The following is a 54,774-nucleotide window of genomic DNA, read 5'->3' as shown; positions in this document are numbered from 1 at the left end:
CCGTTGTCGCCGAGGCGTCTTTGCCCTCGGCAACCGACAGCCGTTACGTGACGCGCCCTCTCCTGCCCCGCGTCCCGCGCGAAATCGGCCTGGCGGTACTGGACCGGCGCGAGTCATCCCCGGCGACGCTGGCGTTTATCGAATGGGCGCGCAAGGTGTTATAGCGCTGCAGATTTTATTCAGGCCCTGCAAGCATCCCTCTGAGTTGCCATCTATCCTCGGCAATGTATGCCTTTTCACTCTGTTACCGGCCATCCTCTATGCCCCTGACCGCCAAAGGTCCACGACGCCCAACCACTCGCTACCTGATCAGCGGCCTCAGCGCATTGCTCCCCATTTTGCTGGGGGTGCCAATTCTGCATTTGCAGGCCGAACGCACCCTGCAGAAAAGCACCGAACAGACCGTCCAGGAGGCCGTGCGCCAATTCGACCTGATGCTCGATAACACCGACCTGGCCGCGCGGGCCTTGCTGCCCTTGGCCGGCCAACCCTGTGATAACGCGGTGCAATTGGCACTGCGTGAACAGGTCACCCGCCGGCCGTTTGTACGGGCGACCACCTTGTCTTTCCAGCGCAATATTTATTGCAGCTCGTTGTTTGGGAGCCATTACGAGTCACCGGTCAACCCCGAGGATTACGTTGCAGGACGGCTTTGGTTGATGAATGGCAACCCGGTCACACCCAACACCGCCCTGCTGGTGTACCGCCTTACAGACGGCGACAAAGGTGCCTTTGCCTCCATCGACGGCTACCACCTGACCAATGCCTTGCGCCTGATCAGTCGTTACGCGGGGCTGATTCTGCAGGTCGGCCCCCACTGGCTGGCGGCCGATGGCAGCGTTCATACCACGCCACCTCCGACCTTTGCCGTGGCCCATCAGCATCTCGTTTCCCAGCGTTATCTCTACAGCGTGGACGCCGGCATGCCTGACGGCGAAATCCTGCGCTACATGCAGGAACGTTACCCGGCGGTGTTCAGCCTGGTAGTGTTTTTCGGCGTTCTGGCCGGCGTCCTTGCGCACTGGTTGCAAAAGCGCTCATCGGCCCCCACCCATGAGCTGCAACGCGCGCTGGGCGCCCACGAGTTCATTGCCTATTACCAGCCCGTCGTGCGTGGCGATACCCGGGAGTGGGCCGGCTGCGAAGTGCTGATGCGTTGGCAGCATCCTAAAGAGGGGCTGGTGCGGCCCGACTTGTTTATTCCGTTGGCCGAGCATTCCGGCCTGATTGTGCCGATGACCCGTGCGCTGATGCGCCAGGTCGCCGCGCAACTGGCGCCGCATGCCGCTCGCTTCGCGCCAGGCTTTCATATTGGGGTGAATATCACGGCCCGTCATTGTGAGGACCTGGCATTGGTGGAGGACTGCCGCACGTTCCTCGCCGCGTTCCCGCCAGGCCAGGTCATACTCGTGCTGGAACTGACCGAGCGTGAGTTGATCCAGCCCACCGATATCACGCGCCGCTTGTTCGAGGCGTTGCATGAACTGGGGGTGATGATTGCCATTGATGACTTCGGCACTGGCCATTCCAGCCTGGGTTATTTGCGCAACTTCAATGTCGACTACTTGAAGATAGACCAGAGCTTCGTCGCGATGATTGGCCAGGATGCACTTTCACGGCACATTCTGGACAGCATCATCGAACTGTCCGGCAAGCTCGACCTGGGCATTGTGGCCGAAGGGGTGGAGACGACCGAGCAATGTGAGTACCTGGCGGCACAAGGTGTGGATTTTCTGCAAGGCTATCTGTTCGGCAGACCACTACCGGGTGAAGAGTTCATTAAATCGATGCGCAGCCATTGATTAGCCATCTAATCCGGAATCAAAGAATGTTATTTAGGCAAAAGACATGATTTACTCGTGATGCATTAACTACTACAATTTTTCCTGCCTGTGTTGAACTCGCAGGAAGGCTTGTTTCTTGAGTCGCCAACACTCTTGGCTTATAGCGTTATCTTCAGTCGATATCAGCCAAATACACTATTGGAGTACAGATTTTGTCCAGACTCGCCGAATTTCGCGCAGCAGAAAAAGCCCTTCAAGAGCAGCTCGCCCAGCTGGAATCCCTGAAGAACGATGCTGGCCTGAAGAAAGAAATCGAATTCGAAGAAAAGCTCCAGGGGCTGATGAAGACTTACGGCAAAGGCCTGCGCGATATCATTGCCATCCTTGATCCGAACTTTGGCAAAGGCACTGCAACTACTGCGGCCGCACCAAAACAGCGCCGCGCACGCGTGGTCAAGGTCTACCACAACCCGCACACCGGCGAGCTGATTGAAACCAAAGGCGGCAACCACCGCGGCCTTAAAGCCTGGAAAGAACAGTACGGCGCCGCCACTGTAGATTCCTGGCTGCGCGGCTGATCAAAGCGCACTAACAAAGAGCCCCGCTTATGCGGGGCTTTTTTTGCTTAATCGTTCGAAAGCGAACTTAACAACGATTTCATTGTGTTCAAAGTCGCGCGTGCAGCGCGCTTAAAGTTTCAGGCTACCGCGTACCGAATTGACCTCATCCTTGCTTGCCTCGTACACCTGAGCCTGGCCGGCAAATGAAAAAACATACGCCTTGTCGGTATCAACAGCGCCGACTAAAGTTTGCGACAGTACGTGCCGTCCATTCTCGGTAATCACGCAAGTAGTCTCCAGTGCGTCCAGGCGACTCAGTGTTGTAGGGTGCATTTTGCTGCACACGCTTTGATAGCCACCCTGGGCAAAATCTTTCTGGATGGATTTACGCATCTCCAGCAGCACGCCTTGAAGATTAACTTTATGGCCCGCCTCTATCGGTGTAGCGGTCAGTTCCATCACCATCAAGGTCGAGCCATTTTCATCATTCTTGATCGCCCGCTGCCGAGTCACGGCCTGGGGAGTGGCGGGCGCGTCGCTATCGGGAGCGACCTCCTCGATCTGCCAGCCGCTGGGCCAATGAACCTGTGGATCAGCCGCCAGCACCCACGGGCTGCCCAACAGAAAACCCACAGCACCTAACAGCGGTTTACGAAATGCGATCATTGCAAGAAACATCCAGAATTCAAGCGTTGAAGTTTGAGCCTGAGGCCCGCAGGTCGCAAGGCCCGCGCGGGCTTTTTCATTTGGCGCACCGGGCATGGCTTGCGTATCATGACGCAGCTGCAGGGATGCTTGCCGCAAGCCAAGGAACCGCTCGGCCCCGCTGACCTCAAACGGGAGTCGAGTTTGCCCCATTTTTTTCTGGAGGGCCCATGAGCCTGCACGATCTGAACACTTTCCCAGGCGTCACCGCCCAACCTGACACCGCCACGTCCAACTTCGTGTTCAACCACACGATGCTGCGGGTCAAAGACATCACCAAGTCGCTGGATTTCTACACCCGCGTCCTGGGCTTCTCCCTGGTTGAAAAACGCGACTTCCCGGAAGCCGAATTCAGCCTGTACTTCCTGGCCCTGGTGGACAAGGCCCAGATCCCGACAGACGCCGCTGAGCGCACCCAGTGGATGAAGTCGATTCCCGGCATCCTGGAACTGACCCATAACCACGGCACCGAAAACGACGCCGATTTTGCGTACCACAACGGCAACACCGACCCACGTGGCTTTGGCCATATCTGCATCTCGGTGCCGGATATCGTCGCCGCCTGCGAACGCTTCGAAGCCTTGGGCTGTGATTTCCAGAAGCGCCTGAGCGACGGCCGCATGAAGAGCCTGGCCTTCATCAAGGACCCGGATGCCTACTGGGTCGAGATCATCCAACCCGCGCCGCTGTAAAGCTTTCACGCATAAAAAACCCCATGAGCAATCATGGGGTTTTTCGTTAATGCGCCAGGGTTCAGGCCGGAGCGGAGGTACGGATCAGGTGATCGAACGCGCTCAGTGAAGCCTTGGCGCCCTCGCCGACCGCAATCACGATCTGCTTGTACGGCACAGTGGTCACGTCACCGGCGGCGAACACGCCCGGCAGTGAGGTTTCGCCACGGGCATCGACGATGATCTCGCCACGCGGTGTCAGTTCCACGGTGCCTTTGAGCCAGTCGGTGTTCGGCAGCAAGCCGATCTGCACAAAGATACCTTCCAGGTCGATGGTCTTGAACTCACCGCTGTCGCGATCCTTGTACGCAAGGCCGGTCACTTTCTGGCCATCACCTTTGACTTCGCTGGTCAGCGCGCTAGTGATTACGTCAACGTTCGGCAGGCTGTAAAGCTTGCGTTGCAATACGGCGTCGGCGCGCAGCTTGCTGTCGAACTCAAGCAAGGTGACATGGCTGACGATGCCGGCCAGGTCGATGGCCGCTTCAACGCCGGAGTTACCGCCGCCGATCACCGCCACGCGCTTGCCTTTGAACAACGGGCCATCGCAGTGCGGGCAGAAACACACGCCTTTGGCCTTGTATTCCTGCTCGCCTGGTACGCCCATTTCACGCCAGCGGGCACCGGTGGCCAGAATCACGGTCTTGGACTTGAGGACCGCACCGCTTTCAAAACGGATTTCGTGCAGGTCACCGGCAGTTTTCGCCGGGATCAAGCTGCTGGCGCGCTGCAGGTTCATGATGTCCACGTCGTACTGACGCACGTGGGCTTCCAGGGCGCTTGCCAGTTTCGGCCCTTCGGTTTCCTGCACTGAGATGAAGTTCTCGATGGACATGGTATCCAGTACCTGCCCGCCGAAACGTTCAGCGGCCACACCCGTACGGATGCCTTTACGGGCAGCGTAGATGGCGGCGGATGAACCGGCTGGGCCACCACCGACGACCAGCACATCAAACGCGTCTTTGGCGCTGATTTTCTCGGCGGCTTTTTCGGCGCCGCTGGTGTCGAGCTTGGCCAGGATCTCTTCCAGGCCCATGCGCCCTTGGCCAAAATTCACCCCATTGAGGTAGACACTGGGCACCGCCATGATCTGGCGTTCATCGACCTCAGCCTGGAACAGCGCACCGTCAATAGCGACGTGACGGATGTTCGGGTTGAGCACGGCCATCAGGTTCAGCGCCTGGACCACGTCCGGGCAGTTCTGGCAGGACAGCGAGAAGTAAGTCTCGAAGCTGAACTCGCCTTTGAGGGCGCGGATCTGTTCAATCACTTCGACACTGGCCTTCGACGGGTGGCCACCGACTTGCAGCAGGGCCAGCACCAACGAAGTGAATTCATGGCCCATCGGGATACCGGCGAAACGCAGGCTGATGTCGGCACCCGGGCGGTTGATGGAGAACGACGGCTTGCGCGCATCATTGCCATCGGTTTTCAGGGTAATCAGCGTCGTGAGGCTGGTTACGTCCTGCAAAAGAGCAAGCATTTCCTGGGATTTCGCGCCGTCGTCGAGGGAGGCGACCATCTCGATCGGCTGGGTGACCCGTTCCAGGTATGACTTCAACTGAGCTTTAAGATTGGCGTCCAACATACGGGCGATTTCCTATTAATTCGGTTTATTGCAGACAAAAAAACGCCCGAGCGAATCTCGCCCGGGCGTTTTGAGGGGCGGTTGCAGCTTACTGAGTCGGTGCGGAAACCCGCCCTTGATACTTCACAGACTTAGATCTTGCCGACCAGGTCCAGGGACGGAGCCAGGGTGGCCTCGCCTTCTTTCCACTTGGCTGGGCACACTTCGCCTGGGTGGGCAGCAACGTACTGGGCCGCCTTGATTTTGCGCAGCAGCTCGGAAGCGTCACGGCCAACACCGCCGTCGTTCAGTTCAACGATCTTGATCTGACCTTCCGGGTTGATCACGAAAGTACCGCGGTCCGCCAGGCCGGCTTCTTCGATCAGTACATCGAAGTTGCGCGAGATGGTCAGGGTTGGGTCGCCGATCATGGTGTACTGGATTTTGCCGATGGCTGGCGAAGTGTTGTGCCAGGCAGCGTGGGCAAAGTGGGTGTCGGTGGAAACGCTGTAGATTTCAACGCCCAGTTTCTGGAATTCAGCGTAGTTGTCGGCCAGGTCTTCCAGTTCGGTTGGGCAAACGAAGGTGAAGTCGGCTGGGTAGAAGAACACTACCGACCATTTGCCTTTCAGGTCAGCGTCGGTCACATCTACGAAGCTGCCGTTTTTGAATGCGGTGGCTTTGAACGGTTTTACTTGGCTGTTGATGATAGGCATCGTTGACTCTCCGTCAGGGGTTAAGAAGTTGATGAAGTGAATCCTACCCACTCTCTCGTTCGATGGCTCATTGGCAAACCTCATGCTGACGATTGCTTTTGCCTATCAGGCGGCCATATCAATAGAAGAAATCTCAAAGCAACGCTGACGTCGCCAAGGTCATGCCGAGAAAGGGCGTCGACTCAACATAGCGCATGGCCGATTTCATGTCGCTCCAGCCGACGTAACTCATCAATGACTTCAAGTCCCAACCGCTGCGATGCGCCCAGGTCGCGAAGCCCCGACGCAAGGAGTGGCTGGTATAGGCGTCGGCGGCAATGCCCGCACGTTCCAGGGCCTGGCGCAGCAGCGGGATCACACTGTTAGGGTGCAGCCCCTCCTCGCCCAGGTTGCCCCAGCGGTCTATGCCTCGAAACACCGGGCCGGCCACCAAGGCCGAGGCGCTCAGCCATTCACTGTAGGCCTGCACCGGGCACAGGCGTAGCAACGCCGGCGTCTGGTAGGTCTTGCCAAGGTTTTCCCGGTCGCTCTTGCTGCGCGGCAGATACAGGCTGATGCCCGCTCCCGGCACCGCGTGCACGTGCTGGATTTGCAGGCGACACAATTCATCGCTGCGAAACCCGCGCCAGAACCCGAGCAGGATCAGCGCCGTGTCGCGCTTGGCGCGCAGTAAACGTGGCAGGTCCTGAGCCTCGCTCGCCCGCTTCGCCTCGGCCTCAAGGGCGGCAATCACCTGCTCAAGCTGCTTGAGCTGCAACGGTTCGGCCTGTTTTTCCCGCGCGGGATGCACGGCGCGAATACCTTTGAGCACCTTGCGCACGACCGGCGCCTTGGTGGGGTCGGCAAAACCCTGACTGGTATGCCACTGCGCCAACGCCGAGAGGCGCAGCTTCAAGGTGTTGACCGCCAGCACTCCGGCATGGGCCACCAGGTAACGGGCGACGCTGTCGCTGGTCGCCGGCAGGAACCCGCCCCAGCTGACTTCGAAGTGTTCGATGGCTGCACGATAACTGCGCCGCGTGTTATCGCGGGTGGCGGCGCTGAGGTAACGGTCCAGATCGCTCATGAGGTGCCTATTTGACGACTGCTTGTACTGCTGCGGCGCGTTTCAGGGACAAAAACGCCATTCACACGGGATAATACGCCAATATCCCATCTGTTGAATCGTGAATTTAAACAACGTTTTGCTCGTGATATAGTACGTAAATACATACCATGTACCACACTATCAAATCGACGGAGACCCCATGGCTCGCGGCGGCATAAACAAAGCAGTTGTGCAGACGGCACGCCTGGCCATCCTGGCCCGCGGCGAAAACCCCAGCATTGATGCGGTACGTATCGAGATGGGCAATACCGGCTCGAAAACCACGATTCATCGCTATCTGAAAGAGCTGGATGAAAGCGAAAACCGCCTGACCATTACCCAAGCCCCTCTGGATGATGAACTGAGCGAACTGGTCGCACGCCTGGCGCAACGCCTTAAAGAGAAAGCCCAGGAGCCCATCGACCTGGCCCAGGCGCAATTCGAACAGCACAAAGCCGCCCTGCTCACCCAACTGGAAACCCTTGAGCAAGCGCACAGCCAGCTTCAACAACAATTCGATATCCAGGGTGCCGCCCTGGCCGAAGAAAGCGCCGCCCTGCAAACCGCCAGCACTAGCCTGCAGACCGAACAAACCCGCAATGCGGGCCTCAGCCAAGCGTGCAGTGACTACGAATTGAGGCTCAACGACAAAGACGAGCAGATTCGCTCATTGGAAGACAAGCACCTGCATGCCCGGGATGCCCTTGAGCACTACCGCAACGCGGTCAAGGAACAGCGTGAGCAGGAACAACGGCGCCATGAAGGCCAACTGCAACAACTCCAGGCAGAACTGCGTCAGGCCCAGCAGAGCGCCCTGGTGCGCCAGGATGAAATCACTCAACTGCATCGCGACAATGAACGGCTACTGATCGAGCATAGGGTCACGATGAAGGAGCTGGCCGCCCAGCAGGAGCAAAACCGCCAGGAGCAGGCCCAGCAACTCAAGCTGAGCGAACAGCTCAGCCTGATCGAAAGCGAACGCACCCTGCTGCAAGAACGCTTGCGGGTTGCGTTGCTGGAAAGCCAGTCACGCCAGCAGGCGCTCAGTGAATGTCAGCACGCGCAAAAAAACCTGGAACTGGACCTGCTGAAGGCCCAGGCCAGCATTGAGGCGTTGCAGTTGGCGGCCACCCTTGCGGCGGCACCCGAAGCAACGCCCGACGCCTGATCAATCCGCCACAGGCGTGCGCATGGTGACGAACTCTTCCGCCGCCGTGGGGTGCACGCCGATGGTCTCGTCGAAATGCCGTTTGGTCGCGCCCGCCTTGAGCGCAATCGCCAGGCCCTGGACGATTTCGCCGGCGTCCGGCCCCACCATGTGACAGCCCAGGACTTTGTCGGTGTCGGCGTCGACGACCAGCTTCATCAGGGTTTTCTCCTGGCAATCGGTCAGCGTCAATTTCATTGGCCGGAAGCGGCTTTCGAAGATCTGCACCTTGTGGCCGTTCTTCTTCGCCTCTTCTTCGGTCAGGCCGACGGTACCGATATTCGGCAGGCTGAACACGGCGGTCGGGATCATCGCGTAATCCACCGCACGGTACTGCTCCGGCTTGAACAGTCGACGTGCCACCGCCATGCCTTCGGCCAAGGCAACCGGAGTCAATTGCACGCGACCAATCACATCGCCGATTGCCAGGATCGAAGGCTCGGCGGTCTGGTACAGCTCGTCCACCTCGACGAAACCCCGCTCATCCAAGCGGACGCCAGTATTTTCCAACCCCAGGTTGTCCAGCATCGGCCGGCGGCCGGTGGCGTAGAACACGCAATCGGCTTCCAACACGCGACCATCTTTCAGCGTGGCCTTGAGGCTGCCATCGGCTTGCTTGTCGATGCGCTCGATATCGGCATTGAATTGCAGGTCCAGGCCGCGCTTGGTCAGTTCTTCCTGCAGGTGCTTGCGCACCGCGCCATCAAACCCACGCAAGAACAGGTCGCCGCGGTACAGCAGCGTGGTCTGCGCGCCCAGGCCATGGAAAATGCCCGCGAATTCAACGGCGATATAGCCCCCGCCTACCACCAGCACGCGCTTGGGCAGCTCCTTGAGGAAAAAGGCTTCATTGGAGCCGATGGCGTGTTCGCGTCCGGGAATGTCCGGAATCTGCGGCCAGCCGCCCGTGGCGATCAGAATATGTTTGGCGGTGAAACGCTCACCATTGATCTCCACCTGATGCGGGTCCACCAGGCGCGCATGCCCTTCATGCAAGGTCACGCCGCTGTTGACCAGCAGGTTGCGATAGATGCCATTGAGGCGGTTGATCTCACGATCCTTGTTGGCGATCAAGGTCGCCCAATCAAAGTTCGCTTCACCCAGCGACCAGCCGAAACCACTGGCCTGCTCAAAGTCTTCGGCGAAATGCGCGCCGTATACCAGCAGCTTTTTCGGCACACAGCCGACATTCACGCAGGTACCGCCCAGGTAGCGACTTTCCGCGACGGCCACCTTGGCGCCAAAACCCGCAGCAAAACGTGCTGCGCGGACGCCACCGGAACCGGCGCCAATTACATACAGGTCAAAATCGTAGGCCATTTCACTCTCCTCGGCAGGACATCAGCATACCGACTTACATGGGGCTGAAAAACGAAAAAGCCACCCGAAGGTGGCTTTCTCTTTAAACGGGCGGGCTTGCGTGAATCAGTAAGCCTTGCCGGTTTTGTAGAAGTGCTCGTAGCAGAAGTTGGTTGCTTCGATATAACCCTCGGCACCACCGCAGTCAAAACGCTGGCCTTTGAATTTGTAGGCAATGACGCAACCGTCTTTGGCTTGCTTCAACAGGGCGTCGGTGATCTGGATCTCACCACCCTTGCCCGGCTCGGTTTCTTCGATCAGCTTGAAGATATCCGGAGTCAGGATATAACGACCGATAATCGCCAGGTTCGACGGAGCATCTTCCGGTGCTGGTTTTTCAACCATGTCACGTACGCGGATCAGGCCATCACCGATGTCGTCGCCGGCGATGACGCCGTACTTGTTGGTTTGATCCGGATCCACTTCCATGACCGCAACGATGGTGCAACGGTACTTCTGGTACAGCTTGACCATCTGGGTCAGTACGCCGTCGCCTTCCAGGTTCACACACAGGTCATCCGCCAATACCACGGCGAAAGGTTCGTCACCAATCAGTGGGCGACCGGTCAGGATGGCGTGACCCAAGCCTTTCATCTGGGTCTGACGGGTGTAGGAGAACGAGCACTCGTCGAGCAGTTTACGGATACCAACCAGGTATTTTTCCTTGTCGGTGCCCTTGATCTGGTTTTCCAGCTCGTAGCTGATGTCGAAGTGGTCTTCCAGCGCGCGCTTGCCACGGCCGGTCACGATGGAGATTTCGTTCAGGCCGGCATCCAGTGCTTCTTCCACGCCGTACTGAATCAGTGGCTTGTTCACCACCGGCAGCATCTCTTTGGGCATGGCTTTGGTCGCTGGCAGGAAGCGAGTGCCGTAACCGGCTGCTGGGAACAAGCATTTCTTGATCATATGAGTCCTTACAAAGGGCTATGCGTACGGAATTCGGCGCAGTCTAATCAGGCCGCAGCCACCTTACAATGGGTCCTGCTGGCGTTGCGATGTCATCTAAGAGAAAAAATGTCGACGTAAGTTCCGCTAATCCTACGAAGAGCCTCACCAACAGCACACTAAAACAGCCAACGCGCCCACTTTTCGAGGCGCTGCAACCTTTTTAGCACGCTTTTCGACACTGGGCACTGACCTGCAACAACTTGCGCTGGACGGCAGCATTTGGCGCTATGATGGCGCCCTTGAACCCGAATACGAGAGACATAGATGTCAGAACCAAAAGGCGTTAACGGCTATCTGATCACCCAGCGAGCAGACGGCTGGCACCTGATCAACTTCCATGGCGACAGCGTCGCCGGTACATTTGCGACCGAGCGCGAAGCGATCCAGGTTGCCGAAGTGTTTGTGGATGAGGCCGGTCACGCGTCGAGCAAAAAGCCGAAGGGCAAATAAGCCTCGCCTACTTGCACACAAAGCCCCGTTGAACGGGGCTTTTTTTGTGTTTGTCTGTACCTAGGTGGCAGTTAGCTATAATCTGCTGCCAACGCCCCACGACAGTGTCAGCGCTCCTCCAACACCCTCGACGACGACCCCACTATGAACAAATTCCTGGCACTGATTGCGGTACTGGCGCTGGCCGGCTGTACGACCACCTCCGATACCTACCTGAAAAACGGCGAACAAGGCTTGACCATCGATTGTTCGGGCGAGGCCAACTCCTGGGCCAGTTGCTACGAGAAAGCGGACGCCTCCTGCGCAGGCACCGGTTACCGCATCGTCGGCACCGAAGGCACGCCTTCCTTGAACGAAAGCGACAAGACCCTGGGCAAAGACGTGGGCAACTTCAAAAGCCGCAGCGTCGTGGTCGTGTGCAAGTAAGCGGCGCGACTATAGGTGAACTTCGGCGAACTTGATGCCCAAACCGCGCAATATCTCGATCAGGTCATCCAGTCGCGGGAATGACTCGACTTCATCCTGTTCGTCGACCAGGAAGTAACTGCGCCCCCCGCTTTTCTTGAAGAACACAATCCACTCACCCAGGTCGGCAGGGTTCTGGATAACGTGGGTAGCCGAAATCTGGCCCTCGGCGTAGCGGGCCTTGACGTGTTCACGCTTCATGACAGGCTTTCCAAAAAAGACAAATGCCGCGCAGGCCCAAGGGCTTGAGCGGCATTCTTGCGTTGATTGCCCGCCAGTTTAACGGATGCCCTGCCCGATCAGCACGCCTGCCGCGTTCGACACTGCCGGAAAGTGTGTGGCTACCACATGAATTTGAGCTCCACGCCCAAGTAGTTGCTGTCGTCACCTCCCGCATTGCGCAACGTATCGCCCACTACATAATGAACCGCCTCAACTGCACCCGACAGGTTGCGATTGAATGCATAGTCCATACGCACTTGGTCGTAGTAACCCGTCCAGCGCCCACCGCGCCCCGCCGTTCCGGCTACCGGCAGATTCGGTTGGGTGTACACCGCATCCTCAGTCGTTTGTCGCCAGAGCATACCCACAGCCGTCTGGATAGACAGGTCGGAAATCGGCCGTATCGTTACAGACGGCTTGACGTGGATAAGGTTGCTATAGCCGGTGTAACCGGCCAGCGAGAAGTAGTAGCCATTCGGGAACAGAGGATTGAACGTGCCGAGGGTGCCATCGCCGGCGTGACGGTCACCGGAAGCGGCATCGAACTGCAGCCCGAGCCGTGGCGCCCAGGGCACAGACTGCAAGGTGTAGCCGAAACGGCTACCGCCGCCCCAGGCGCGGATGTCCTTGGAACCGACCGTACCGGTTTGAACCATCGCTTCCACGTCCCAGTCGTACGCCCCTTCGGTACCGGCGGTGCGGGCATCGAACAGGTGCCGGGTCTCGTCACCTTGCGCGTCGAGATAACTTGCCTGGCGTTGTTCGTACAACCCGTAGTAGGCCGAAAGCTCATTCTTGTTGTCGAGCTGGCGCTCAACTCGGAGCATATGAAACGCCACGTCGGCGTTGGACTTGTCATCGAAGTGGCGGCCATCCAGGTACTGGACGGGGTGGCTGGCCAGGCCAATGAAGCGCCAGTCGCTCGTCTCCCAGTCGGCCCATACGGCATCAAACGACTGCCGAACGTTCGGACCGTCACGCGAAGAAATAAAGCGCTGCAAGTCAAAGGCAAAATCCTGCCGCCCCACGCGCGCCTTGAAGGTGTGATCAGGCGTCTTGTCAACGTACTCGACAAAGGCCAAGCGCATATCCAGGCGGTTCTGGTCTGCCCCGCCGATGGTTGTCTTATCGAAGGTGCGGGCATCTTCCAACTCGGTAAACACACGCCAATGTTCGTTCAAATGCAAATCGGCATGCACCTGCAGTCGCTGAATCAACCACGAGTCACGCTTGCGGTTACCGATACCAAAGCCATTGGCGTCATTGAGTTCAAACCGCTCCCGCAGCGTCAAGCCGAACGATAGATAACGCTGCGGGTCCGTATCCGACAGCGACAGGTATTTGAGACCGTCTAACGGCTCGGTTCTCAACGCAGGGTTTTGAAGGACCGACCAGTCCTCCTGCCAACGGTTGGTTTTAAGCACAGGACGTTCAGGCGGCTCGGCGCCATAGCCGCTGGAAACCCCCAGCGGCCACAGCACGGCCAGAACCCAGGCATACACGATATGCGAAGGACGGCTGTTCATACGTTACTTCTTCGCGAGCGACTGGTGTATTTCAGCAACGTAACCACCGGGGAACTCCACCACGGCGGATTGGCGATCAGGTTCCGCCTTGGGCTCTATCAACAGTTGGGCACCGGAGTCCTTGGCCTTCGCGAGCGTGGCCGACAGATCCTTCACCTCATAACCGGTCGTTTCACGGCCGTACGGGTAAGGCAGGTGCCCGTCGGTGACGAACATCACCATCTTGCCGAAATCGGATTCAAGCTTTACGCGGCGAATCGTCTTGCCGGGCTCCCCGACCACCGCACCGTCGAGATGCTTTTCATCCGCCACGACTTTGCCATGAGAGAAACCCGTGAAACTTTTGATAAAGGCATCGGCGCGTTGCTCGGAGAGATATACCCGGTTTTCAGGAATGCTCTGAAACGCAGCGTAATTGGGTGCCTTGCTATGCCAGTAAAGCTGCATCGTCACGCCACCGGGCCATTGCACCACGGCGTCGCGACCGATCGGATCGGGAAAGTCGTGCACGATCACGTCAGCGCCGTGTTTCTTTGCTTCGGCGAGAGCGACATCCATATCCTTGACGAGATAGCCGTTACGCTCGGCGCCAAAGGGGTAAGGAACCGGCGTGGTGAAACCAAACAGCGACACGGTGCCGACGGGTGTCTGCACCAGTTGTGAAGTCGTACTGCTTGGGACGGGCAGCACGTTTACCACGACCTGCGGGGTGCTTTGGCCGCCGAAGGTGGCCACAAAGCTTTTCACAAAACGATCCACATCGCCCGGCGCTACATAGACATGGCTGGTGTCGTACTGGGCTCCGACCGCAGGGCCGGTGGAAGCCTGAGCGGAAAGGGATACCGCCATCCCGAGGACGACCGGCAGAAGAAGTTGCTTGAATGAAGGAGTCATAAAGATGCCCTTGACGATTTAGGAAGTTCAGCGCCAGCAAGCGTAAGAAGCGACCGCAATCGTCGATAGGACGTATGTGCGCAGTAGTATGAAAATTTATTCATCTGCAAAAAAAAGCCTGGTGCAGCAACAGCAGCACCAGGCTTTTCTTATCGGGTTCAAGTGTTTGAGCAAGCGGCGGCTCAGCCGGAAATGCAATCCTCCCCGGCTTTCTTGATATCGCCTGGACGGATCGGCACATTGGACATGCTTTCATAAAGCTTGATGCTGCTGCCGCTGGAACGCTCTTCAATCTCGAAGATCGCCGAAGGATCCGAGGAGAATTTCTGCGGCACAATGACCTGCACGCCATCCTTGTGCGGTTCAATCTGCGGCGGCCGGCGGGTGGCTGCGAGTTTACGCACGACACAGGCAGCATATTCCGGTGGTTTTTTCCCTGAGATGACGACCAAGGTGGGCGGGGTCTGCTTGATATCCGCAACCGAAGCACACCCACCCAGCGCCAGGGCCAAAGCCAACACACTCCATTTCATACTTAAACCTCCGATAAAGACCCTACTGACAGCGGATATAGGAATTTTCTCCCACCAAAGTAGGATTTATCCCTAAAAACTCGGTAAATAACTGTTTTAAATTGTCGAAGTCGTCGACGACGGCCCGATAATAAACGCGCTGGGGCTGATAAACTCTATCTTAACCTACGTATCATTCTGATTTTTCAGAAAAAGCCCTTCTGGAGACCCCCATGAAATTCATTCATCAGCGCGAGCACCTCAACGAGGGAGACATTGTCGTCATCGAATGCTCGCAGACTTGCAATATCCGCCTGATGAGCGACGCCAATTTTCGCAGCTTCAAGAATGGCGGCCGCCACACCTACCACGGCGGTGCGTTTGACAAGTTCCCGGCGAAAATCACCGCGCCCAGCACCGGCTTCTGGAACATCACCCTGGATGTGGTCACGCGCCGCGCCATCAGCGTGACCCGTAAACCCGCGCTGTCCCACAAGATTCGCATCGTTCGTCGTACCAGCTCCAAACTGAGCTGATCCGGATAACCGACAGGAAAAAGCTGTGACCACCACGACCAAATACGTCATCAAGTACAAGCTCAACGGCGAACGTCGCTTCGAGTTCGCGCAACTGCACAGCAACAGCGTGGAAGAAGCCAAGCAAGCCCTGGCGAAAATCCATGATGCCGGCGATGTCATCACCGACATCACGGTGAGCAAGGCGCTGTAAGCCATGACTGCCGACTTGTTCGCCGATGACGCCCTGCAACAACCCAGGGGACGCGAACAAATTGGCGCAGAATCCTATGTGCTCAGGGGCTACGCCCTACCCTGGGTTGAGCGTCTGCTGCCTGAGCTGCGTCGGATATTGGCGCAGTCGCCGTTTCGTAAAATGGTAACGCCCGGCGGCTTTACCATGTCGGCGGCCTTGAGCAGTTGTGGTGAGCTGGGCTGGACCACCGACAGCAGCGGCTACCGCTACAGCCCCGTCGACCCGCGCAGCCAAACCCCGTGGCCGGCGATGCCGGATGCCTTGCGCGAACTGGCCACCCTGGCAGCAACGGAGGCCGGCTTCCCCGACTTCGCACCCGACGCGTGCCTGATCAACCGATATGTGCCCGGAGCCAAGATGTCCTTGCACCAGGACAAGAACGAGCGTCGTTACAACGCCCCCGTCGTTTCAGTGTCCCTGGGGCTGCCGGCGATTTTTCTGTTCGGCGGCCATGAACGCGGCGACAAGCCCCAAAAAGTCTCGCTGTTCCACGGTGATGTGGTGGTCTGGGGCGGCGTCGATCGCTTGCGCTTTCATGGGGTGATGCCGATCAAAGAGGGCGTGCACTCGGTGATGGGCCCGCAGCGGATCAACCTGACCTTTCGCACCGCCGGCTGATTTGACCGCAAGTTTGAGAGTGTCGAGCTCGATCTACGCCGCTAAGCTGCCCGTGAATCGTCAAGAGTGCAGGTCATGAACAACGAACAAGACCCCCGCTGGGCGGCCATTGTTGCCCGCGACGCCAAGGCCGACACGCTGTTTGTCTACGGCGTGAAAACCACCGGGGTGTACTGCCGCCCCAGCAGTGCTTCGCGCCTGCCGCGCCCGGAAAATATCGAATTCTTCGACAGCCCTGCCCTCGCCGAAGCCGCCGGCTACCGCCCCAGCAAACGCGCCTGCGCTGACCAGACCCAATTGGCCGCCCACCATGGGCAACTCGTCGCCGCCGCATGCCGGCAAATCGAACAGGCCGAAACACCCCCCAGCCTGGAAGCGCTCGCCAGCCAGGCCGGGTTGAGTTCATTCCATTTTCATCGCGTGTTCAAGGCGGCCACCGGCCTGACGCCCAAGGGCTACGCCAGCGCGTTGCGCTCGCGCAAGGTTCGCGACGGTTTGAAAGGCCAGCACTCGGTGACCGATGCCCTGTACGACGCCGGCTTCAACTCCAGCAGCCGCTTCTATGAGGCGGCCGACCAACTGCTTGGCATGACCCCGCGCGACTTCAAAGCCGGTGGCACCAACAGCACCATCCATTTTGCCGTTGGCCAATGTGCACTCGGAGCCGTGCTGGTAGCGCAGAGCCAGCGAGGGGTGTGCGCCATTTTATTGGGTGACGATCCGGACAAGCTGGTGCGTGATCTGCAGGACCAGTTCCCCAAGGCCGAACTCGTCGGCGCGGATCGTGAGTTTGAGCAATTGATCGCCCAAGTCGTGGGCTTCATCGAAGCGCCGGCCGTGGGCCTGGATCTGCCGCTGGACCTGCGCGGCACTGCGTTCCAGGAGCGGGTATGGCAGGCGCTGCGCGAAATTCCGGTGGGCGCTACCGCCAGCTACGCGCAGATTGCCGAACGCATCGGCGCGCCCAAGTCTTTTCGTGCGGTGGCCCAGGCCTGCGGCGCCAACAGCCTCGCGGTGGCAATCCCTTGCCATCGCGTGGTCCGCAGCAACGGCGAGCTGTCGGGATACCGTTGGGGCGTGGAGCGCAAACGGCAGTTGCTGGAGCGGGAAACCGCTGCGCGTCCGCTTCATGAAACACCCCTGACGTCCAGTGAATAAAACAGACTGGCCGAGTGCCAAGGGCCCTGCTAAAACAGCGCAACGTCTTACTCACGCTGGAGACACGTCCAATGAGCACCTGGCCAGACACGCGCATTCTCGACCTGCTGGGCATCGACGTGCCCATCATTCAAGCCCCGATGGCCGTGGGTACCACCACCGCAATGGTGATCGCCGCCAGCCAGGCCGGCGCGCTGGGCTCGATGCCTGCTGCGGCGCTGAGTCTGGAACAATTGCGCGAAGCCTTGACCACGCTTCGCCAAGCCGGCGTACGGCCCATCAATGTCAATTTCTTCTGCCATCAACCACCCGCGCCCGATGAGGCGCGTGACCGCCGCTGGAAGGCGTTGCTGGAGCCTTATTACCGTGAGCTGGGCGCCGACTTCGATGCCCCCACCCCGGAGTCCAATCGCTCCCCTTTCAATGAGGCTGCCTGCGAAGTGGTCGAAGAGTTCCGCCCGGAAGTGGTCAGCTTCCACTTCGGCCTGCCGGAAAAGCCCTTGCTTGACCGCGTAAAAGCTACCGGTGCCAAGGTACTTTCTTCGGCCACCACGGTAGAGGAAGCCATATGGCTGGAACAACATGGTTGCGATGCGATCATTGCCATGGGTGTGGAAGCCGGTGGGCACCGTGGTTTGTTTCTCAGTGACGACCTCAATACCCAGATCGGCCTGATGGCCCTGGTCCCGCAGATCGTCGACGCCGTGAAGGTGCCCGTGATTGCCGCCGGTGGCATTGGTGATTCGCGCGGTATCGTGGCAGCGTTCGCGCTGGGCGCTGCGGCGGTGCAGATTGGCACCGCGTACCTGTTCACCCCCGAAGCCAACGTCAGCGCGTCCCATCACCATGCACTGCGCAATGCCCAAGCCAGTGAAACGGCGCTGACCAACCTGTTTACCGGCCGCCCGGCGCGCGGCATCGTCAACCGGGTGATGCGCGAGCTGGGGGCGATCAACCCGGAGGCTCCGGCATTCCCCAGGGCCGGCGGCGCCTTGATGCCGCTCAAGGCCAAGGATGAAGCGGGTTTCAGCAACCTGTGGTCCGGCCAGGCATTGCGCCTGGGCAAAGAGATGTCCAGTTATGCGCTGACGCGCGAATTGGCCGAGCAGGCGCTGGCCAGACTCCAGAGGAACTGACCCCCGAGGCGACTTTGCACTGTACCGGCGATGGCTAACCGCTATATATTCCCCTACATAGCGGTAACGCCTTCTATCTGAGACTCGCCGTACTACCCAAGGAGCTGCTTCATGATGATCCGCGCCTCTCGCCTGGCCCCCCTTGTCGCCGCCATGGCGTTCAGCACCGCTCACGCTGACGAAGTGCAAGTGGCGGTGGCCGCCAACTTCACTGCTCCGATCCAGGCGATCGCCGCCGACTTCGAGAAAGACACCGGCCACAAACTGGTCGCCGCCTATGGCGCCACCGGCCAGTTCTACACGCAGATCAAGAACGGCGCGCCGTTCGAGGTGTTCCTGAGCGCCGACGATACCACCCCGCAAAAACTCGAAACCGAAGGCGATACCGTCAAGGGTTCACGCTTCACCTACGCCGTCGGCACCCTGGCCCTGTGGTCGGCCAAAGCTGGCTACGTGGACGCCAACGGCGATGTGCTGAAGCAGAACGTATTCAAGCACCTGTCCATCGCCAACCCGAAGACCGCCCCCTACGGCCTGGCCGCCACCCAAGTGCTGGCCAAGGAAGGCTTGACCGACAAGGTCAAGGACAAACTCGTCGAAGGCCAGAACATCACCCAGGCCTACCAGTTCGTGTCGACCGGCAATGCCGAACTGGGTTTTGTCGCGCTGTCGCAGATCTACAAAGACGGCAAAGTCACCAGCGGTTCGGCGTGGATCGTTCCGGCCTCCCTGCATGACCCGATCAAACAAGATGCGGTGATTCTCAACAAAGGCAAGGACAGCGCCGCTGCCAAAGCCCTCGTCGAATACCTCAAAGGCGCGAAAGCGGCTGCGGTGATCAAGTCCTACGGTTACGAGCTCTAACTGCATGCCTCTGTCGAGTGCCGATTTTTCCGCTATCGGGTTGACCCTCAAACTGGCGTCGCTGACCACGGTGATCCTGCTGATCATCGGCACTCCGATCGCTCTATGGCTGTCGCGCACCCAATCCTGGTGGCGCGGCCCCATTGGTGCGGTTGTGGCGCTGCCGTTGGTGCTGCCGCCGACGGTGATCGGTTTTTACCTGCTGCTGGCCCTGGGCCCGAACGGCTATGTGGGCCAGTTCACCGAATGGCTGGGCCTGGGCACCCTGACCTTCAGCTTCGCCGGGCTGGTGCTCGGCTCAGTGATCTACTCCATGCCATTCGTGGTGCAGCCGTTGCAAAACGCGTTCTCCGCCATTGGCACTCGCCCACTCGAGGTCGCCGCGACCTTGCGGGCCAACCCCTGGGACACCTTCTTCACGGTGATCCTGCCGCTGGCGCGCCCAGGGTTTATCACCGCCTCGATTCTCGGTTTTGCCCACACCGTCGGTGAATTTGGCGTGGTGCTGATGATCGGCGGCAATATCCCCGATAAAACCCGCGTGGTTTCGGTCCAGATCTACGACCACGTCGAAGCGATGGAATACGCCCAGGCCCATTGGCTGGCCGGCGCCATGGTGGTCTTCGCATTCCTGGTATTGCTGGCGCTCTACTCCAGCCGTAAAACCAAGATGGGCTGGAGCTGATCGCGATGATGGAGGTACGCCTGCAACTGGCTTATTCGGCTTTTGCCCTGGATGTGGACCTGCATCTGCCTGGCCGTGGCGTCACGGCGTTGTACGGGCACTCCGGTTCCGGCAAGACCACCTGTTTGCGCTGCATCGCCGGGCTGGAACGGGCCGCAGACGGGTTTATCCGGATCAACGATGAGGTCTGGCAGGACAGCCGCAAGGGCGTGTTTGTGCCACCGCATAAACGCGCCATCGGCTATGTGTTCCAGGAGGCCAGCCTGTTCCCGCATTTGTCGGTGCGCGCCAACCTGGAGTTCGGCCTCAAGCGCATCCCACGTGCGCTGCGCCGGGTGGATATGGCCCACGCCACCGAACTGCTGGGTATCGGCCATCTGCTCGACCGCCACCCGCAGCACTTGTCCGGCGGCGAGCGCCAGCGCATCGGCATCGCCCGTGCGTTGCTGACCAGCCCGCAATTGTTATTGATGGATGAGCCGCTGGCAGCCCTGGACAGCCAGCGCAAAAATGAAATCCTGCCGTACCTCGAACGCCTGCACGATGAGTTGGAGATTCCGCTGCTCTATGTCAGCCACGCCCAGGATGAAGTCGCGCGGTTGGCTGACCACCTGGTGCTGCTCAGCGACGGCAAGGCGCTGGCCAGCGGCCCTATCGGTGAAACCCTGGCACGACTCGATTTGCCCATGGCCCTGGGCGATGACGCCGGTGTGGTCATCAATGGCGCCGTCAGCGCGTATGACGCGCACTACCAGTTGCTCACCCTGCAACTGCCCGACAGCGCGCTGTCGATGCGCGTCGCCCATGCACCGTTGGCACCGGGCAAACAGCTGCGTATCAAGGTGCAGGCGCGGGACGTGAGCCTCAGCCTGCAAGCCGAAGAACACAGCAGTATCCTCAACCGCTTGCCCGTGACGGTCACCCAGACGATTGACGCGGATAACAGCGCCCATGTGCTGGTGCGCCTGGACGCCGGGGGTACGCTTTTGCTGGCGCGCATCACGCGATTCTCCCGCGACCAGCTGCAACTGCGCCCTGGCCAGACACTGTGGGCACAGATCAAGGCGGTGGCGGTATTGGCCTGAGCGGCCTCCGCACAAGTTTTTGGCACCACCGCACAGGGCCGCGGTCAATCAGACATACCGGCCTGATCCGTTGCCAAGGAACCTGCACCATGCCCGACTCTGCGCTGCCCGCCGATCTACCCCGCGACCTGCATTACGTTGACGACAGCCAGCCCGGCATCCGCCGTAAAACGCTGCGGGGCAAGTTCCAGTATTTCGATGTGCAGGGCAAGCGCATCACCGATGCCGATGAAATCAAGCGCCTGAACGCCCTCGCCGTACCGCCCGCCTATACCGATGTGTGGATCTGCGCCGATCCGCGTGGTCACTTGCAGGCGACCGGGCGGGATGCCCGTGGCCGCAAGCAATACCGGTATCACCCCCGCTGGCGCGAAGTGCGCGACAGTGACAAATACGCTCGGCTGCAAGAGTTCGGCAAGGCCCTGCCCAAGCTGCGCAAACAGTTGGAGGCACAGATCGCCGAACCCGGCTTCACCCGCGAAAAAGTCCTGGCCACCGTGGTCATGCTGCTGGACGCTACGCTGATCCGCGTGGGCAATACGCAGTATGCGCGGGACAACAAGTCCTACGGGCTGACTACCCTGCGTAATCGTCATGTGGACATCAAGGGCAGCGAAATCCAGTTCCAGTTCCGGGGCAAAAGCGGTGTCGAGCATCAAGTCAGTGTCAGGGACAAGCGCCTGGCCACAGTGGTCAAGCGGTGCATGGAGCTGCCGGGGCAAAACCTGTTTCAGTATCTGGATGCAGACGGTGAGCGCCATACCGTCAGTTCCCACGACGTCAACGCCTACCTGCACAGCCTCACCGGCGCCGACTTTACCGCCAAGGACTATCGCACCTGGGCCGGCACCGCCCTTGCGTTGGCGGTGCTGCGTGACCTGGAATGGCAGCCGGAATCCGACGCCAAGCGGCATGTGGTGGCCATGGTCAAGAGTGTGGCCAAGCAGTTGGGCAACACGCCGGCGGTGTGCCGCAAGTGCTACATCCACCCGGCGGTACTGGAGCATTTCAGCCTGGGCGAACTGTCCAAACTGCCCAAGCCACGGGTGCGCCAGGGCCTGAAAGCGGAAGAGGTCGCCCTGGCGATGTTTCTAGAGCAATTGGCCGCCGACTTGCCTAAGAACGCCAAGGCAGGTTAGCCTTTGCCCCCCTTCTGATTTACGGGATGACCGCCGACGTGAACCACTAAGCCTTCCAAAATGTATCTGCAACGAGCCGCCTGGCGCGCTTGTTGGCCTGTTCGACATTTTTTTGGAGGTGCTGATGACTGACGTCAACCGGCTGCCCGTACTCGTTTCCCTGCAACACGTGTCTTTCCAGTTCGCCAATGGCGATACCTTGCTGGAAGCTATCAACCTGTCCATCGAACACACGCCGACCGGGATTGTCGGGCGTAATGGCCGTGGCAAAAGTGTCCTCGCCAAGCTGATCGCCGGTGTGCTCCAGCCCTCCTCCGGCACACTCGACGGCAATGCCCGTGTGGCCTATGTCGCGCAGAGCCTGAGCGTCCAACCCGGTGAAAGCATCGCCCAGGTCACCCGCACCGCCGAAGGCTTGGCCGCGCTTGAGCGTATGGCATCGGGTGAGGCCCGCGCCGATGACTTCGAGCGGATTGATGAGCGCTGGGACCTGGCCGAACGCCTGCGCGCGGCGCTGGATGGGGCGGGCTTGCAAGCGCTGGGCTTCGATACGCCGGCCGCTCAACTGAGTGGCGGCCAACTGGCCCGCGTCGCAGTGATCGGCGCGCTGTTGGCCGCTCCGGATTTGCTGGTATTGGATGAGCCCACCAACCACCTCGACAGCCTGGGCCGCGACTGGCTGCTGCGCATCCTGGGCCAGTGGCGTGGTGGCCTGGTCGTCGTCAGCCATGATCGACAGTTGCTCAACACCTTGGGGCGCATCGTCGAGCTTTCCCCGCTGGGCATGCGCGTCTATGGCGGCAACTACGATGCTTACCGCCAGCAACGCGACACTGAACAACACGCAGCGGTTGCAGCCCTGGAGCACGCCAGGCTTGAACGTAGCCGCGAACGCAAGCGCCTGCAAAAGGATCACGACAGCCTGCAGCGCAATGCCGCCCGCGCGCGCAAACACGCAGAAACCGCCAACGTTGACCGGTTCACCAAGGCCCGCTGGAAAGGCGCCGCCACGGAAATCGTCAGTACCGTACGCAGCGCCCACCACGCGCATAAACACCAACTCGACCAGCAGGTGCGCCAAGCCTACGAACGCGTCGTGGACGAGACGCCCACTCTGCTCGCCCTGCCCGGTTCAAGGCTGCCCAATGGTCGACACGTGGTGACGCTCGAACAGGCCCAATTGCCGTGGCTCGATGCGCAGCAGTCTTCTACCTACGTCACGTTGAACCTGATGGGGCCTGTGCGCGTGGCGGTACGCGGGCCGAACGGTTGCGGCAAATCCACCCTGCTCAAACTGCTTGCGGGGCACTGGCGGGCGGTCGGCGGCGAATGTGCCGTGCACGTCACCCACGCGTATATCGACCAGCATCTGGCGCTACTGGACGACCGACGCTCCATCGTCGAACAGCTGAACCTGCTCGACACGCCGCTGGCCGAAGCCGAACTGCGCACACGCCTGGCCTTGCTGCAACTGGATGCGCAGCGCGTCACCCAGCCTACCGGCCAGTTAAGTGGCGGCGAGCGGTTGAAAGCTGCAATGGCGATTGCCTTGTGGCGCGAAATCCCGGCGCAACTGTTGTTGCTGGACGAGCCCACCAACCATCTGGACCTGGAATCGGTGCTCGCTTTTGAGCAGGCGCTGCGCGGCTTTACCGGGGCCATGTTGGTGGTGTCGCATGACGAGGCATTTGTACAGGCGCTCAGGCCGACCCATCGATTGGACTGGCATCCGGCGGGCTGGCGACTGGAATCTGTCTGAGGTCATTGCGCCAACCCGCAAAGCCTCTTACGGTAGTGGCCGAATAATCTCATCGAGGAGCCCGCTCCATGCTGCCTTCGTCCCGCACGCCCTACGCCAATGCCGCGCTGGCCCATCGCCAACGCTGGCGTGGCCGGGTCGGCTTGTTGCTGGTGGCCAGCCTTTCGGTGCTGGCCGGCATGACCGATGCCATCGGCTTCATGGCCAGCGGGGACTTCGTGTCATTCATGAGCGGCAACACCACCCGCCTGGCCGTGGCGATGGGCGCCGGTGATCTGGGCCTGATCGGGCGCCTGCTGTTGTTGATCGCCACGTTCGTCATCGGCAACGCCTTGGGTGTCGTGGTCAGCCGCCTGGGCCGTCGGCATGCCCTGCCCTTGCTGTTGTGTATCGCCGTGCTGTTGAGCGGCGCCGGCTTATGGCCTTTCGCCGATACCTTGCCTGCCTTGCTGGCAGCGATCACCGCCATGGGCATGCTCAATGCAGCCGTGGAAGAGGTCAATGGCCTGCCCGTGGGGCTGACCTATGTGACGGGGGCACTGTCACGCTTTGGTCGTGGGCTGGGCCGCTGGATGCTGGGCGAACGACGCAACGGGTGGCGAGTACAGTTGATCCCGTGGGCCGGGATGTTTGTGGGGGCGGTGATCGGCGCGGTGCTGGAACACCAATGGGGGCTGAAGGCGCTGCTGGTCAGCGGTGCATTGGCCATATTACTGGGCCTGGTATCGCTGAGGATTCCCCGGCGCTGGCACTTGGGCTACATGCCGCGATAACGAGCAAAGAGGCCCGCCCGACGTTTAGGCCTCGACATCCGTGTACCGGTAAAGAGCCATCACGTCGAGCGAGCGGATGAATAATAAGCCAATGCTCGGCGCCTGTCGCGCCAGGCATTTCTGAATAATTCTAAAGCAACGGACTACAGGCAGGTCGCGAGTGCGGCCTGGCGACGCTTGGCAGGCATCGTGTCTTCGGCTGCGTAATACTTGACGGTAGAGCCGGCACCCGCGGCGCGCACGTCTACAAAGTAGGCACCGTCAGTGGTGTACACCGTGAAACCATCTGACTCCAACGGTTCCTTGAAGCCTCCGGCGTCCACGCCGAACACCGCCTCGTCCTGCCAGCCGAACTGCACGCATTGGGCAACTACCAACGGGGCCTTGTCCGAAGCCAGGGTTTTATAGGGCTGGCCTGCACGCGCCTCTTTCATCTTCGTGCCGGCGCAACCGGACAGCGCCGCCGCCATCATGACGCCCATTACTACCTTACGCATGCCATCGCCTCCATGGAAAAACCGCGACTGTACCACCGCCGCAGGCTTAACTGACGCGCACATGAACTTTGTTTCACGGTAAAAGCACAATGCGCCGTCTATAGTTGCCTGGCTCATTTTTAAGAAGTCTTCCTTCTGCCCGCCCTCCCGCGGGCATTTTTTCGCCTGCGCTTCAGAAGTACCAACGAAACAGATAGAACAGCGCCATGCTCAGCAACACCGTGATCAGCACGCTGCGCGTCCAGAACATCAGCGCCACCGCGCAGATACCCGCGAGCAGATAAGGGTTGGTCGGGCTCAGGTTGAGCCGGTGATCGGCGAGAAAAATGATCGGCCCGCAAATCGCCGTGAGCATGCCCGGCACCGCAAACCCGAGGAACTCTCGGGCGCCGCGATTAAGGCGCACCGGCAGACGCGGCTCGATAAACAGGTAACGGTTGAAAAAGACCACCAGGCCCATGGCGACTATCATCAAGTAGATCATGCCTGCCCTACCCCCAGCCGCTTGCACGCATAGCCTGCACTCATGCCCAGCAAGCCCGAGACCACCACCGCCGACTCCCAGCGCAAAAAGCTCAACCCTACCGAGCACAACAGCGAGATCGCCACGCAGACCACCGTCGGTACGTCGCGCACCACTGGGGTGACCAAGGCAATGAAAGTCGCCGCGATGGAAAATTCCAACCCCAGTTGATCAAGCCCGGGGATGCTTTTGCCGAGCACGATGCCGGCCAGGGTAAACAGGTTCCAGGCGATGTAAAACGTCAGGCCGACGCCCAGGGCATACCAGCGGTTGAATGTTTCACGGTCATAGTGGTTGACCAAGGCGAAGAACTCGTCGGTCAACAGAAACCCCAGGCTGATGCGCCAGCGTGTATTGAGCGCCGAGAGTGTCGGGCGCATGTGCATGCCATACAGCAAATGCTGGGACGTCAGCAGCAGCGTGGTCAGTACAATGGATATCAGGCTCGCGCCACTCTTGACCATGCCGATCGCCACCAGTTGCGCGGCACCGGCAAAGACAATGGCGGACAAACCCTGGGCTTGCAGCGGCGTGAACTGCGCGTCGATTGCCATGGAGCCGGCGAGCAGCCCCCAGGGCGCACAGGCCAGGGATAACGGAATAACCGCGATTGCACCGCGAGCGAAGGCGTAATGAGGTAAGGCGGCAGGCATGGAAACGGCTCATCGACAGAGGGTCGACAAGCATGCCAGTGTCATACAGGGGCTGTCTTGAACGATCTTGCTCAGGCGAGTTTTACCGATACCTGTTCGACCGAGTCTCGCGCTTCGCGCAGCTCGTAGGCGTCCTGGTTGAGCCGGTGAATGGTGTTGAGCAGGCGTTGGCGCAGCACTTCATCGCCGACTTTTTCGACGGCACGCATCAAGTCAAACGCCGCGGTTTCGTTATTGTCCGCGACGGAATCAAGGGTCTTGCGCAGGTTGCGAGTGGCACGGGTCACGCGGGATCTTCCTTCATGAGCAATGGGCAGGCACTTTAGGACATTCATGTTTCATTTTAATTTCAATCACTTGTGTGTCGATTGCGGTGGATTTGATCCACGTCAATGGTTTCAGGGTTTGACCTCGCAACGCGCCTACCCGTCGGCGTAATTGTTCCCACACAAAGACGAACTTTGCTCACGCGAACTGATCCATGCCTTGGATGACAAAGTGCCATGGTTGGCGCAGCGACGCGTAGCGTCTGGATACAATAGGCCCAACACCATAACCGGCCGGCACCTGTTGCCGAGCCATCGGAGCGTTCATTCATGCTTGTCGCCGTTGCGATTTTTCTCTTCACCATCATCCTGGTCATCTGGCAGCCCAAAGGGCTGGGCGTCGGCTGGAGCGCCACCTTGGGGGCAATCCTGGCCCTGGCCTGCGGAGTGATCAGCCTGTCGGACATCCCGGCGGTGTGGCACATCATCTGGAACGCCACCGGTACGTTTGTGGCGCTGATCATCATCAGCCTGTTGCTCGACGAGGCCGGCTTCTTTGCCTGGACCGCGCTGCACGTGGCGCGCTGGGGCCAAGGGCGTGGGCGGCGGTTGTTTGCCTATATGGTATTGCTCGGCGCACTGGTGTCGGCACTGTTCGCCAATGACGGCGCGGCACTGATCCTCACGCCCATTGTGATGTCGATGCTGCTGGCGTTGCGATTCTCTCCGGCAGCGACCCTCGCCTTCGTCATGGGCGCCGGGTTTATCGCGGACACGGCCAGCCTGCCGCTGGTGGTGTCGAACCTGGTGAACATCGTCTCGGCGGATTACTTCAAGATCGGTTTCAACCAATACGCCGCCGTCATGGTGCCGGTGAACCTGGTCAGCGTCGCGGCCACCCTGGCGGTGCTGCTGTGGTTCTTCCGCCGCGATATTCCACAGGCCTACAACCCAGACGACCTGGAAGACCCGGCCAGGGCCGTCCACGACCGTGCGACCTTTCGCGCCGGTTGGTGGGTACTCGGTATTTTGCTGATCGGTTGCTTCGCCCTGGAGCCGCTGGGTATTCCCATCAGTGCGATTTCTGCGGTGTGCGCGGTGCTGCTGTTGGTCATCGCGGCCAAAGGCCACAAGATCTCCACGCGCAAGGTGCTCAAGGAAGCCCCCTGGCAGATCGTGATCTTTTCCCTGGGCATGTACCTGGTGGTCTACGGGCTGCGCAACGCCGGCCTGACGACCTACCTGGCCACCTGGCTGGACACCTTCGCCACCTACGGGGTGTGGGGCGCGGCGATGGGCACCGGCGTGCTCACCGCGTTGCTGTCATCGGTCATGAACAACCTGCCGACGGTGCTGATCGGTGCCCTGTCCATCGAGTCCAGCCATGCGGTGGGCGTGATCAAGGACGCGATGATCTACGCCAACGTGATCGGCAGCGACCTGGGCCCGAAAATCACGCCTATCGGCAGCCTGGCCACCTTGTTATGGCTGCATATCCTGGCGCGCAAAGGCATCACCATTACCTGGGGCTACTACTTCAGGGTCGGGATCGTACTGACCCTGCCGGTGCTGTTGATCACCCTGGCCGCGCTCGCGCTGCGCTTGAGTGTCTGAACACTTTCGCAGCCTGGGTCAGCTACGTATGCTAAGGCGCAACCCACTGCCGAGCTGACCCGATGAACGCGATGCAACACGCCTGGCTGGGCCACTACGAACTCACCAGCACCCGCTGCACCGGCCTGTCCTTTGCCCGTCACAGTCACGATGAATGCGTGATCGGCGTGAACCTGGTCGGCGAAGAGAAAGTCTGGCTCGACCGTCGCGAATTCCAGGCGGGCCCGGGCAGCATCACCCTGTACAACCCGGGCCAGATTCAGGGCGGTGGCGCTGCCGAGGGCGCTCCCTGGCAGTTTGTCAGCGTGTACGCCATGGCAGACCAACTGGCCACCGACCTGGGCCTGGCACAGTTGGAGTTTGATCGTGCCCTGTGTTTTCAACCGGAGCTGGCGCAACGCCTCGCGACGGCGGTGAAAGGCGCATTGAGCGGCGATGCCTTGGTCCGCGAACTGAATGAAGAAGCGCTGGTACTGCTGCTCGGCGAGGTGGTCGGTTGCAGTGGTGTGCGCCTGCAAGGGAGTGCACCGGCGGGAAAACCCATGATCAGCCGCGCCCAAGAGTTGCTCGCTGCGCAACTTCATCAGACGCTGCCTCTGGAACACCTTGGCGATGAGTTGGGGCTGTCCAAATTTCATCTGTTGCGGGCCTTCCAGAAAGAGACCGGCTTGAGCCCGCGGCAATGGGCCATGCAACTTCGCACCCGGCGCGCCAAAGGTCTGCTGCGCAGGGGGCTGCAACCCTGCGAAGTGGCCCAGGACCTGGGTTTTGCCGACCAGAGCCACCTCAATCGGCATTTCCGGGCCGCCTATGGCATCACTCCCGGCCGTTATCAAAACCTGTTGCAGCGCTGAAATCGCAATCTGGTCCAAGACGATAGCGCCATCCGCTCGCACACTGCCTGCCATCACTTCTGGGAATTCAGGCATGTTGACGATCTTTTTTTACGCACTGGTATTCGGTTTTGTGTTTTGCCTCTCACCCGGTGCGGTGCTGGCGGAGACGTTGCGCCGGGGTTTGCTTCAGGGGTTCACCCCGGCCTTGCTCGTGCAGGCCGGCTCTCTGGTGGGCGATGCCGTGTGGGCGGTTATCGGCCTGACCGGTATCGCCCTGCTGATCCAGCATGACGCCGTGCGCATACCGCTGACGGTGGTCTGCGCGCTGTACCTGGCCTGGCTGGGCGTGCGCGGCTTGATCGACGCCTGGCACTTGCCTCAAGCGCAAACCGTGCCTGCACGCTCGGGGCAGAATGCGCTGACGGTAGGCGCAGCCATCTCCCTGGCCAACCCGAAGAACATTGTGTATTGGGGCGCCCTCGGCAGTGCATTGTCGGGCATCGTCGGCACTACGCCCAGTCATGCGCAGACCCTGATGTTTTTTGCCGGTTTCATGCTGGCGTCGGTGTTGTCGTGCTTTGTGGTGGCTACGCTGGTCAACCTGTTGCGCAAGAACGCATCGGCGCGCTGGCAGCGGGTCAGTTATGGCACCTGCGGATTGGTACTGTTGTATCTAGCCTATCTCGCGGCATTGGGCGTATGAAGTTATATATATCGCAACTTGCCCGTGCCTCTTGTCTGAATGAACTCTGAACGCCGGATCATTTAATTAATCATGCGTTGACATTTTGTAACTGGCTGAGTAGATTGCCCCTGCCCGCAATTGGGGCCTTTTTTAAACCTCACAAAAGAAGCCAATGGACACAGTATCTAGTCGCTGTCCGAGCACCGCCTCTGCGGGCATCGGGCGCCAAACCCAGAATATGACAGGACTCGCCTCCCCGGTCCGGTAAGCTGCGCTAGAGCTTGATGCTCCACCGTAACTGCCTCGCCGGTCGCTTGTCCGGTCCCGAGGTGTGTTATGACCCTTCAACCCTTTGTTTTGCCTGATATCCGCTCGCTGGCCTCGGCCCTGCGAGCCAAGCTATGCCGCATGCCCGTGGGCTTTTCGCCTACCCGCTCACCCTTTGCCGCAACCTCTCCCCAAGTACGCCCGGCGCCAATGCTGGCGCACTGGCGTGTCTGCCCCACCACTGGCCAACTGGTTCAGCACTGGGATCACGCCGACCCTCAAGACCCGCAGAGACGGAACGTTTCCAGCCTCGTTCAAGCGAGCCTGATGCTTAGCCTCTATGTGAGCGCTCGCACAGCCTGAGCCTGCTGGAAACCACAACTTTCCCGATTAACCTTCTGGAGTTCTTTATGAACAAGTCCAGTAGTAGCCCGCTGCGCGCTAATTAATTAACGCGCACTAAGCGGGCCTTGTAGAAGTTATTAAGCACTTTATTTAAACCGATCGCGAAGTCCGCGGCTCGGCATGCTTTCGCTCGCCTGCAATCAGGTAAGTACCGGGTATGTTTTGTCGAGAATTGGCGACAGGAGTACAGACAATGAGCGCCGTAAAAAACACGCCTCTGCACAAGAAAAATGGCACTGCAAGCGACACCAAACTGTCGATGCGTGCCGCCCGCGAAGCCCAGAACGGCCTGTCGGCCACCCTCGCCAATGTACGGGCGACCCAGGACGGCCTGACCGAACTGGATGCCTCGGCACGTCTACAGCGCGAAGGCTATAACGAGGTGGCCCATGACAAGCCGCCTCACGCCATCGTCCAGTTCCTGCAGGCACTGAACAATCCTTTTATCTATGTCCTGCTGACCCTGGGCGGCATCAGCTTTGTTACCGACTGCTGGCTGCCGATGCGGGACGGCGAAGAGGCCGACCCGACAAAGGTCATCATAATCATGACCATGGTGTTGCTCAGCAGCCTGTTGCGCTTCTGGCAGGAACACCGCTCGGCCAAATCCGCCGAAGCGCTCAAGGCGATGGTCCGCACCACCGCCACCGTGCTGCGCCGCGAGCAAGTGGGCGCCCAGCCCAGCCTGCGCGAAGTGCCGATGCGTGAACTGGTGGCCGGCGATATCGTGCAGTTGTCGGCCGGCGATATGATCCCGGCGGATATCCGCCTGATCGAATCCCGTGACCTGTTTATCAGCCAGGCGGTGCTGACCGGCGAAGCCTTGCCGGTCGAGAAGTACGACACCTTGGGTGATGTGACGCAAAAGTCGGCGTCCTCGTTGGCGGCCGACCAGGGCAACCTGCTGGACCTGCCGAACATCTGCTTCATGGGCACCAACGTAGTCAGCGGCCGGGCCAAGGCCGTGGTGGTCGCCACCGGGCCGCGCACCTACTTCGGTTCCCTGGCCAAAGCGATCGTCGGCTCCCGTGTGCAAACCGCCTTCGACCGTGGGGTGAACGGCGTCAGCTGGCTGCTGATCCGCTTCATGCTGGTGATGGTGCCGATCGTGTTCCTGCTCAACGGTTTCTCCAAAGGTGATTGGGGCGATGCGTTCCTGTTCGCCCTGGCGGTTGCTGTGGGCCTCACCCCGGAAATGCTGCCGATGATCGTCAGCGCCAACCTGGCCAAGGGCGCCACCGCCATGGCCAAACGCAAAGTGGTGGTCAAGCGCCTGAATGCGATCCAGAACTTCGGTTCGATGGATGTGCTGTGCACCGACAAGACCGGCACCCTGACCCAGGACAAAATCATCCTCGAACACCACGTCAATGCCTTTGGCCAACGTGACGATGCGGTGCTGTCGCTAGCCTGGCTCAACAGCTTCCACCAGAGCGGCATGAAGAACCTGATGGACCAGGCCGTGGTGCAGTTCTCGGAGCAGAACCCCAAGTTCCAGGTGCCATTTGCCTACAGCAAAGTGGATGAATTGCCGTTCGACTTTGTACGCCGCCGCTTGTCGATCGTCGTCAAGGATGCTGCCGGCGATCAGTTGCTGGTGTGCAAGGGCGCCGTGGAAGAGATGCTGGGCATTTCCACCCACGTGATGGAAGGCAGCGATGCCGTGCCGCTGGACGAGCGCCGCCGTGAAGAGTTGCTGGCGCTGGCCAACGACTACAACGAGGATGGTTTCCGCGTACTGGTGGTCGCAACGCGCAACATTCCCCAATCCCTGGCGCGCCAACAGTACACCCCTGCCGACGAGCGCAACCTGGTGATCCAGGGCTTCCTGACCTTCCTCGATCCGCCAAAGGAAACCGCGGGCCCGGCCATTGCCGCACTGCAGGAAATTGGTGTTGCCGTCAAAGTGCTCACCGGCGACAACGCGGTAGTCACCGCCAAGATCTGCCGCCAGGTTGGCCTCGAACCCGGCGAGCCGCTGCTGGGCGTGGATATCGAAGCCATGGACGACGCCACCCTGCTGCGCCGCGTGGAAGAACGCACGGTGTTTGCCAAGCTGACACCGCTGCAGAAATCCAGGGTGCTCAAGGCCCTGCAAGCCAACGGCCATACCGTGGGTTTCCTGGGCGACGGTATCAACGATGCGCCGGCGCTGCGCGATGCCGACGTGGGTATTTCGGTCGACACCGCCACGGATATCGCCAAGGAATCGGCGGACATCATCCTGCTGGAAAAGAGCCTGATGGTGCTGGAAGAAGGCGTGCTCAAGGGCCGCGAAACCTTCGGCAATATCATGAAGTACCTGAACATGACCGCCAGCTCCAACTTCGGCAACGTGTTCTCGGTACTGGTAGCCAGTGCGTTCATTCCGTTCATGCCGATGCTGGCGATCCACCTGCTGCTGCAAAACCTGATGTACGACATCTCCCAGCTGGCCTTGCCGTGGGACAAGATGGACAAGGAATACCTGGCCAAACCGCGTAAGTGGGATGCGCAAAACATCGGCCGCTTCATGATCTGGATCGGGCCGACCTCGTCGATCTTCGACATCACCACCTTTGCCTTGATGTGGTACGTGTTCAGCGCTAACAGTGTGGAAATGCAGACCCTGTTCCAGTCCGGCTGGTTCATCGAAGGGCTGCTCTCGCAAACCCTGGTGGTGCATATGCTGCGCACCCGCAAGATCCCGTTCTTCCAGAGCACGGCGGCCTGGCCGGTGCTGATGATGACCTGCCTGGTGATCGCTCTGGGGATCTACGTGCCGTTCTCGCCGCTGGGCACCCTGGTGGGCCTGCAACCGCTGCCGCTGGCGTACTTCCCATGGCTGGTCGGTACCCTGCTCGCCTACTGCTGCGTGGCCCAACTGATGAAAACGATCTACATCCGCCGCTTCAAGCAGTGGTACTGATCGCTCCCGCCGTTTAAACGGTGGCGACCGCAGGGTCGCCACCGCGCATCACAAGGATTCGAACATGCGCGTCTTGATCTGTGCAGGTCGTCATTACGCCGACACCCAGAAGTCCCGCCAAGTGCTGGACGCTTACCACCGCCTGCGCCCGATGCAGGTATTGATTCACGGCGGCAACCAATTCCTCGGCAGCAACATCGAGGAGTGGGCGCGGGAAATGGGCATCGATGTGGTGCGTTACCCGTGCAATTGGCAACGCCATGGCAAACAGGCGGAACGCCAACGCAATCATTTCATGCTGACCGACAGCCGACCCGACGTGATCATCGCCCTGCCAGGCGGTGACGACACCTCGGAGCTGGTCAGCCAGGCCAAAGCCAGCGGCATTTCGGTGCTGACCGTAGAAAGCTGAATTCAAGCGAGGTGCATCATGCACAAAAAACACACCCCTCATCGCCCGGATGGGTTTGCCAAATATCGCGCACGTCACTATCGGGGGGCTCGCCATACGCTGTTGCTGTTACCGCCGGCCAAGCGCCGCGCGCTGCAACGCAACCTGATCTTCATTGGCGCAAGCCTTGGCCTTGTTCTGCTCATCGCGATGTGTTCCAAGGCCCAGGCAGCCGGTGGCGCCTATGTGGTCGACGACGGCGCGGTCAATGATCCGGGCACCTGCAACGTCGACGCCTGGTACAGCGTCAACCGGCACCAAGGCAACGTCCATAACGAAACCCTGAACCCGGCCTGCACGTTCAGCGCGCTGCCGGCGGTGCAATGGAGTGCGGCGCTGTCGCGTGCCAGCAATGCGGGGGATGCCGAGACGCAGGTCAGCCCGCAAGTCAAAGCCCAGGTATGGTCACGGCAAGATCTGGGATTGCAGCTGGCGGTGTCCGCCACCAGCCACTTCGCCTTGGACCGCGCGCATGCCTTTGACGGCGCCGACTTCAACGTGCCTCTGACCTGGCAACCCGTTGAAGCACTGCGCTTGAACTTCAATGGCGGTTGGACCCACGCCTATAACGGTGGTGAACAGCAGCACCGGCTGACGTGGGGCACAGGTTTCGAGTACCAGCTAGCCGATGCACTCACGCTGATCGGTGAGCGCTATGGCCAGGAAGGCGGCGACCAGGCCTGGCAGGCCGGGCCGCGCTTTCACGTGGGTCAGCTGATCGACATCGACCTGCTGGTTGGGCAAAGCCTCAACGAGGATCACAACCAGTGGTTGACCACCGGTGCCACCCTGCGTTTTTAAGCTTTCGCCTGCTGCTCCAGGTGCAGTTGCAACTGCGGGTCGATTTGCAACTGCCCGGCCAGCTCATCCAGGTAAGCGCGTTCCGCCTCCTGTTGATCGTTGACCAGCATCACGCTGGCCAGGTAGATCTCCGACGCCAGTGCCGGGTCATCGGCATACTCGGCAAAATCCCCGGCATTCAGTGGCTTGGCGACTTCGGCGTCGAGCCATTGTTGCAACTGGGGGTCATCGGTATGCCGGCCAATCTCGGCTGAGATCATCTGCCGCTCTTGCTCATCGATCTTGCCATCGGCCTTGGCTGCCGCGATCAATGCGCGCAGCACGGCATGGCTATGGGCTTCGGCATCCGCCCCGTCGAGTTGGTCGACCGTCTGGATTGCCTGCTGCGGCGCACTGGCCTGCTGGCGCTGCCACGCCTGGTACGCCTGGAAAGCCGCCATCCCCAACGACGCCAGCGCCGCGTAATTCATCCCACCGGAGCGCTGCTGCGTGGCACCGCCCGCAGGCGCACCGCCCAATAAACCGCCGAGACCACCCAGCAATCCGCCCAAACCGCCCCCGGCCGAAGCACTATTGCCCGTACTGTTAAGTAACCCGCCGAGCAACCCGCCCAAGCCGCCCAGGCCACCGCCTGAAGCACCGCTGTTTTGCTGGCCCGCGCGCAGCAGTTGTTCCAATAGATCGCTGGTGTTCATGGTGTCGCCCTCCCAGGGCGCAATATGGGCGTTCAACAACCATAGCCTGCCCCTGTCGGAATACCAAGACCGCCGAGCAGGCACGCCTTATGATGGCGCCATTACACCGTTGAAGGAGCACACAGGTGAACCGTATCGAGCACGTTGCATTGATGGCGAGCTACAACCAGTGGATGAACCAGAAGGTCTATGCTGCTGCCGGCCAATTGCCGGACGCCGCGTTGAGCGCAGACCGGCAGGCGTTCTTCGGCTCGATCCTCGGCACCCTGAACCACCTTGCACTGGGCGATACGGTGTGGCTCAAACGCTTTGCCCAACACCCGGCAGGCTTTGCGGCGCTGGCACCCTTGAGTTCAATCGCAACACCCACCGACCTCAAGCAACTGGCGTTCGCCGATATTCGTGAGCTTTCTGCCCGACGCGCCTGGCTGGATCAGTTGATACTCGATTGGGTCAACACCTTGCGCGAGCCTGACCTGGATCATCGCCTGCAGTACTCCAACATGCGCGGCGTGGGGGCCAGCAAGCCGTTCTTTGGCTTGCTGGTGCACTTTTTCAATCACCAGACCCATCACCGGGGCCAGGCCACCACGCTGCTGAGCCAGGCAGGCGTGGACGTAGGTGTTACGGATCTATTGGCGTTGATTGACTGAGACAAACTCGGCGTAAGCCTGCAACAGGCGCGGGAAGTCCTCGGGTTCAGGCAATTGTGCAAAGCTTTCGACGGCGGGGGTGGAGGCCCAGGGCAGTTTTTCGCGGGTCCAGGTTTCCATGAAAGGTACATAGTCGCTGGCGTTATCGAGCAACGTGGCGCGCACATTGACGAACTCGTCGATGCCGTGGGGCCGGGTAAACAGCCAACTCATGCAATGCGGGCAGCAATAGTGGCGGTCCACACCCTGCAGCCCGCCGATGACCGGGCAGCCTTGGGTGATGGTAAACCCAGCGGCGGGAATCAAGGCGCTGAGGGAAAACGCGCTGGAGGTCATTTTCTGGCAACCACGGCAATGGCAGGCCATGGTGATCACCTCGGGCAAACTGACACTGAAGCGCACCCGGTTACAGCGGCAACTGCCCTCCAGCGGCTGGTGTACGACGCTCATCATTCATTCCTTTTCATGATTGTGGACGCCACAGGGTAGCGTGAACCGAACGCTGAGAACACCGCACGCCATGTCGCCAGCAATGCCGCTTCGCACATTGCCAGCGACTGAAGCAAGCGCCGGCAGGCGTCACTTCACCTTGCTGGCCAGGGTGTCGACCGTGTGTTTCAGATCTTCAATGCTGCGCTTCTGGTCTTCAAGGCTACGTTTCTGATCCTGGGCATCGTCCTTGAGCCGCGACAGCTCACTGGAGCTGGAACTCGAACTGGAGCTGGAATTGCGCTTCAGGTCCTCCACTTCGCTTTTGAGCTTGTCGATGGTGTTCTTCTGATCCGCGACCATGTGCTTCAAATCAGCCAACTGGCTGTCACTGGCGCTGGAGCTTGAGCCATCCTTACGCTTGAACTCTTCGAAATAGCGCGCCTGTTCGTCCAGTTTGCTTTTCAAACGCTGAAGCTCTTCCTCGTGGCTTTTCTGATTACTCTGCAAGCGCTCAATATCGTTCACCGTAAAATTGCTCGCCGCCAATACTTGCTGCTGACCGGCCCCCGCGGAACTGGTCGCAAGCCTGTCACCCGGCGAGGAACTGAATCCGCTCCATTCAAACTCATCCCCCGCCTGCGCTGTGCCTACGCTACCCACCGCCAACAACCCGATTACACTGACAGCAATCATCCAAGAAGGCTTACGCGCACTGAACATCAACTGATTCCTTTCCAGAATGCCGGGATGGCATATCGCTATGACTGCACTTTCAGCATCTTGTTCCCGCCCCAGGGGAAACTCGAAAAGGGTCTGGTCGGGCGTTGTAGACTACTGATCTCACAAGCTTTTTTAACCCGGCTTTTAGGCAAGAACCTTGCACCAACGAGCCAGGCTCTATATATTCCCAACCCTGTTACACCGCGCTACCGCCCGAATGGCGAAACTGGTAGACGCATGGGACTTAAAATCCCCCGCTCGTAAGGGCGTCCCGGTTCGATTCCGGGTTCGGGCACCATAGATATCAAGGGCTTGCATGATGAATTTCATGCAGGCCCTTATCTTTTTTCTGCTTATGAAAAACTAAAGCCCCCCCGGCGAATCAAGGATCTGCCTGACCTTACGCGCAAGGTCATGTGGCAGATACGGCTTGGAGATCACCTCGAACTCTGATCCGCCAACGTCCGTACGCTCAATGGAGTTCTCTGCATAGCCGGTGGTCAGTAGCACCTTGGTGCTTGGGATGCGTCTTCTGACCTCTCTCGCCAACATGACCCCATTCATGCTTCCGGGCATGATCAGATCGGTGAAGAGCAGGTCATACTGTTCACCCGCTTCGTATCGTTTCAGCGCTTCGCGCGCATTGAGCGATATTTCAGTGATGTAGCCGTAGTCCTCAAGCACCATCTTGGCGAGTTCTGCGACATCCGGGCGGTCCTCGACAATCAAGACCCTTTCGGTGCCATCCTGGTTATCGGATTTAAGCCTGAGCTCATCGGGAGATACCGACGCACTGTCCACTGGAAAGTACAGACGCAGCGTCGTACCAATGCCCTCCTCCGAGTAGATCCGGGCGGCCCCGCCGGACTGTTTGGCAAATCCATATACCATCGACAGGCCCAGGCCCGAGCCCTTGCCCTCATCCTTGGTGGTAAAGAATGGGTCCATCACGCGATCACGGATGGCCGCGGACATGCCTACGCCGTTGTCGGTAACGGAGATGCTCACGTAGGCGCCCGGCAGCAAGCCGTCATAGGACGTCGCCAAGTCCTTGATCAGGACATTTCGCGTCTCAATGAACACTTTCGGTTCATGTCGCCCGATCAACGCATCCCGGGCATTGATGAAAATGTTGAGCAGTGCCATCTCGGCCTGAGTGGGATCAATCCGGCAGTTTTTCAACGAGCCATCAAGGTCGGATTCCACTTTCACTGCGTTGCCGAATGTCCGCTCTATTAAAGGCTCAACCAAGTGAACGAGCGTATTTAAATTCAGGACGCGGCCCTGTAGTTTCTGCTTTCGGGAAAACGCCAACAGTTGCTTTGTCAGCGTGCTGGCTTTTTCCACCGCAGATTTGGCATGGAAGGCGCTTCTCTTGATTCTTTCCAGGCTCGGCTCAGGTTTGTCGACGGCGCTGCCGATCAAGTCGACGTAGCCACCGATCACCTGCAGCAGATTGTTGAAGTCATGCGCGATGCCGCCCGTCAACTGACCCAGCGCCTCCATCTTCTGAGCCTGCCTCAAACCTTCCTCAGCATCACGGCGACGGCTTACATCTAACTGCGATGCAAAAAAATAAATCACATCGCCTTTTTCATTTTGAATAGGCGAGATGAAAAGCGCATTCCAGAAACTGCTTCCATCTTTCTTATAGTTAAGAACTTCGGTCGAAAACTCCTGCTTGTTTTTTACCGCGTCCCTGATGGAATTCACCACTTCTCTATCGGTCTCGACGCCTTGGAGAAAGCGGCAATTTTTCCCGACAATCTCATCATGCGCGTAACCGGTCATTTCCAGAAACGCCTGGTTGGCGAAGATGATCGGGTTGTCCGGCGCATTGGGGTCGGTGACGATCATCGGCATACGAGTCGTTTCGACTGCAGCAAAAAAGATGTCTTTTGGATGATCAGAAATATCTGCAGAAACGTTATCGTCTACCCGAAGGTTCTTGTGTGGCATCGCGCGCCTCCAAGCAACATTTGAAATCGTAGGACCGTACCGTCCCGCCCAAATTCCCTTTTTCAGAGTGCTTGAGCCTACGACCTCGCGACACGATGCCGAGCACAACGGCGCCGTCAGGCGACCAACACGCTCTCACGCGACATAGCCCATGCCGCAATCAAACGCTGCGGTGTCTGGCAGCTCTTGCGCTTGAACACAAAGTTGCGGCACTTCTCGGCAAACTGCTGGCGGTTGTGCACCATGTCCAACTGCATCTGGGCCAGTTCGTGGTCACGGCAACGCTCAATCTGTGCGAAGTCCTTATCGGCTTTGCGTGCGCGATGCGCTGCGTACTTTCCATCAGTCAACGTACGTTGCGCTTCTTGCGCCAACCAGCGGCCGAACTCCTGCGGGCAACGTGGGCCGATGTCCTGGACCATCCCCCACTGCCGTGCCTGCACGGCGCTGATCGGCAGGCATTCTTCGGTGAGTTTGTAGGCAAGCTCACTGCCGACGGCGCGAGGCAGGCTGTAGGTCCAGTACTCGGAGCCGTAGAGGCCCATGGTCTTGTAATGCGGGTTCAACACGACACCTGCACGGGCGAACACGATGTCGGCCGCCAGCGCCAGCATCACGCCGCCCGCCCCTGCGCTGCCGGTCAGGCCACTGACCACCAGCTGCCGGGCCGTCAGCAACTCCTGGCACACATCGTCGATCGCCTGGATATTGGCCCAGGCCTCCAGCCCCGGCACGGGCGCGGCCTGGATGACGTTGAGGTGTACACCGTTGGAAAAGCTCCCGCGCCCGCCCTTGATCAACAGCACCTGGGTGTCCCGCGCCTTGGCCCAACGCAGCGCAGCCACCAGCCGCACGCATTGTTCGGTGCTCATGGCGCCGTTGTAGAACTCGAAAGTCAGTTCGCCAACGTGGCCGAACTCGCGATAACGAATCGGTTGATAGGCCGACTCATCAGCCCCTTGGTTGGCGATTGAACTGTCCAGCACCGGAACATCCCTCAACAGGCCGGCCAGCACCTGGCGTGCCGGCAGCTTGAAGGTTTCCTCCCCTGGCTGGGCCTTGCGTTTGAGCGAACCGATCCACACGCTCCGATCACCGGCGGCCACCAGCACCGCGTCGTCCTGAACCGCCAGGATCTCTCCCGGCAGGCCGCAACGCGCATCCAGGTGCGCGTCGTACAGGTAATACTGCCCACCCGCGAGACTCGCCAACACACCCGGCTGCCCGTCGGCGGCGTCGATGCTGCGCTTGATGAACCGTGCGCAGTCATGCCAGCTGAAGGCACGGTCGATCTGCTTCATATTCGGCTGCAAACGCCCGACGACGCTGGGTTGCGTGTAATCGAGCGGCGTGGGGACGAAACCGCCGGCGAATTTTTCCACCACGTCGCGAATGCAATAGATTGCCGCGTCACTCACCGCACCGTTGTACAACTCGGATTTGCGCACATCGGCGGGCATGTCGAATTCAAACGTCGACCAGACCGGCCCCGCATCCATTTCTTCGACCGCCTGCAGCGCCGTAACGCCCCAACGGCCGACCTGCTTGGTGATGGCCCAGTCCAGCGCGCTGGCGCCACGGTCACCGACGATGCCCGGATGAATGATCACAATCGGGCGATCCGGGTTGCTCCACAGTTGCTCCGGTACGCGGTCCTTGAGAAACGGACAGATCACCAGATCGGCCGCCGATGCCTCGATTTGTCGGCACACCGTGGCCTCATCCGTAAACAACACCACGCTGGGGTCGTAACCTGATAGGCGCAGGTCCAACCAGGCGCGCTGGGTCAAACCGTTGAACGCCGATGACAACAAGATGATCTTCATTGATCGCATGACGGACTCTTCCTTGAGAATGCGCGGCCAGTGGCATTCATTCAGCCTTCCCTGGCCTTTGATGGAGACGCCAGAGTAGAGGGAGAACCGGGGCGGTCACCTGATCGAGATCAAGCTTGAGCCGGTTGACGCAAGATAGATATGCACGGAAGGTCTGAAGTCTGTCGAATTATGACTTGGACGGTCTTGCAAGCAGCGGCATAGGATTGCCGCCATCGGAGTTCACGACTAGCTCCCCTTGCCAGGAAAATACAGATGAGCCTCAAATCCCTTATCGCCAACCCGCTGGGTTTCGGCACCGCGCCACTGGGCAATATGTTCCGCAATGTGCCACAGGCCGAGGTGCAAGCCACGGTCGATGCCGCCTGGGACAATGGCGTGCGTTACTTCGACACCGCACCGTTCTACGGTGCCGGCCTTGCTGAATCGCGGTTGGGTGAAGCCCTGGTGGGCCGCCCTCGCGACGAATATGTGCTGAGCAGCAAAGTCGGGCGGATCATCCTTGATGAACTGGAAGACCCGAGCAGCCGTGAACTGGGCGAAAAGAGCGGCCTGTTCGAACACGGCAACCGCAACCGCATCGTCAATGACTACAGCGCCGACGCCACCCTGCGTTCCATCGAGGGCAGCTTGCGCCGCCTGAAGACCGATCGCCTGGACATTGTCTGGATTCACGACATCGCCCAGGACTTCTACGGCGACGAATGGCTGGAGCGCTTCGAGACCGCGCGCAAAGGTGCTTTCCGCGTGCTGACTCGCCTGCGTGAAGAAGGCGTGATCAAGGCTTGGGGCCTGGGTGTGAACCGTGTCGAGCCGATCGAGTTGACCCTGGACCTGAGCGAGCCGCAACCCGATGGTTTCTTGCTGGCCGGCCGTTACTCGCTGCTGGACCACGACCGCGCCCTGCAACGCGTGATGCCGCAAGCGCTGGAGCAAGGTGTCGGCATTGTTGTCGGCGGCCCGTACAGCTCGGGTGTGACGGCGGGTGGCGAGCACTTTGAATACCAGAAGGCGACTCCGTCGGTGCTGCACAAGCTCAAGCGCATGGGTGAAATTGCGCGTACCCACGGCGTCGACGTCAAGTCCGCAGCCCTGCAGTTTGCGCTGGCCCACCCGGCCGTGATTTCGGTGATCCCCGGAGCCACACGACCGCTGCACGCCAACGAGGACCATGCGGCCCTGAGTGCGCGGATCCCCGCCGCGTTTTGGAACAACCTGCGCCAACAAGGACTGATCAACGCCCTGGCGCCTGTGCCGCAGGTGTGAGGCCATTGCGTTGCAGGGCCGCCCGACGCGTTGCGCACGGGCGGCGTCTTTGCAGTCAGCGGCTGGTCAAGCCTGGAACACCCGAGTAAAAGGTAAGGCAATTACCAGGAGCTACCATGCAAGATCTACGTCAGCTGCGCTACTTCGTCGCCGTCGCGGAATGCGAAAACGTCGGCCGCGCAGCGGAACAACTGCACATTTCCCAATCGCCTCTGAGCCGGCAGATCGCCCAGCTTGAAGATCACCTGGGCCTGGCCTTGTTCGAACGGCGTAACCAGCGGCTGTTCCTCACCGCTGACGGGCGCACCTTCCTGTCCGAGGCGCGCGGCCTGCTCAAGCACGCCGAGCGCCTGGAGTCCCTGGGCAAGCGCCTGGGGCGTGGCGAGGAAGGCGGCCTGTGCATCGGCTACGTCAACCACGCCATCCATGCCGGCGTGTTGCCAGGCGCGGTGCGGGCGATCCGCGCCGAGCGCCCACAGATCCATATTGCCCTCTACAACATGACACCACGCGAGCAATTTGAAGGTCTGCGCCAACGCAGCCTGGACATCGCGCTGGTCTGCGAGCCCCCGCCGGACAACGACCCCGACCTGCTAGCCCGCCCTGTGCTGAACGACCCCATGCTGCTGGCGATCCCGACCGAACACCCGCTGGCGGCCAAGCTCGAACTCACCCCCGCCGACCTGCATGAACAGGAATGGATCATCACCGGCAGCCAACCCGACTCGATCAATAAACGCGACGACTTCATCGCCCGGTGCGCCGATGCCGGCTTCGTCCCACGGCTGTCGCTGGAGGCGACCGACCCCTTGAGCGTGCTCGGGCTGGTGTCCGCCGGACTTGGCCTGGCCATGGTGCAAAGCAGCCTGGCCACCAGCGCAGGCCCGACGGTGGTGCTGCGCGAGCTGGATTGGTTCAGGCCCTGCGTCAGGCTCTGGGCCGCCTGGCACAAGGTGGACCTGCGCCCGATCGTCAGCGTTTTCCGCGGCCAGGTACTGGCGCTGGCTGAGCAGACAAACCCGGCCTGAGTTCAGGTATCGCTCACCGAGTGCCGATGCGCGAACGTGGCGCGTTCGACCTTGTAAAAGAAGTTTTCCTGCGTGCCGACGGCCAGCTGTTTGATCGACGAGTGGGAGAACTTCCCGCCGATTTTCTCCATGGCCCGTTGCGAACGGATATTTTGCGCCGCGATGTGAAACCAGACCGTGTCGACCCACTGGAAGGCATGCTCGAGCATCAGGCGCTTGAGTTCTGCGTTCGCCCCGCCGCCCCACTTTTCTCGGGCCAGAAAGGTGTAGCCGATAGCAACCTCACAGGTCTTCTCGCTGAATTCGTAATAGCGCGAACTGCCCACGACCTTGCCGCTTGAACGGTCGATCACCACCAACACGCTGTTCGACGTCAGGGCTTCCTTGAACCATTCGCGAAAGACCGTTTCCTGATAACGCGTAGGGCTGGGGTGCTGTGCCCAGATCAAAGGGTCGGATGCGACGTTATACAGCGCGTCAAAATCCCCGGGCGCCAGTGGACGCAGCTCAAGTGAATCCCCAACGATTGACGCAGCGACAGGCAGCGATTGCATCCATGCTCTCCCGGAATCTGAACGTGCCCACGTGGGGCACAGGTGCGCTTGATTAAACAGCGCTTGAAGTTCCACCGCAAGAACCGGAGTTTCAGCCACTCAACGGGTTCCCTACGCTGTGTTTACGGCCGCGACACCGGTAATGGCCATCGAACGCAGGAAGCCCGCATGAACCGAATCGACACCGTGGATTGGCAAAGTATCCGCGTGGAGCTCGACCAGCAAGGCTTCGCCGTGCTGCCGGGTTTCCTGGGCCCACTCAACAGGGTGCGTGAACAGCTCCCGGCACTGCTGAACAGCCTCAGGCAGGAGTTTTATGCGCCGCTGGCACAGATCGCAAACCAATGGAACCTGATCGCCGGACGGCCCTACGGCCTCCCGCTCCAACGCTCAACCGATCAGCGGCAACCCTCCTCGCCGCTGATGTGCTTGCGTGAAGGCGAGTCTCTGGCGCTTGGGCAGGCCATCGATGACGAAAGGGGGTTTGCGTTTCAGTTGACCGCCCTGCTGTCCTCTCCAGGCCAGGACTTCACCGGTGGTGAGTTGGTGCTGATCGAGCAGCGACCGAGGATGCAGTCACGCCCGATGGTGGTGCCCCTGCGGCTGGGTGATCTCGCAATCATCACCACGGCGCACCGGCCCTTCAAAGGCCGCAAGGGCTACTACCGCGTCACGATGAAACGCGCTATCAGCCGGGTTCGAAGCGGCGAACGGGTTGGGTTTTTCCTGAACTTTCACGGCACATCGGAGCGAGTCCATGGATAACGAGCGTGTCTGGATGCTATTGAGCCGAGCAGGCCAACCCTGCCCCAGCACTCGACCGGGCACGCTGGGCGGCCACCGAACGGGCAAACGTTACGGCACGCTCGATTGCCGAGCGGCGCTGCAAGCGATCGCGCGCGGGGGCTATGTGAAAAACCGCGTATTTTTCCTCGACGAGTCCGGCGCAATCGCCGCCGGCTATCGCCCTTGCGCCATCTGCATGCCTGCCGAATATCAGCGATGGAAACACAATGAATCGTCAAAATGAGCTGATGCTCGATAGCCCGGGTGCCCCTGGGGCCAGCCTGGAAGAGCTGGATTGGCGGATAATCGAAGCCGCACTGATGACCCACGGGTTTGCGCGACTGCCACCCTTGCTCACTCGCCAGACCTGTCTGGAGCTGGCGGCGCTGTACTCGAACAGCGAGCACTTTCGCAGCCGCGTCGTCATGGAGCGTCATGCCTTCGGGCGAGGTGAATACCAGTACTTTCGTTATCCCCTGCCCCCCATCGTCGAAGACCTGCGAACTCGGCTGTACAGCCACCTGGCGCCCATCGCCAACCGCTGGCACTCGGCATTGAACGTCCGCCAACGGTTTCCCGAAACCCACAGCGCCTTCAAAGCCGTTTGTCATCAGGCGGGCCAATGCAGGCCCACGCCGCTGATGCTGCGTTATCGGGCAAATGACTACACCTGCCTGCACCAGGACCTGTATGGCGAGCAGGTGTTTCCTTTTCAGGTCGTATTTCTGCTGGATCAACCGGGGCTGGATTTCGACGGGGGCGAGTTCGTCCTCACCCAGACCCGCGCCAACCAGCCCGGCCAGGCCGAGGTTATCGCGCTTGAACAGGGCCAGGCGTTGATTTTCGCAGTGAACAGCCGACCGGCGCGCTCAACCCGAGGGTTTTGCCGCGTGAATGTCCGCCACGGGGTCAGCCGCCTGCATTACGGAGAACGCAGAACCCTCGGCATTATTTTCCACGATGCCAAATGAATGGGCGCCATGCGGGCCGCTGGGTCATGAGCGACTGCCTGCCAAGCGTGTCACGAGAAACAGCGGCGACGACACGTATCGCCTACGATTAAGCGGACCCCATTACCCCGCATCAGGAGAAACACCATGCAGGCCCACAAAACAGCAATCGTCTTGATCGAATTCCAGAACGACTTCACCACGTCCGGTGGCGTGTTCCACGACGCCGTGAAAGACGTGATGCAAACCTCCAACATGCTGGCCAACACTGCCACCACCATTGAGCAGGCGCGCAAGCTCGGCGTGACCATCATCCATATGCCGATCCAGTTTGCCGTCGGCTACCCTGAGCTGACCTTGCGCGCCTACGGGATTCTCAAAGGTGTCGTCGACGCCGGCGCCTTCCGGGCCGGGAGTTGGGGCGCCGAGATCAGCGACGCCCTGAGCCGGGACCCTGCCGACATCCTGGTCGAAGGCAAGCGTGGGCTGGACGCGTTCGCCAGCACCGGCCTGGACCTGGTGCTGCGTAACAACGGCATCCAGAACCTGGTGGTCGCGGGGTTCCTGACCAATTGCTGCGTCGAAGGCACGGTTCGATCGGGTTACGAAAAAGGCTACGACGTGATCACCCTCACCGACTGCACGGCCACATTCAGCGATGAACAACAGCACGCGGCCGAGCACTTCACGCTACCGATGTTTTCCCAAACCCTCAAACACAGCGCGTTTCTGACGGCACTCAAAGCATCGGAGAATGGCTGACCACCCGCAGCGCCAGGCCTTCATAGGCATCCAGCGTGAGGGTGAATTCCCCCTCGGCGGTCAGGTCGCCCTCAACCCGTTCGTTGATGATGTCGACCACCGGCCCTGGCGCGATATCCGGCAGGTGCAAGGTTTCGGTAATCGGCGTGGCGCCGAAGTTGAGCGCTGTGATTTGGGTGCCCTTGCCCGCCGGCAATTCGTGAACCATGACCAGCAAGCCCGGATGCTCGACGTCCGGCACCAGGATCTGGCGGCTGACCGCAATGTCATAGGCGCGGCGCACCGCGAGGATCTTTTGCAGTTGCGAGGCAAACGATTCGGGGTCCTGCAACTGTTCATTGAGATTGCCGTACAAGGTTCGCGCGCGCGGCATTTGCCCCGCCGACAGCTCGGCCTGCGGGTTCAGGTCCACCAGGTCGTAGGCCCCGCGATGGATCCAGCGTGTGTCGCCATCGGCCATCAGGTGCGCCACCTCCTGCGCCGCCAACGGCAGCGCGCCCACCAGGTCCCAACCGGACAAGGCGAACACCCCAGGTTGCATCGCGTTGTACATCGCCAGCAGCAGATGTATCTGGCGGATCTGCCGGATATCGGCAGCGGTGATCGCCTCAAGATCACGAATGCCCAGGGCGGCCGTGATGATGCTCGCCGTGGTGCAGGACACCCCGTTGGTCACGAACTTGAGGTTATACGCCGCCTGTTCGCCGGCCAGGCGTTCGTACATCTGCTCGCGGATGTGTTCGCGCAGGATATTGCCGGGGAAGGTCTGGCCTTGATAGAGATAAGTGTCATGGGCGTGCAGGGTCCAGAAATGCACCAGCTCCAGGGTCAGTTCATCGTGATTCTGTAGCGCGTGGATCAACGAACCGGGGTCGATGCCCTGGCTGTGCATCTCGCGCAGCATCAAGCGCAAAAACTCCGTGTCTCCCACCAGCAAGGCATGCTGGTAGGCCGGCCGGGTGATGAAGTCATAGGAAAGGTCCGCGCCGCCGTGGGACATGGCGGCGATATCGTCCACGGTCAGGTTCAGCTCCTGGAAGCTGAAGCCGCCCGCCTTGCGAATCGCCCCGCCCAGCAACTGATTGCCGGTAACGGCCAGCGGATGGCTTTCCGACCAGGCCGTGCCATCAAGCTTGCGCTCCACACCCAGGAAGCCATTGGCGTCCAGGCGCAGGATCTTGGAGCCCATCACATCGATGGCATGCAAGGCGTCACCGATGATCATTTGTTGCGCGGCGAACGAAGGGTCCAGCCAGTTGAGCGAGGGCTGCCCCTCCTTGAAGTAATGCAAGTACACCCAGCGCCGCGGCTTGCCGTCCACGCCTTGCACTACGGGCGTTGCGCTCCAGTCGGTTTCCTTGACTCCCGGTTCGAAGAAGATCACCCGTTGCAGCTGGCCGACGATGTAATGCTTGTCGCGCAAGGCGTCGACCTGGGTCGGGCTGAGGTTCTGCGCATCGCGGCCCGAGGCGACTTCAGGCAGCAACGGCCAGTCTTCCTCGCGGATTTCCACCATGTGGTAAAGGCCGGGATAGTCTTCGTAGGCCATCTCGGCCAGGCGAAAATCCGCGCCTTTGCCGGTGTGCGAGGGGATGACGTCATCGATGACCACCGCGTTGTGCGCTGCGGCCATGCGCGTCAACGCTTGCAACTGCGCGTCGGTGCCCAACTCCGGGTCGATTTCAAAGCTGATGCGGTCGAAATTGCCGTCGATGGTCGGCGTATGCCGGGTACCGGAAAGCCCGCCGGATTTTTTCAGCGGGCCGTTGTGAATCCCCTGAATACCGATCTTGGACAGCGCGTGCCACAGGCTTTCATCCCCCAACGCCTCCAGCACCGTGCCGCCTTCACGGGTCACGATAGACGCCGGGTACGCGGTAAACCACACAGACGACAACGCTGACGCATCACGGGGCCGGGTCTGCGCGTAGGGCTGCTGCCACAAGCGCCCCTGCCCGGAATACAGCTTGGCCCGCTGGCGTGCCGCGTGCAGCATCGATTGCTCAACCAGCCAGTTCACATGATCGTTGTCTACCGCCGTCATAAGCCTGATACCTGTGTGGTGAAAGGGTATTGGTAAGCATAGGAGGGTCAACGGCGGTCATTCGTTGCATTGCGTTGGCGCTAACTATTCCAACTGCCGATATTGGCGCGGGGTGAACCCGGTCGACGCCTTGAACTGCCGGGTAAACGCACTGTGGTCGGTATAGCCGCACTGCAATGCCACATCGGTGATCGGCAGTTCGGTATGCAGCAGCCGATGGGCGTTCTCCAAGCGCACCTTCTGGATCATCTGGCGCGGCGTGAGGTGGAAGACACGCTTGCAATAACGCTCCAGCTGCGCCACGGAAATGCCGGCAATGCGCGTCAACTCACCGAGGGTGACACGTCGATTGAAGTTGTGCCGGATATACTCGTCCACAGCGGCCAGGCGCTGATAGGCCGGATGTTTTTCGCTGGCCGACTGCAGGTCAACCGAAATGCCCGCCAAGCCGATGATCTGGTTTTTGTGGTTATACAAGGGCCATTTATGGGTCAGGCACCAGCCCGGCTCGCGAGTGCCATACAGGTGCAGTTCAAGCTGATCCTCCAGCACATACCCTTGCTCCAGCACGCGCCGATCCTGCTCGGTGTAACCCGGCCCCAACTGCGCCGGAAACACTTCGGCGCTGGTCTTGCCCAACAGCGGCTGCAGCTGTTTGAGGCCGCAACGTTGCACCAGCGTGTGGTTGGCGAGTAGGTAACGGGCGTCGACATCCTTGATGAAAATCGCGGCATTGGGGATCACGTCCAGCATCGGCAACAGCTGCGCCATACCCGCCAGTAGCTGCTCGATGCTGTGTGGGCGTGCCCCCTGGAGAAGGGCCGTAAACGCGCTCTGCATCATGATTTCAACCGCTCGTTTGGGCTTTGACGCCGAGCAGATTGCGCCATGTTCGCACGCCTGTCGAGCGCGGCAAATTGTGCCGAATTCGTCATTCACATCCGCGTAAAACATCAATCGCCGCCCCCTTTGATGCGTTCAGGATAGCGCCACTGCATGCCTATCCAATAACTCACAAGAAGGCGCCGCCATGTCTGCTCAAGGCAAGTTCAAGAAACAACTTTCACTGATGGACCTCACCTTTATCGGGCTGGGCGCCATCTTCGGTTCGGGCTGGTTGTTTGCGGCCAGCCACGTGTCTGCAATCGCCGGCCCCGCAGGGATTTTCTCCTGGTTGCTGGGTGGCTTCGCGGTGCTGCTGTTGGGCATTGTGTACTGCGAACTCGGCGCCGCCCTGCCCCGAGCCGGGGGTGTGGTGCGCTACCCGGTGTATTCCCACGGCCCACTGCTCGGCTACTTGATGGGTTTTATCACGCTGATCGCGTTTTCCAGCCTGGTGGCGATTGAAGTGGTTGCCTCGCGCCAATATGCGGCGGCCTGGTTTCCCGAGCTGACCCAAGCCGGTTCCAGCGACCCGACCACCCTCGGTTGGCTGGTGCAGTTTGCCCTGCTGTGCCTGTTTTTCATCCTCAACTACCGCAGCGTGAAAACCTTCGCCATCGCCAATAACCTGGTGAGCGTGTTCAAGTTCATCGTGCCGCTGCTGGTGATCGGCGTACTGTTCACCTTCTTCAAGCCGGAGAATTTCCAGGTGCATGGCTTCGCGCCCTTTGGTCTTTCGGGGATTGAAATGGCCGTGTCGGCCGGCGGTGTGATTTTCGCGTACCTGGGCCTGACGCCGATCATCTCGGTGGCCAGTGAAGTGAAGAACCCGCAACGCACGATTCCGATTGCACTGATCCTTTCGGTGTTGCTGTCCACCGCAATCTACGTGTTGCTGCAAACCGCCTTCCTCGGGGGTGTGCCGACGCAAATGCTCGCCGACGGCTGGGCCGGAATCAGCAAGGAACTCGCCCTGCCGTATCGCGACATCGCCCTGGCGCTGGGTGTGGGTTGGCTGGCGTACCTGGTGGTGGCCGACGCGGTGATCTCCCCCAGCGGCTGCGGCAATATCTACATGAATGCCACGCCGCGTGTGGTGTACGGCTGGGCGCAGACCGGCACCTTCTTCAAGGTCTTCACCCGCATTGATGAAAAGTCCGGCATCCCACGCCCGGCGCTGTGGCTGACCTTTGGCTTGTCGGTGTTCTGGACCCTGCCGTTCCCCTCCTGGGAAGCGCTGATCAATGTAGTCTCCGCCGCCCTGATCCTCAGTTACGCGGTAGCCCCGGTGACCGTCGCCGCGCTGCGCCGCAATGCGCCGCACATGCTGCGCCCGTTCCGCGTCAAGGGCATGGCGGTGCTCGGCCCGCTGTCGTTCATCATTGCCGCACTGATCGTGTACTGGTCCGGCTGGAGCACCGTGTCCTGGCTGCTCGGCCTGCAAATCCTGATGTTTGCGGTGTACCTGCTGTGTGCCCGGTGGGTGCCGACTGCGCACCTGAACCTGCAGCAGCAAGTGCGCTCGTCGGCCTGGCTGATCGGTTTCTACGCGGTGACCATCCTGCTCTCCAAGCTCGGCAGTTTCGGTGGCATCGGCGTGCTCAGTCATCCATTCGACACGCTGGTCGTCGCGGCGTGCGCCCTGGGGATTTATTACTGGGGCGCCGCCACCGGCGTGCCTGCGCACCTCGTGCGCCTGGAAAACGAAGACGACGAAAGCGAAGCCGTCAGCGCCACGCACTACAGCGCCCCCCTGTCCCCGGCTACCCCTTGATGGAGCGTTTTATGAAACGGTTGCACGTTATCGACTCCCACACCGGCGGCGAACCCACACGCCTGGTCATGGACGGCTTTCCTGAACTGGTCGGCGATACCCTCGCCGAAAAACTCGACTATCTGCGCACCCATCACGACCAATGGCGCCGCGCCTGCCTGCTCGAACCGCGTGGCAATGATGTGCTGGTCGGCGCGCTGTACTGCGCGCCGATCACACCCGGCGCGACCTGCGGGGTGATCTTCTTCAATAACGCCGGCTACCTCGGCATGTGCGGCCACGGCACCATCGGCCTGGTGGCCTCGCTGTACCACCTGGGCGATATCGCACCCGGCGTCCACCACATCGACACGCCAGTCGGCCCGGTCGCCGCCACGCTGCACGCCGACGGTGCCGTGACCCTGCGCAACGTGCCGGCCTATCGTTATCGCCAAGCCGTGTCGGTGCAGGTGCCTGGGCATGGCGTGGTGCAGGGCGATATCGCCTGGGGCGGCAACTGGTTTTTCCTGGTGTCGGACCACGGCCAGACGTTGCAGATGGATAACGTCGACGCCCTGAGTGACTACACCCGGACGCTGCTCAAGGCGCTGCGCACCCAGGGCATTTCTGGCGCAGACGGTGCCGTGATCGACCATATCGAGCTGTTCGCCGATGACGCCCAGGCCGACAGCCGCAACTTCGTGATGTGCCCCGGCGGCGCTTACGACCGCTCGCCTTGCGGCACCGGCACCAGCGCCAAACTCGCGTGCCTGGCCGCTGATGGAAAACTCGCCGAGGGTGAAACCTGGGTGCAAGCCAGCATCACCGGCAGCCAATTCGAAGGCCGTTATGAACGGGACGGCGAACACGTGCGCCCCTTCATTACCGGCCGCGCCTATATGACCGCCGACAGCACCTTGCTGATCGACGCGCAGGACCCTTTTGCCTGGGGCATCTGAGCCCCCCGCCTCTTCAACTGAACGGAGCTAAAACAATGAGCGACAATATCTTCACCGGTTGCATCCCCGCCCTGATGACCCCGTGCACTACAGAACGCAAACCGGATTTCGATGCGCTGGTTGCCAAAGGCCGCGAACTGATCGATATCGGCATGAGCGCCGTGGTGTATTGCGGCTCGATGGGCGACTGGCCGTTGCTCACCGAAGCCGAACGCCAGGAAGGTGTGGCACGCCTGGTAGCGGCCGGGGTACCGACGATTGTCGGCACCGGCGCAGTGAACAGCCGTGAAGCGGTGGCCCACGCAGCCCATGCGGCCAAGGTCGGCGCCCACGGTTTGATGGTGATTCCCCGGGTGCTGTCGCGTGGTGCCAGCGCCACCGCGCAGAAGGCTCACTTTGCGGCGATCCTCAAGGCGGCGCCGAACCTGCCGGCGGTGATCTACAACAGCCCTTACTACGGTTTCGCCACCCGCGCCGACCTGTTCTTCGAACTGCGCCGCGAACACCCGAACCTGATCGGCTTCAAGGAATTCGGCGGTGGCGCGGACCTGCGTTATGCGGCGGAAAACATCACCTCCAAAGACGATGACGTGACCCTGATGGTGGGTGTCGACACCCAAGTAGTCCACGGTTTCGTCAACTGCAACGCCACCGGCGCCATCACCGGCATCGGCAACGCGCTGCCTCGGGAAGTGCTGCAACTGGTCGCACTGAGCAAACAAGCCGCCAAGGGCGACGCCAAGGCTCGACGCCTGGCCCGTGAGCTGGAAGCGGCGCTGGGCGTGTTGTCGTCGTTCGATGAAGGCTGTGACCTGGTGCTGTATTACAAGCACCTGATGGTCCTCAACGGCGAGCGGCAATACGCCCTGCACTTCAATGAAACCGACGTACTCAGTGACGCTCAACGCCGTTACGCCGAAAACCAGTACGCCCTGTTCCGCCAGTGGTACGCCAACTGGTCGGCTGAACAGAACGTCGCCTGAGCCTTTCGCGCCGCCGTGAGGGTCACGGCGGCCCCTTCCTTTTTTGCAGGACGACTCCATGACTCTGACGGGCAGTATGCTGATCGGACAGCACGCCGTTTACGGCAATCGCGAAGCGATCCGGGCCATCAACCCCGCCACCAACAGGCCGCTGGAGCCTGCCTATCACGGCGGCAGTGGCGAGCACGTCGAACGCGCCTGTGCCCTGGCCTGGGCGGCGTTCGACACCTTTCGTGAAACCTCACTGGAGGTTCGTGCGAGTTTTCTCGAAAGCATTGCCGAGCACATCGAGGCGCTCGGCGACGAACTGATCGAACGCGCCGTGGCCGAAACCGGCCTGCCGCCCCAGCGCATCCTGGGTGAGCGCGGCCGTACCTGCGGGCAATTGCGCACCTTCGCGCGCACCGTGCGTGCGGGTGAATGGCTGGACGTACGCGTGGATACCGCTGAGCCTGCGCGACAACCGCTGCCGCGTGCGGACCTGCGTCAACACCAGGTGCCGCTCGGACCGGTGGCGGTTTTCGGTGCGAGTAATTTCCCGCTGGCCTTTTCCGTGGCCGGCGGTGACACCGCGTCGGCGCTGGCGGCGGGATGCCCGGTGATCGTCAAGGCCCACGGCGCGCACCCAGGCACCAGCGAGCTGGTCGGGCGCGCAGTAGCCCAGGCGGTGAGTACCTGCGGTCTGCCGCCGGGCGTGTTCTCCCTGCTGTACGGTTCGGGCCGTGAAGTAGGGATCGCGCTGGTAACCGACGCACGGATCAAGGCCGTCGGGTTTACCGGCTCGCGCAGCGGCGGTCTGGCCTTGGCCCAGGCGGCGCAGGCGCGGCCCGAACCCATCCCGGTGTACGCCGAGATGAGCTCGATCAATCCGGTGCTGCTGTTCCCCGCAGCGCTGCAAGCCCGCGCATCCACGTTGGCTGAGGGCTTTGTGGCGTCGTTGACCCAGGGGGCCGGGCAGTTTTGTACCAACCCCGGTTTGTTGATTGCCCGCGCAGGCGAGGCGCTGGATCGCTTCATCGGTGCCGCGAGCGAGCGACTGCAATGTTGCGCGGCGCAGACCATGCTCACACCCGGCATTTTCAATGCCTATGCCACCGGTGTGAGTGCACTGGCGGAACATGCACAGGTCGTCGCCCGGGGGTTGCCGGCCACCGGTCCGAACCAGGGCCAGGCGCATCTGTTCATCACCCAGGCCGACGCGTTTCTCGCCAACCAGCACCTGCAAGCGGAGATCTTCGGGGCCAGCGCCCTGCTGGTGGTGTGTGCCGACGACGTGCAAGTGCGCCAAGTGTGCGAGCATCTGGAAGGCCAGCTCACCGCCACCCTGCATCTGGAGGCAGACGACCTGGCCAGCGCCAGCGCCTTGCTGCCGGTGCTTGAACGCAAAGCCGGGCGCCTGCTGGTCAACGGCTGGCCGACCGGCGTGGAAGTCTGCGACGCCATGGTCCACGGTGGCCCGTTCCCGGCGACCTCCGACGCCCGCAGCACCTCGGTGGGGACGGCGGCGATCCTGCGTTTCCTGCGCCCGGTGTGTTATCAGGACTTCCCGGACAGCCTGCTGCCCCACGCACTTGAGCAGGCCAATCCGCTGCAGCTGCGGCGCTTGCTCAACGGCCGGAGAGAGGTGTAGCCATGGGCGCTTCCAACACGGCCGATATCGCGGTCGTCGGCGCCGGCATTATCGGCGTCGCCTGTGCCCTGCAATTGGCGCGTCAGGGCCACCGCGTGGTCGTCGTCGACCCGCAGGCCCCGGGCATGGGCGCCTCCTATGGCAATGCCGGGCACCTGGCGACCGAGCAGGTGTTCCCGATTGCCGATAGTTCTATCCTCAAACGCCTGCCGGCCATGCTGATGGACCCCATGGGCCCACTGCGCCTGGACTGGAA

The 54,774-nt window shown here is 60.6% G+C and carries 59 protein-coding genes and 1 tRNA gene (2 of these 60 only partly in view); 38 read left to right on the top strand and 22 right to left on the bottom strand.

The genetic code is table 11. The features are described from left to right. The 3 genes from ACQRBV_RS21120 to ACQRBV_RS21110 form a co-directional block, all read left to right on the top strand. Positions 1-164, top strand: partial view of a LysR family transcriptional regulator gene (locus ACQRBV_RS21120; protein ID WP_411984174.1) — the 3' end only. Its footprint begins 703 nt before the window's first position; only the last 164 of its 867 coding nucleotides appear in the window; its start codon lies off the left edge, out of view; it ends in the stop codon at positions 162-164. A gap of 96 nt (positions 165-260) precedes the next feature. Then, complete coding sequence (locus tag ACQRBV_RS21115) at positions 261-1,802, top strand: EAL domain-containing protein (RefSeq protein ID WP_411984175.1); 1,542 nt, start codon at positions 261-263, stop codon at positions 1,800-1,802. A gap of 194 nt (positions 1,803-1,996) precedes the next feature. After that, positions 1,997-2,362 carry a histone-like nucleoid-structuring protein, MvaT/MvaU family gene (locus ACQRBV_RS21110; RefSeq protein WP_104993851.1) on the top strand — a complete coding sequence of 122 codons (366 nt, stop codon included), beginning with the start codon at positions 1,997-1,999 and terminating at the stop codon, positions 2,360-2,362. A 111-nt stretch (positions 2,363-2,473) separates the two neighbouring features. Here ACQRBV_RS21110 and ACQRBV_RS21105 read toward each other — a convergent pair whose 3' ends face one another. Continuing rightward, positions 2,474-3,010, bottom strand: a complete 537-nt coding sequence (locus tag ACQRBV_RS21105) for a DUF4946 domain-containing protein (protein WP_060753306.1) — start codon at positions 3,008-3,010, stop codon at positions 2,474-2,476. A gap of 209 nt (positions 3,011-3,219) precedes the next feature. On the opposite strand from ACQRBV_RS21105, the gene gloA reads away from it, so the two are divergent. Then, a complete protein-coding gene (gene gloA, locus ACQRBV_RS21100) occupies positions 3,220-3,741 on the top strand; it encodes a lactoylglutathione lyase (protein ID WP_060752975.1) in 522 nt (173 codons plus the stop codon). A 61-nt stretch (positions 3,742-3,802) separates the two neighbouring features. Here the strand turns inward: gloA and ahpF are convergent, their stop codons facing one another. From ahpF to ACQRBV_RS21085, 3 genes are all read right to left on the bottom strand, one after another. Next, on the bottom strand, positions 3,803-5,368 hold the full coding sequence (ahpF, locus tag ACQRBV_RS21095) for an alkyl hydroperoxide reductase subunit F (protein ID WP_411984176.1): 1,566 nt from the start codon (positions 5,366-5,368) through the stop codon (positions 3,803-3,805). A gap of 131 nt (positions 5,369-5,499) precedes the next feature. Continuing rightward, positions 5,500-6,063 (bottom strand): alkyl hydroperoxide reductase subunit C, encoded by a 564-nt coding sequence (gene ahpC, locus ACQRBV_RS21090; protein WP_003191303.1) that lies wholly within the window; start codon positions 6,061-6,063, stop codon positions 5,500-5,502. Between the two features lie 133 nt (positions 6,064-6,196). Then, on the bottom strand, positions 6,197-7,129 hold the full coding sequence (locus tag ACQRBV_RS21085) for a site-specific integrase (RefSeq protein WP_411984177.1): 933 nt from the start codon (positions 7,127-7,129) through the stop codon (positions 6,197-6,199). Between the two features lie 181 nt (positions 7,130-7,310). Here ACQRBV_RS21085 and ACQRBV_RS21080 point away from each other — a divergent pair, with 181 nt between their 5' ends. Continuing rightward, positions 7,311-8,318, top strand: coding sequence for a DNA-binding protein (locus ACQRBV_RS21080; RefSeq protein ID WP_244383437.1), 1,008 nt, complete (start codon positions 7,311-7,313; stop codon positions 8,316-8,318). Here ACQRBV_RS21080 and gorA read toward each other — a convergent pair whose 3' ends face one another. After that, positions 8,319-9,677 (bottom strand): glutathione-disulfide reductase, encoded by a 1,359-nt coding sequence (gorA, locus tag ACQRBV_RS21075; RefSeq protein WP_060752971.1) that lies wholly within the window; start codon positions 9,675-9,677, stop codon positions 8,319-8,321. A gap of 105 nt (positions 9,678-9,782) precedes the next feature. Beyond that, a complete protein-coding gene (galU, locus tag ACQRBV_RS21070) occupies positions 9,783-10,622 on the bottom strand; it encodes a UTP--glucose-1-phosphate uridylyltransferase GalU (protein ID WP_060752970.1) in 840 nt (279 codons plus the stop codon). Positions 10,623-10,928: 306 nt separating this feature from the next. Between galU and ACQRBV_RS21065 the strand changes: the two genes are divergently transcribed. Both ACQRBV_RS21065 and ACQRBV_RS21060 read left to right on the top strand, forming a co-directional pair. After that, on the top strand, positions 10,929-11,114 hold the full coding sequence (locus ACQRBV_RS21065) for a hypothetical protein (RefSeq protein WP_060752969.1): 186 nt from the start codon (positions 10,929-10,931) through the stop codon (positions 11,112-11,114). A gap of 144 nt (positions 11,115-11,258) precedes the next feature. Then, a complete protein-coding gene (locus ACQRBV_RS21060) occupies positions 11,259-11,540 on the top strand; it encodes a hypothetical protein (RefSeq protein WP_060752968.1) in 282 nt (93 codons plus the stop codon). Between the two features lie 9 nt (positions 11,541-11,549). Here ACQRBV_RS21060 and ACQRBV_RS21055 read toward each other — a convergent pair whose 3' ends face one another. The 4 genes from ACQRBV_RS21055 to ACQRBV_RS21040 all read right to left on the bottom strand — a co-directional run bounded on the left by ACQRBV_RS21055 (position 11,550) and on the right by ACQRBV_RS21040 (position 14,754). After that, positions 11,550-11,780 carry a hypothetical protein gene (locus ACQRBV_RS21055; RefSeq protein ID WP_060752967.1) on the bottom strand — a complete coding sequence of 77 codons (231 nt, stop codon included), beginning with the start codon at positions 11,778-11,780 and terminating at the stop codon, positions 11,550-11,552. A gap of 140 nt (positions 11,781-11,920) precedes the next feature. Then, the gene (locus tag ACQRBV_RS21050; RefSeq protein WP_411984178.1) at positions 11,921-13,327 is read right to left on the bottom strand and encodes an alginate export family protein; all 1,407 of its coding nucleotides are present in this window, start codon (positions 13,325-13,327) and stop codon (positions 11,921-11,923) included. Between the two features lie 3 nt (positions 13,328-13,330). After that, complete coding sequence (locus ACQRBV_RS21045) at positions 13,331-14,221, bottom strand: glyoxalase (protein WP_161548007.1); 891 nt, start codon at positions 14,219-14,221, stop codon at positions 13,331-13,333. Between the two features lie 182 nt (positions 14,222-14,403). After that, positions 14,404-14,754, bottom strand: coding sequence for a hypothetical protein (locus ACQRBV_RS21040; RefSeq protein ID WP_411984179.1), 351 nt, complete (start codon positions 14,752-14,754; stop codon positions 14,404-14,406). A gap of 212 nt (positions 14,755-14,966) precedes the next feature. Between ACQRBV_RS21040 and ACQRBV_RS21035 the strand changes: the two genes are divergently transcribed. The 11 genes from ACQRBV_RS21035 to ACQRBV_RS20985 all read left to right on the top strand — a co-directional run bounded on the left by ACQRBV_RS21035 (position 14,967) and on the right by ACQRBV_RS20985 (position 24,721). Beyond that, positions 14,967-15,269, top strand: a complete 303-nt coding sequence (locus tag ACQRBV_RS21035; RefSeq protein ID WP_003191319.1) for a DUF1883 domain-containing protein — start codon at positions 14,967-14,969, stop codon at positions 15,267-15,269. A gap of 25 nt (positions 15,270-15,294) precedes the next feature. Further along, positions 15,295-15,462, top strand: coding sequence for a hypothetical protein (locus ACQRBV_RS21030; RefSeq protein ID WP_090370960.1), 168 nt, complete (start codon positions 15,295-15,297; stop codon positions 15,460-15,462). Positions 15,463-15,465: 3 nt separating this feature from the next. Beyond that, on the top strand, positions 15,466-16,122 hold the full coding sequence (gene alkB, locus ACQRBV_RS21025) for a DNA oxidative demethylase AlkB (RefSeq protein WP_060752963.1): 657 nt from the start codon (positions 15,466-15,468) through the stop codon (positions 16,120-16,122). 75 nt (positions 16,123-16,197) lie between these two features. Then, on the top strand, positions 16,198-17,280 hold the full coding sequence (gene ada, locus ACQRBV_RS21020; RefSeq protein WP_411984180.1) for a bifunctional DNA-binding transcriptional regulator/O6-methylguanine-DNA methyltransferase Ada: 1,083 nt from the start codon (positions 16,198-16,200) through the stop codon (positions 17,278-17,280). Positions 17,281-17,351: 71 nt separating this feature from the next. After that, a complete protein-coding gene (locus tag ACQRBV_RS21015; RefSeq protein WP_411984181.1) occupies positions 17,352-18,416 on the top strand; it encodes an NAD(P)H-dependent flavin oxidoreductase in 1,065 nt (354 codons plus the stop codon). Positions 18,417-18,527: 111 nt separating this feature from the next. Continuing rightward, entirely contained in the window at positions 18,528-19,280 is a 753-nt protein-coding gene (modA, locus tag ACQRBV_RS21010; RefSeq protein ID WP_411984182.1) for a molybdate ABC transporter substrate-binding protein, read from the top strand. 4 nt (positions 19,281-19,284) lie between these two features. After that, positions 19,285-19,965, top strand: a complete 681-nt coding sequence (gene modB, locus ACQRBV_RS21005; protein WP_090370951.1) for a molybdate ABC transporter permease subunit — start codon at positions 19,285-19,287, stop codon at positions 19,963-19,965. A gap of 5 nt (positions 19,966-19,970) precedes the next feature. Continuing rightward, a complete protein-coding gene (gene modC / locus ACQRBV_RS21000) occupies positions 19,971-21,050 on the top strand; it encodes a molybdenum ABC transporter ATP-binding protein (protein ID WP_411984183.1) in 1,080 nt (359 codons plus the stop codon). Positions 21,051-21,139: 89 nt separating this feature from the next. Further along, positions 21,140-22,189, top strand: coding sequence for a DNA topoisomerase IB (locus ACQRBV_RS20995; RefSeq protein ID WP_060752957.1), 1,050 nt, complete (start codon positions 21,140-21,142; stop codon positions 22,187-22,189). 124 nt (positions 22,190-22,313) lie between these two features. Further along, complete coding sequence (locus ACQRBV_RS20990; RefSeq protein WP_411984184.1) at positions 22,314-23,948, top strand: ABC-F family ATP-binding cassette domain-containing protein; 1,635 nt, start codon at positions 22,314-22,316, stop codon at positions 23,946-23,948. 68 nt (positions 23,949-24,016) lie between these two features. Further along, positions 24,017-24,721, top strand: a complete 705-nt coding sequence (locus tag ACQRBV_RS20985) for a YoaK family protein (RefSeq protein ID WP_090370944.1) — start codon at positions 24,017-24,019, stop codon at positions 24,719-24,721. 143 nt (positions 24,722-24,864) lie between these two features. On the opposite strand, the gene ACQRBV_RS20980 is transcribed toward ACQRBV_RS20985, so the two are convergent. The 4 genes from ACQRBV_RS20980 to ACQRBV_RS20965 form a co-directional block, all read right to left on the bottom strand. After that, positions 24,865-25,218: a hypothetical protein gene (locus ACQRBV_RS20980; protein ID WP_060752954.1), complete on the bottom strand. Its 354-nt coding sequence runs from the start codon at positions 25,216-25,218 to the stop codon at positions 24,865-24,867. A gap of 172 nt (positions 25,219-25,390) precedes the next feature. Next, entirely contained in the window at positions 25,391-25,702 is a 312-nt protein-coding gene (locus ACQRBV_RS20975; RefSeq protein ID WP_060752953.1) for an AzlD domain-containing protein, read from the bottom strand. Next, complete coding sequence (locus ACQRBV_RS20970) at positions 25,699-26,394, bottom strand: AzlC family ABC transporter permease (RefSeq protein WP_411984185.1); 696 nt, start codon at positions 26,392-26,394, stop codon at positions 25,699-25,701. The genes ACQRBV_RS20975 and ACQRBV_RS20970 overlap by 4 nt, the downstream gene beginning before the upstream one ends. Positions 26,395-26,465: 71 nt before the next feature. Beyond that, positions 26,466-26,681, bottom strand: coding sequence for a hypothetical protein (locus ACQRBV_RS20965; protein WP_060752951.1), 216 nt, complete (start codon positions 26,679-26,681; stop codon positions 26,466-26,468). Positions 26,682-26,990: 309 nt separating this feature from the next. Between ACQRBV_RS20965 and ACQRBV_RS20960 the strand changes: the two genes are divergently transcribed. The 7 genes from ACQRBV_RS20960 to ACQRBV_RS20930 all read left to right on the top strand — a co-directional run bounded on the left by ACQRBV_RS20960 (position 26,991) and on the right by ACQRBV_RS20930 (position 34,627). Further along, positions 26,991-28,274, top strand: coding sequence for an arsenic transporter (locus ACQRBV_RS20960; protein WP_161547999.1), 1,284 nt, complete (start codon positions 26,991-26,993; stop codon positions 28,272-28,274). A gap of 62 nt (positions 28,275-28,336) precedes the next feature. Further along, positions 28,337-29,128 carry an AraC family transcriptional regulator gene (locus ACQRBV_RS20955; RefSeq protein WP_161547998.1) on the top strand — a complete coding sequence of 264 codons (792 nt, stop codon included), beginning with the start codon at positions 28,337-28,339 and terminating at the stop codon, positions 29,126-29,128. A gap of 73 nt (positions 29,129-29,201) precedes the next feature. Further along, complete coding sequence (locus ACQRBV_RS20950) at positions 29,202-29,813, top strand: LysE family transporter (protein ID WP_411984186.1); 612 nt, start codon at positions 29,202-29,204, stop codon at positions 29,811-29,813. A 318-nt stretch (positions 29,814-30,131) separates the two neighbouring features. Beyond that, the gene (locus ACQRBV_RS20945) at positions 30,132-30,425 is read left to right on the top strand and encodes a hypothetical protein (protein ID WP_081086954.1); all 294 of its coding nucleotides are present in this window, start codon (positions 30,132-30,134) and stop codon (positions 30,423-30,425) included. Between the two features lie 235 nt (positions 30,426-30,660). After that, positions 30,661-33,375, top strand: a complete 2,715-nt coding sequence (gene mgtA, locus ACQRBV_RS20940) for a magnesium-translocating P-type ATPase (RefSeq protein WP_411984187.1) — start codon at positions 30,661-30,663, stop codon at positions 33,373-33,375. 64 nt (positions 33,376-33,439) lie between these two features. Further along, positions 33,440-33,787 carry a DUF2493 domain-containing protein gene (locus tag ACQRBV_RS20935; RefSeq protein WP_060752947.1) on the top strand — a complete coding sequence of 116 codons (348 nt, stop codon included), beginning with the start codon at positions 33,440-33,442 and terminating at the stop codon, positions 33,785-33,787. Positions 33,788-33,805: 18 nt separating this feature from the next. Then, positions 33,806-34,627 carry a hypothetical protein gene (locus tag ACQRBV_RS20930; protein ID WP_205343909.1) on the top strand — a complete coding sequence of 274 codons (822 nt, stop codon included), beginning with the start codon at positions 33,806-33,808 and terminating at the stop codon, positions 34,625-34,627. On the opposite strand, the gene ACQRBV_RS20925 is transcribed toward ACQRBV_RS20930, so the two are convergent. Then, on the bottom strand, positions 34,624-35,322 hold the full coding sequence (locus ACQRBV_RS20925) for a tellurite resistance TerB family protein (protein ID WP_411984188.1): 699 nt from the start codon (positions 35,320-35,322) through the stop codon (positions 34,624-34,626). The two genes, ACQRBV_RS20930 and ACQRBV_RS20925, sit on opposite strands and share 4 nt — an antisense overlap. A gap of 125 nt (positions 35,323-35,447) precedes the next feature. Here ACQRBV_RS20925 and ACQRBV_RS20920 point away from each other — a divergent pair, with 125 nt between their 5' ends. Then, positions 35,448-35,975, top strand: a complete 528-nt coding sequence (locus ACQRBV_RS20920; protein ID WP_090370922.1) for a DinB family protein — start codon at positions 35,448-35,450, stop codon at positions 35,973-35,975. Here ACQRBV_RS20920 and ACQRBV_RS20915 read toward each other — a convergent pair. Both ACQRBV_RS20915 and ACQRBV_RS20910 read right to left on the bottom strand, forming a co-directional pair. Continuing rightward, entirely contained in the window at positions 35,955-36,425 is a 471-nt protein-coding gene (locus ACQRBV_RS20915; protein ID WP_411984189.1) for a GFA family protein, read from the bottom strand. The two genes, ACQRBV_RS20920 and ACQRBV_RS20915, sit on opposite strands and share 21 nt — an antisense overlap. 129 nt (positions 36,426-36,554) lie before the next feature. Then, on the bottom strand, positions 36,555-36,872 hold the full coding sequence (locus tag ACQRBV_RS20910; RefSeq protein ID WP_411984190.1) for a hypothetical protein: 318 nt from the start codon (positions 36,870-36,872) through the stop codon (positions 36,555-36,557). Positions 36,873-37,338: 466 nt separating this feature from the next. On the opposite strand from ACQRBV_RS20910, the gene ACQRBV_RS20905 reads away from it, so the two are divergent. After that, positions 37,339-37,425: transfer RNA gene (locus ACQRBV_RS20905), tRNA-Leu, on the top strand. Between the two features lie 65 nt (positions 37,426-37,490). Here ACQRBV_RS20905 and ACQRBV_RS20900 read toward each other — a convergent pair. Together ACQRBV_RS20900 and ACQRBV_RS20895 are read right to left on the bottom strand one after the other, a co-directional pair. Beyond that, on the bottom strand, positions 37,491-39,086 hold the full coding sequence (locus tag ACQRBV_RS20900; RefSeq protein ID WP_411984191.1) for a histidine kinase famiy protein: 1,596 nt from the start codon (positions 39,084-39,086) through the stop codon (positions 37,491-37,493). A 116-nt stretch (positions 39,087-39,202) separates the two neighbouring features. After that, positions 39,203-40,921: a hydrogenase maturation protein gene (locus tag ACQRBV_RS20895; protein WP_411984192.1), complete on the bottom strand. Its 1,719-nt coding sequence runs from the start codon at positions 40,919-40,921 to the stop codon at positions 39,203-39,205. Positions 40,922-41,176: 255 nt separating this feature from the next. Between ACQRBV_RS20895 and ACQRBV_RS20890 the strand changes: the two genes are divergently transcribed. Together ACQRBV_RS20890 and ACQRBV_RS20885 are read left to right on the top strand one after the other, a co-directional pair. Continuing rightward, positions 41,177-42,187 (top strand): aldo/keto reductase, encoded by a 1,011-nt coding sequence (locus ACQRBV_RS20890; RefSeq protein ID WP_411984193.1) that lies wholly within the window; start codon positions 41,177-41,179, stop codon positions 42,185-42,187. Between the two features lie 116 nt (positions 42,188-42,303). Further along, positions 42,304-43,215: a LysR family transcriptional regulator gene (locus ACQRBV_RS20885; RefSeq protein WP_411984194.1), complete on the top strand. Its 912-nt coding sequence runs from the start codon at positions 42,304-42,306 to the stop codon at positions 43,213-43,215. Positions 43,216-43,217: 2 nt separating this feature from the next. Here the strand turns inward: ACQRBV_RS20885 and ACQRBV_RS20880 are convergent, their stop codons facing one another. Beyond that, positions 43,218-43,769: a GNAT family N-acetyltransferase gene (locus ACQRBV_RS20880; RefSeq protein WP_411984195.1), complete on the bottom strand. Its 552-nt coding sequence runs from the start codon at positions 43,767-43,769 to the stop codon at positions 43,218-43,220. Between the two features lie 168 nt (positions 43,770-43,937). Between ACQRBV_RS20880 and ACQRBV_RS20875 the strand changes: the two genes are divergently transcribed. The 4 genes from ACQRBV_RS20875 (at position 43,938) to ACQRBV_RS20860 (ending at position 46,267) form a co-directional block, all read left to right on the top strand. Then, on the top strand, positions 43,938-44,534 hold the full coding sequence (locus tag ACQRBV_RS20875; RefSeq protein ID WP_411984196.1) for a 2OG-Fe(II) oxygenase: 597 nt from the start codon (positions 43,938-43,940) through the stop codon (positions 44,532-44,534). Further along, entirely contained in the window at positions 44,527-44,799 is a 273-nt protein-coding gene (locus ACQRBV_RS20870) for an Ada metal-binding domain-containing protein (protein ID WP_411984197.1), read from the top strand. Before ACQRBV_RS20875 ends, ACQRBV_RS20870 begins: the two co-directional genes overlap by 8 nt. Beyond that, a complete protein-coding gene (locus tag ACQRBV_RS20865) occupies positions 44,783-45,526 on the top strand; it encodes a 2OG-Fe(II) oxygenase (RefSeq protein ID WP_411984198.1) in 744 nt (247 codons plus the stop codon). Before ACQRBV_RS20870 ends, ACQRBV_RS20865 begins: the two co-directional genes overlap by 17 nt. A 126-nt stretch (positions 45,527-45,652) precedes the next feature. Then, positions 45,653-46,267, top strand: coding sequence for a cysteine hydrolase (locus ACQRBV_RS20860; protein ID WP_161547914.1), 615 nt, complete (start codon positions 45,653-45,655; stop codon positions 46,265-46,267). Here the strand turns inward: ACQRBV_RS20860 and treS are convergent. Further along, positions 46,245-48,311 (bottom strand): maltose alpha-D-glucosyltransferase, encoded by a 2,067-nt coding sequence (treS, locus tag ACQRBV_RS20855; protein ID WP_411984199.1) that lies wholly within the window; start codon positions 48,309-48,311, stop codon positions 46,245-46,247. The two genes, ACQRBV_RS20860 and treS, sit on opposite strands and share 23 nt — an antisense overlap. Positions 48,312-48,395: 84 nt before the next feature. Beyond that, entirely contained in the window at positions 48,396-49,154 is a 759-nt protein-coding gene (locus tag ACQRBV_RS20850) for a helix-turn-helix transcriptional regulator (protein WP_244383418.1), read from the bottom strand. Between the two features lie 187 nt (positions 49,155-49,341). On the opposite strand from ACQRBV_RS20850, the gene ACQRBV_RS20845 reads away from it, so the two are divergent. The 5 genes in view from ACQRBV_RS20845 to ACQRBV_RS20825 are tightly spaced (at most 58 nt apart) and all read left to right on the top strand, a layout consistent with a single transcriptional unit that may run on beyond the window. Next, entirely contained in the window at positions 49,342-50,967 is a 1,626-nt protein-coding gene (locus ACQRBV_RS20845; protein ID WP_060752746.1) for an APC family permease, read from the top strand. 11 nt (positions 50,968-50,978) lie between these two features. Next, a complete protein-coding gene (locus tag ACQRBV_RS20840) occupies positions 50,979-51,905 on the top strand; it encodes a 4-hydroxyproline epimerase (protein WP_205343921.1) in 927 nt (308 codons plus the stop codon). A gap of 35 nt (positions 51,906-51,940) precedes the next feature. Beyond that, positions 51,941-52,888 carry a dihydrodipicolinate synthase family protein gene (locus ACQRBV_RS20835; RefSeq protein WP_104993885.1) on the top strand — a complete coding sequence of 316 codons (948 nt, stop codon included), beginning with the start codon at positions 51,941-51,943 and terminating at the stop codon, positions 52,886-52,888. A 58-nt stretch (positions 52,889-52,946) separates the two neighbouring features. Next, on the top strand, positions 52,947-54,518 hold the full coding sequence (locus ACQRBV_RS20830; RefSeq protein WP_411984200.1) for an aldehyde dehydrogenase (NADP(+)): 1,572 nt from the start codon (positions 52,947-52,949) through the stop codon (positions 54,516-54,518). Positions 54,519-54,520: 2 nt separating this feature from the next. Continuing rightward, positions 54,521-54,774, top strand: partial view of an NAD(P)/FAD-dependent oxidoreductase gene (locus tag ACQRBV_RS20825; RefSeq protein ID WP_411984201.1) — the 5' end (the start) only. It continues 1,006 nt past the right edge of the window; 254 of the gene's 1,260 nt are visible here — the first part of the coding sequence; its start codon is at positions 54,521-54,523; the stop codon falls past the right edge of the window.

It is taken from the genome of Pseudomonas sp. R11F (assembly GCF_050312575.1).
Lineage (GTDB): Bacteria > Pseudomonadota > Gammaproteobacteria > Pseudomonadales > Pseudomonadaceae > Aquipseudomonas > Aquipseudomonas palleroniana.
The sequence above is the reverse complement of the archived record's forward strand: the minus strand, read 5'-3'. Positions and strand labels throughout refer to the sequence as shown.

What these genes read in the sequence shown, in the direction of transcription:
- ACQRBV_RS21115 (WP_411984175.1), top strand. Translation starts at nt 261, where the DNA reads ATGCCCCTGACCGCCAAAGGTCCACGACGCCCAACCACTCGCTACCTG.
- ACQRBV_RS21105 (WP_060753306.1), bottom strand. Translation starts at nt 3,010, where the DNA reads ATGATCGCATTTCGTAAACCGCTGTTAGGTGCTGTGGGTTTTCTGTTG.
- gloA (WP_060752975.1), top strand. Translation starts at nt 3,220, where the DNA reads ATGAGCCTGCACGATCTGAACACTTTCCCAGGCGTCACCGCCCAACCT.
- ahpF (WP_411984176.1), bottom strand. Translation starts at nt 5,368, where the DNA reads ATGTTGGACGCCAATCTTAAAGCTCAGTTGAAGTCATACCTGGAACGG.
- ahpC (WP_003191303.1), bottom strand. Translation starts at nt 6,063, where the DNA reads ATGCCTATCATCAACAGCCAAGTAAAACCGTTCAAAGCCACCGCATTC.
- ACQRBV_RS21085 (WP_411984177.1), bottom strand. Translation starts at nt 7,129, where the DNA reads ATGAGCGATCTGGACCGTTACCTCAGCGCCGCCACCCGCGATAACACG.
- ACQRBV_RS21080 (WP_244383437.1), top strand. Translation starts at nt 7,311, where the DNA reads ATGGCTCGCGGCGGCATAAACAAAGCAGTTGTGCAGACGGCACGCCTG.
- gorA (WP_060752971.1), bottom strand. Translation starts at nt 9,677, where the DNA reads ATGGCCTACGATTTTGACCTGTATGTAATTGGCGCCGGTTCCGGTGGC.
- galU (WP_060752970.1), bottom strand. Translation starts at nt 10,622, where the DNA reads ATGATCAAGAAATGCTTGTTCCCAGCAGCCGGTTACGGCACTCGCTTC.
- ACQRBV_RS21065 (WP_060752969.1), top strand. Translation starts at nt 10,929, where the DNA reads ATGTCAGAACCAAAAGGCGTTAACGGCTATCTGATCACCCAGCGAGCA.
- ACQRBV_RS21060 (WP_060752968.1), top strand. Translation starts at nt 11,259, where the DNA reads ATGAACAAATTCCTGGCACTGATTGCGGTACTGGCGCTGGCCGGCTGT.
- ACQRBV_RS21055 (WP_060752967.1), bottom strand. Translation starts at nt 11,780, where the DNA reads ATGAAGCGTGAACACGTCAAGGCCCGCTACGCCGAGGGCCAGATTTCG.
- ACQRBV_RS21050 (WP_411984178.1), bottom strand. Translation starts at nt 13,327, where the DNA reads ATGAACAGCCGTCCTTCGCATATCGTGTATGCCTGGGTTCTGGCCGTG.
- ACQRBV_RS21045 (WP_161548007.1), bottom strand. Translation starts at nt 14,221, where the DNA reads ATGACTCCTTCATTCAAGCAACTTCTTCTGCCGGTCGTCCTCGGGATG.
- ACQRBV_RS21040 (WP_411984179.1), bottom strand. Translation starts at nt 14,754, where the DNA reads ATGAAATGGAGTGTGTTGGCTTTGGCCCTGGCGCTGGGTGGGTGTGCT.
- ACQRBV_RS21035 (WP_003191319.1), top strand. Translation starts at nt 14,967, where the DNA reads ATGAAATTCATTCATCAGCGCGAGCACCTCAACGAGGGAGACATTGTC.
- alkB (WP_060752963.1), top strand. Translation starts at nt 15,466, where the DNA reads ATGACTGCCGACTTGTTCGCCGATGACGCCCTGCAACAACCCAGGGGA.
- ada (WP_411984180.1), top strand. Translation starts at nt 16,198, where the DNA reads ATGAACAACGAACAAGACCCCCGCTGGGCGGCCATTGTTGCCCGCGAC.
- ACQRBV_RS21015 (WP_411984181.1), top strand. Translation starts at nt 17,352, where the DNA reads ATGAGCACCTGGCCAGACACGCGCATTCTCGACCTGCTGGGCATCGAC.
- modA (WP_411984182.1), top strand. Translation starts at nt 18,528, where the DNA reads ATGATGATCCGCGCCTCTCGCCTGGCCCCCCTTGTCGCCGCCATGGCG.
- modB (WP_090370951.1), top strand. Translation starts at nt 19,285, where the DNA reads ATGCCTCTGTCGAGTGCCGATTTTTCCGCTATCGGGTTGACCCTCAAA.
- modC (WP_411984183.1), top strand. Translation starts at nt 19,971, where the DNA reads ATGATGGAGGTACGCCTGCAACTGGCTTATTCGGCTTTTGCCCTGGAT.
- ACQRBV_RS20995 (WP_060752957.1), top strand. Translation starts at nt 21,140, where the DNA reads ATGCCCGACTCTGCGCTGCCCGCCGATCTACCCCGCGACCTGCATTAC.
- ACQRBV_RS20990 (WP_411984184.1), top strand. Translation starts at nt 22,314, where the DNA reads ATGACTGACGTCAACCGGCTGCCCGTACTCGTTTCCCTGCAACACGTG.
- ACQRBV_RS20985 (WP_090370944.1), top strand. Translation starts at nt 24,017, where the DNA reads ATGCTGCCTTCGTCCCGCACGCCCTACGCCAATGCCGCGCTGGCCCAT.
- ACQRBV_RS20980 (WP_060752954.1), bottom strand. Translation starts at nt 25,218, where the DNA reads ATGCGTAAGGTAGTAATGGGCGTCATGATGGCGGCGGCGCTGTCCGGT.
- ACQRBV_RS20975 (WP_060752953.1), bottom strand. Translation starts at nt 25,702, where the DNA reads ATGATCTACTTGATGATAGTCGCCATGGGCCTGGTGGTCTTTTTCAAC.
- ACQRBV_RS20970 (WP_411984185.1), bottom strand. Translation starts at nt 26,394, where the DNA reads ATGCCTGCCGCCTTACCTCATTACGCCTTCGCTCGCGGTGCAATCGCG.
- ACQRBV_RS20960 (WP_161547999.1), top strand. Translation starts at nt 26,991, where the DNA reads ATGCTTGTCGCCGTTGCGATTTTTCTCTTCACCATCATCCTGGTCATC.
- ACQRBV_RS20955 (WP_161547998.1), top strand. Translation starts at nt 28,337, where the DNA reads ATGAACGCGATGCAACACGCCTGGCTGGGCCACTACGAACTCACCAGC.
- ACQRBV_RS20950 (WP_411984186.1), top strand. Translation starts at nt 29,202, where the DNA reads ATGTTGACGATCTTTTTTTACGCACTGGTATTCGGTTTTGTGTTTTGC.
- ACQRBV_RS20945 (WP_081086954.1), top strand. Translation starts at nt 30,132, where the DNA reads ATGACCCTTCAACCCTTTGTTTTGCCTGATATCCGCTCGCTGGCCTCG.
- mgtA (WP_411984187.1), top strand. Translation starts at nt 30,661, where the DNA reads ATGAGCGCCGTAAAAAACACGCCTCTGCACAAGAAAAATGGCACTGCA.
- ACQRBV_RS20935 (WP_060752947.1), top strand. Translation starts at nt 33,440, where the DNA reads ATGCGCGTCTTGATCTGTGCAGGTCGTCATTACGCCGACACCCAGAAG.
- ACQRBV_RS20930 (WP_205343909.1), top strand. Translation starts at nt 33,806, where the DNA reads ATGCACAAAAAACACACCCCTCATCGCCCGGATGGGTTTGCCAAATAT.
- ACQRBV_RS20925 (WP_411984188.1), bottom strand. Translation starts at nt 35,322, where the DNA reads ATGAACACCAGCGATCTATTGGAACAACTGCTGCGCGCGGGCCAGCAA.
- ACQRBV_RS20915 (WP_411984189.1), bottom strand. Translation starts at nt 36,425, where the DNA reads ATGAGCGTCGTACACCAGCCGCTGGAGGGCAGTTGCCGCTGTAACCGG.
- ACQRBV_RS20900 (WP_411984191.1), bottom strand. Translation starts at nt 39,086, where the DNA reads ATGCCACACAAGAACCTTCGGGTAGACGATAACGTTTCTGCAGATATT.
- ACQRBV_RS20895 (WP_411984192.1), bottom strand. Translation starts at nt 40,921, where the DNA reads ATGCGATCAATGAAGATCATCTTGTTGTCATCGGCGTTCAACGGTTTG.
- ACQRBV_RS20890 (WP_411984193.1), top strand. Translation starts at nt 41,177, where the DNA reads ATGAGCCTCAAATCCCTTATCGCCAACCCGCTGGGTTTCGGCACCGCG.
- ACQRBV_RS20885 (WP_411984194.1), top strand. Translation starts at nt 42,304, where the DNA reads ATGCAAGATCTACGTCAGCTGCGCTACTTCGTCGCCGTCGCGGAATGC.
- ACQRBV_RS20880 (WP_411984195.1), bottom strand. Translation starts at nt 43,769, where the DNA reads ATGCAATCGCTGCCTGTCGCTGCGTCAATCGTTGGGGATTCACTTGAG.
- ACQRBV_RS20875 (WP_411984196.1), top strand. Translation starts at nt 43,938, where the DNA reads ATGAACCGAATCGACACCGTGGATTGGCAAAGTATCCGCGTGGAGCTC.
- ACQRBV_RS20870 (WP_411984197.1), top strand. Translation starts at nt 44,527, where the DNA reads ATGGATAACGAGCGTGTCTGGATGCTATTGAGCCGAGCAGGCCAACCC.
- ACQRBV_RS20865 (WP_411984198.1), top strand. Translation starts at nt 44,783, where the DNA reads ATGAATCGTCAAAATGAGCTGATGCTCGATAGCCCGGGTGCCCCTGGG.
- ACQRBV_RS20860 (WP_161547914.1), top strand. Translation starts at nt 45,653, where the DNA reads ATGCAGGCCCACAAAACAGCAATCGTCTTGATCGAATTCCAGAACGAC.
- treS (WP_411984199.1), bottom strand. Translation starts at nt 48,311, where the DNA reads ATGACGGCGGTAGACAACGATCATGTGAACTGGCTGGTTGAGCAATCG.
- ACQRBV_RS20850 (WP_244383418.1), bottom strand. Translation starts at nt 49,154, where the DNA reads ATGATGCAGAGCGCGTTTACGGCCCTTCTCCAGGGGGCACGCCCACAC.
- ACQRBV_RS20845 (WP_060752746.1), top strand. Translation starts at nt 49,342, where the DNA reads ATGTCTGCTCAAGGCAAGTTCAAGAAACAACTTTCACTGATGGACCTC.
- ACQRBV_RS20840 (WP_205343921.1), top strand. Translation starts at nt 50,979, where the DNA reads ATGAAACGGTTGCACGTTATCGACTCCCACACCGGCGGCGAACCCACA.
- ACQRBV_RS20835 (WP_104993885.1), top strand. Translation starts at nt 51,941, where the DNA reads ATGAGCGACAATATCTTCACCGGTTGCATCCCCGCCCTGATGACCCCG.
- ACQRBV_RS20830 (WP_411984200.1), top strand. Translation starts at nt 52,947, where the DNA reads ATGACTCTGACGGGCAGTATGCTGATCGGACAGCACGCCGTTTACGGC.